This is a genomic window from Thermobrachium celere DSM 8682, from assembly GCF_000430995.1.
Taxonomy (GTDB): Bacteria; Bacillota; Clostridia; order Clostridiales; family Caloramatoraceae; genus Thermobrachium; species Thermobrachium celere.
In genome coordinates this window covers 1-44,264 of the sequence record NZ_HF952022.1, presented here as the reverse complement: position 1 = coordinate 44,264, position 44,264 = coordinate 1, and the positions used below count along the sequence as shown (strand labels likewise).

Genomic DNA, 44,264 nt, shown 5'->3' with positions numbered 1-44,264 from the left:
GATTTGAATTGCTTAATAATGAATCAAAAGCTGCTTTACATGTTATGCTTTCTTATAATAGCGATTTAGCTATTGCTCATGCATTAAAAGAAAAGTTATTAAAAATTACTGAAACTGCATCTTCTTCTAAGGAAGCTCGTACTTTATTAAAGGAATGGATAAAACTTGCTCAAAATAGTGGTCTTAAAGAATTCAAAAAATGTGCTGATACTTATATTAGATATTTCGATGGAATAGTTAATTCTTTTGATATTCCTTACACAAATGCTTGTATAGAAGGATTTAATAACAAGATTAAAGTTATTAAAAGAAATGCCTTCGGCTTTAAAAATTTTGATAGGTTTAGAAATAGAATACTTCATTGTTGTAACTAAATTTTATAAAATATTATATTTAAAAGAACCCAACTACCGTTGGTCTTTTTGTCATGCAAACTTTTAGGCAAACTCCCTCAAAACCAATTTATCTTTCTAAAATTCCTCTCAAATAAGAAAGGACAGGCATTCTAAATGAATACCCGCCCCAACTATTGACAAAGAGCCTTTTTATAAACAAAGATATGCATTCTAATCAAATACACATTTCAATTATAAAACCTAAATAAAAAAGCACGCTCATCGCGTGCTTAATGGAGCCGGCTATAGGAATCGAACCTACAACCTACTGATTACAAGTCAGTTGCTCTGCCAATTGAGCTAAGCCGGCAAATATGGCGACCCAGAAGGGGCTCGAACCCTCGACCTCCGGCGTGACAGGCCGGCACTCTAACCAGCTGAGCTACTGGGCCATTTTTGGTGGGCACGACAGGGCTCGAACCTGTGACCCTCTGCTTGTAAGGCAGATGCTCTCCCAGCTGAGCTACGCGCCCATATGGTGACCCCTAGGGGATTCGAACCCCTGTTACCACCGTGAAAGGGTGGTGTCTTAACCACTTGACCAAGGGGCCATCATCTTTCACTGTCTCGGCTCATCGCCCCGACACTTGTATATATTACACTATTTTTCGTGTTAAGTCAACACCTTTTTTAAAAATTTTTTTCAGTAAATATTGGAAAATAAATAGAATAAAAAGCCCTATGAATAACCTAATTATTCATAGGGCTATAATCTTTTAAAACTTATTTATAACCATTGTCTGACTTCTGTTAGGACCAACAGATACTATTGATACTCTTGTTCCTGTATATTCTTCTATAAATCTTAAATATTTCTTTGCATTTTCATGTAGGTCATCAAATGTTTTAGCACCTTCTACTGAATTATCCCAGCCTTCAAATTCCTTATATATTGGCTTACATCTTTCTAAATCCTCAAGTGAAGCTGGGAAATAGTCTATTACTTTACCATCTAGTTCATATCCAACACATACCTTTATCTTTTCAATCCCTGCTAATGTATCTAGTTTTGTTATTGCAAGACTTGTTAAACCAGATATTCTAACCGCATATTTTAATATAACTAAATCCAGCCATCCACATCTTCTAGCACGTCCAGTTGTTGTACCATATTCAAAGCCCTTTTCTCTTATATAATCTCCCATCTCATCAAATAACTCTGTTGGGAATGGACCTTTTCCCACTCTAGTCGTATATGCTTTACATACACCTATTGCATTTGTTATCATTGTTGGACCAATACCTGCACCAACACAAACTCCACCTGATATTGGATGTGATGATGTAACATATGGGTATGTTCCATAATCTATATCTAAAAGAGTTCCTTGTGCTCCTTCAAACAGCACCTTTTTACCTGATTTAATCGCATCATACAGTACAACTGAAGTATCTTTAACAAATGGTCTTAATCTCTCCCCATATTCTACATATTCCTTATAAACTTCATCAAAGTTTAATTCTTCTCCTCCATATACTTCTTTTATAATTCTATTTTTTGCTGCTATGTTTATCTCTAGCTTTTCTTTAAGAGTTTCTTTATTTAAAAGATCACAAACTCTAATTCCTGTTCTTTCATGCTTATCTGTATAACATGGTCCTATACCTTTACCTGTTGTTCCTATATCCTTATTTCCCCTCATCTGCTCTGATAGTCTATCTATAAGTTTATGATAAGGCATAATAACATGTGCTCTATCACTTACTATTAACTTATCTTCAGATACCTTTACTCCTTCTTTTTCTAGATAACTTAATTCATCAAAAAATGCCTTTGGATCTATTACCACACCATTCCCTATAACGCAAAGTTTAGTATCATATAGAATACCAGAAGGTATAAGATGAAGTTTATATTTTTTATCTAAAACCTCAACTGTATGTCCAGCATTATTTCCACCCTGATATCTAACTACTACATCTGCTCCTTCTGCTAAAAAGTCTGTTATCTTACCTTTTCCTTCATCGCCCCACTGAGCTCCTATTACAACTAGTCCTGACATAAAATCACCTCATCCTGTTTATTATTTCTCTTGCGATAATAACTCCAGATACAGAAGCTTGTGCAAGTCCTCTTGTAACTCCTGCACCGTCACCTGCTGCAAATAGATTTTTAATTTGCGTTTCTAAACAATTTGAAAGCTTAAGCCTCATTGAATAGAACTTAACTTCAACTCCATATAAAAGAGTGTGTTTGGAATAAATACCTGGTGCTACTTTATCAAGTGCCTCCAACATCTCTATTATATCCTTTAAAAATCTATATGGTAATACCAAACTTAAATCTCCTGGAGTTGCATCCACTAAAGTAGGTTCAACAAGTCCTCTTCTTAACCTTTCCTCAGTTGTTCTTCGGCCCTCTAGGAGATCTCCTAACCTTTGAACTATAACTCCTTCACCTAACATATTAGCAAGGCTTGCAATATACTTACCATATGCTATTGGAGATTTAAAGGGCTTTGTAAAGTTTTTGCTCACTAGTAGCGCAAAATTTGTATTATTTGTCTTTTTATTTGCATAGCTGTGTCCATTTACTGTTTTGATTCCATCATTATTTTCAACAACAACTTCTCCATTTGGATTCATACAGAAGGTTCTTACTCTGTCATCAAAGGATTTTGTATAGTATATAAGCTTTGATTCATATACTGCATCTGTTATCTCCTTCATAACTATAGATGGACATTCGACTCTAACACCTATGTCTACTGGGTTTGTGTCAAATTCTAATTTTAATCTTTCAACTTCTTTGAAGAACCAATCGGAACCTTCACGCCCTGGACAAACAACTACATATTTTGCTCTATATTCCTCTCCTTCTTGAGTAATAATTCCCTTAATACTGTCATCCTCAACTATAATTTCCTTTACAGGTTTTAATGTAAAAACATCTATCTTCTTTCTTAGGTATTCTTCCATAGCCTTTAATATATTAAAACAGTTATCTGTTCCTAAATGTCTTATTCTAGCTGGTATAAACTTTAAATCTGCTGCAGCTGCCTTTCTCATTATCTCTTCAACTTTAGGTGTTATTTCTCCATGCACTTCACTTGGTCCACCAAATTCTAAATATATTTTATCTATATAATCAATTAGATTTTGTAACTCTCTTTTTTCAATGTATTCATCTAAAACTCCACCAAACTCAGTAGTTAGTGTTAATTTTCCATCACTATATGCTCCTGCTCCTCCCCATCCTGATACAATAGAACATGGAGTGCATTTTACACACTTTACCTTATTTTCACTGCTGGGGCATTTTCTATTCATCATACTTTTACCCTTTTCAAATAAGGCAATACTTAAATTAGAATTTTGCCTTACTAATTCAAGAGCTGTAAATATTCCTGCTGGACCTCCACCAACTATAATTACATCATAATTTTTCATAATACCCCTCCTTTTTACTCCAATAAAATACTACCAAACCCATTTATATAAGTCAATCAAAATTCGAATAATTTTATTGTTGATTTATATAATATTCGTTATATAACAAAATATATTTAAATTTTAAATGTATAATATTTGTATAATAACATATAAAACCCTACATTATGTAGGGCCTATACAATTAACATTATTATAATTAATACACTTAATATTATTCCTATATTAAATATTATTTTATAACTAGGTACATTTTTAAATTTTAATCTTAAATATAAAGAAAATGCTCCATTTATAAAATAGACTAAAAGAGAAACTACTTTAAAATATTTATTTGTTAAAATAGGTGATTTCCCCTCTAAAATCATTAAAACAATAAGTAAACCAATTAAATTAATTGACATTATTGTTTTATATATAATCCTATTTAATTTAGTATTATTAATCTCCTCAATTACTTCTTGCTTTATATCATTAATATATCTTTCCGTTCCATCTCCAATTCTAGTTTTAGATATTTTAGAACAAATTATTTGTACTATTTCTTTACTTTTTTCTATTTTTCTACTGTCAATACAAAGGCTTTTTTTAAAGTCAAGTTTTATATCCTTATCTCTTCCCATTTCCTTTTCTGTAGAGGGAGGATTTGTTCCTCTTATAAGCCACCTATTTCCCTCTTTGTATTTATCCACAATAAAGGTTAAAAAAACTCCCGATTTATTCACAGTTTCCACAAGATATATGTTGTTAAAGTATATAACTCTATCATTTTTTTTCGATTCACCATAGTATTCTATCCTATCATTGTGAATTATAACCTTTATCCTATTTACTCTAAAGTATGTATAAACTCCTAATGTAATTATTAGTATAGAAGTCAATACGACTTCATAACCTATATTCTTCCCACTAAATATAGGTATAACCCCTACTGCTATTCCAAACATTATAAGTAGTAGACTTTCAACTTTAACAGTTTTACTTGCTCTATACATTTTATCACTCCCTTCATAGTAAAAGTTCTATTTAATATTAATATATCCTTCTTACCAAAATTAAAAATTTGTAGTAAATTAGAAGTAGATACTAAAGAAGGAGTGATATTGTGGATAACTTGGGATTTATAAAGGTGGCAGCTTCTTCTCCAAAGCTTAAAGTTGCAAACCCTTTTTATAATGCTGAGGAAATAAAAAAAATTATACTTGAAGCAGACAAAAATTTAGCCAAAATAATAGTGTTTCCTGAGCTTTGTATAACAGGATATACATGTGCTGATCTGTTTTTACAAAAAAAATTAATAGACGAAAGCTATAAGGCATTAAAGGAACTCATTGATTCAACTTCCAACACAGACATTCTTTGTGCTGTAGGAATGCCTATTGTATTAAATCATATCCTCTTAAACTGTGCTGTTTTATTTAAATCAGGAAAAATACTTGCAGTAATACCTAAGATGTACATACCAAATTATAAAGAATTCTATGAGAAAAGATGGTTTACATCTGGATTTGAAGTTTCTAACATAGATGAAATAAATATATTAGGACAAAAAGTACCCTTTGGCAACGTAATAGTACAAGATAAAGATTTGAACGTAAGAATAGGAGTAGAAATATGTGAAGATGTATGGGCTCCAATACCTCCAAGCAGTTTTCTTTGCATAAATGGAGCAAACATTATATTAAATTTATCTGCCAGCAACGAAGTTGTTGCAAAATCAGATTATAGACGTGAATTAATTAAAGGACAAAGTGCAAGATGTATATGTGGTTATGTATACGCTTCAGCCTCAGTTTATGAATCAACTACAGATTTAGTCTTTAGTGGTGATCTTTTGATTTGTGAAAATGGATCTCTTTTAAATTCTTCTGAAAAGTTTAAAAGAGAGAGTCAAATAATATATTCATATATTGATGTTGACAGAATAAATTCAGAAAGACTAGTAAATAAAACATTTTCAGATAGTTTAAGAGTTTCAAATATGACATACAAAACTGTAGATATTAAATTTAACAACATAAGCTTAGATAACTTCGATAGAATTATAAATCCTACTCCATTTATCCCTTCAAATAAACAAGAAATAGATATAAGGTGTGAAGAAATATTCAATATACAAGTTACAGGCCTTGCAAAGAGGATTGAACATACTGGTTTAAATAAAGCCGTAATAGGAATATCTGGGGGACTTGATTCTACCCTAGCTTTACTTGTAACATATAAAACATTTAAAGAACTAAAAATACCATCTGAAAACATAATTGCTATTACTATGCCCGGCTTTGGAACAACAGATAGAACATATACAAATGCAGTTAACTTAATAAAATCTCTAGGATGTACTTTAAAAGAAATAAATATAAAAGATGCTTGTCTACAGCACTTTAAGGACATTGGTCATGACAAAGATATACATGATTTAACCTATGAAAACACTCAAGCAAGGGAAAGAACTCAAATATTAATGGATATTGCAAATAAGATAGGTGGAATAGTGGTTGGAACAGGAGATCTATCCGAACTTGCTTTAGGTTGGTGTACATATAATGGTGATCATATGTCTATGTATGCAGTAAATTCAAGCATACCAAAGACACTAATAAAATTTTTAGTCAACTGGTATGCAGAAAAAACAGAAGACATAAAGACAAAAGATATTTTAATAGATATACTTGAAACTCCTATTAGCCCTGAACTTCTTCCACCAGATAAAGAAGGAAAGATTAAACAAAAAACAGAGGATGCGGTAGGCCCATATGAACTTCATGATTTCTTCATATACTATGCTATAAGATATAACATGCCATCTGAAAAAGTATTATTCCTTGCAGAACATGCGTTTAAAGGTAAATACGATAGAGATTATATAAAAAAATGGCAAAATGTATTTTACAAAAGATTTTTCACTCAACAGTTTAAACGTTCCTGCATGCCTGATGGACCAAAAGTTGGAACAGTATGCTTCTCTCCTAGAGGAGACCTTAGAATGCCATCAGATGCTGACTCAAGTATATGGCTATAAAAAAGTCCTTTTGGCAACTGCCAAAAGGACTTTCATGCATTATGATATCTATCAAGATTTCCAAACTTAGTATATTGTCCAAGCCAAGCAAGTTCTACAGTTCCTGTTGGACCATTTCTCTGCTTTGCTATGATTACTTCAGCTATATTTTTCTTCTCTGATTCCTTGTTATAGTATTCATCTCTATATAAAAACATAACAAGGTCAGCGTCCTGTTCTATAGAACCTGATTCTCTAAGGTCTGAAAGGATTGGTCTATGATCTGCTCTAGCCTCTGGAGCACGTGAAAGCTGTGATAGTGCAATCACAGGAGCATTCATCTCCTTTGCAAGAGCCTTAAGGGATCTTGATATTTCAGATACTTCTTGTTGTCTACTTTCAGATTTTTTACCCCCACTCATAAGCTGAAGATAGTCTACCATTATTAAATCAAGTCCCTTTTCCATCTTTAATCTTCTGCATTTTGAACGCATCTCCATTATAGATATACCTGGTGTATCATCAATAAAAATAGATGCCTTAGACATTGGACTAGCTGCTCTTGCAAGTCTTAACCAATCCTCATCGTCTAAATCTCCTGTCCTAAGCTTTAACATATCAACATTAGCCTCTGAACAGAGCATTCTATATACAAGTTGTTCCTTTGACATTTCAAGGCTAAATATTGCAACACTCTTACCTGCCCTTAATGCTGCATGAAGGGCTATATTTAAAACAAAGGCTGTCTTACCCATTGAAGGTCTAGCTGCTACAAGAATAAAATCTCCCTTTTGAAATCCTGAAGTTTTTCTATCTAAATCTATAAAACCAGATGGTATACCTGTTGTATCACCTTTAAATTTATATACATGCTCTATTTGTTCAAAACTTCTTTCTAATATAGGTTTAATGGACTCAAAATCCTCATTTTTCTTCTTTTGGGATATGTCAAATATACTTTTTTCTGCCTCTCCTAAAACTTCTTCAACATCATCCTGTTCGTTATAACATCTATCCATTATTCTATGAGAAGCAGATATTAAACTTCTCAACAAATATTTTTCTTCCACAATTTTAGCATAATATTTGGCATTAGACACAATGGGTACTGAGGAGATAAGGTCACTTATATAAGAAATTCCTCCAACCGCCTCAAGTAAATCTCTTCCTTTTAATGTATCTATTAATGTAATCATATCAACAGGTTTTCCATCATTGTGTATCTCCATTATTGTTTTATAAAGAAGTTTATGTCCTTCTTTATAAAACTCATCACCTGTTAATATCTCTGAAACTTCATATATAATATCATTTTCAATTATCATTGCACCTAAAACTGACTGTTCAGCTTCTAAATTATGTGGAGGAACTCTTAATTGTGCTTCCATGTCCTCACCTCCTAAAATACAATATCAAGTAATTCTCTTATATCACTAACAGCAATTATATTTGCATCTTCTATATTTAATGGAACATCCTTCTCATTTTCCTTAGGAATTATTATATTTTTAATTCCACCCTGAAGTGCCCCATATATTTTTTCTGGTATACCACCAACAGGCTTTACCCCTCCTGTAAGTGATATCTCTCCTGTTATTGCAATATCTTGTCTTATTGGCCTATTTTCAACTGCACTTAATATAGCTAGTGTAATAGCAAGTCCCGCTGAAGGACCTTCTATATTTCCTCCACCTATCACATTAACATGAACATCATAATATGATAGGTCTTCTCCTGTTAGCTGTCTAATTACAGTTGCAGCATTAAACACTGAATCTTTTGCCATAGTTCCTGCAGTATCATTAAACCTTACTGTACCTGAAGGAGAATCCTTTTTAAATACAACTGCTTCTATTTCTAAAACTGAACCTAAAAATCCATATACTCCAAGTCCATAGGTCTTACCTACTTCCTTTGTATCTTTTGAATAATTCTTAAACTGTGGAGTCAATCTTGATAGTGCTGCAACTTCATAAACATCTTGAAGAGTTATAGTTATATTCTCTGTTCCACGTTTTTGAACAACATATCCATAGACATCAGAAAGAATATTTACAGCCTTTCTACCTTCAAGAGTATATTCGCTTATTGCCTCTTTTGCTTCATCTTCTATTTCAATTTTTAACTTCTTTGCAGCATTTGAAACAATCTGAATTATGTGCTTTTTAGTTAAAGGTTCAAAATAAACTTCTGCACATCTTGATCTTAACGCTGGATTTATCTCACTTGGATCCCTTGTTGTAGCACCAATTAATATAAAATCAGCTGGTGCCCCCTCATTAAATAGCTTCTTTATATACTGAGGTACACTTTCGTCGTCTGGGTCATAATATGAAGATGAAAATTCAACCTTCTTATCCTCTAGTACCTTTAACAGCTTATTTTGAAGCATTTCATCCATTTCACCAATTTCATCTATAAAAAGAACTCCACCATGGGCCTTAGTTACAAGTCCAAGCTTTGGTTCTGGGATACCTGTTTCTATAAAATCCCTTTTTGCTCCTTGATATATAGGATCATGTACTGAACCTAATAGTGGACTTGTTATTTCTCTTGGATCCCATCTTAATGTTGTACCATCAACTTCAACAAATGGTGCATCTTCTCTAAATACAGACGTTTTAAATTCCTTTGCTATTTTTAAGGCTAATCTTGCTGCAGTAGTTTTTCCGACACCTGGCGGACCATAAAGTATTACATGCTGAGGATAAGGAGAACAAAGTTTTGATATCAAGGCTGTTAAGGCCCTCTCCTGACCTACAATTTCATCCTTATTATCAGGCCTTAAAAATTCCATTATTGATTTTGAAAGCTTTATTGTATCAAGCTTTTGCAGTTCAACTAGCTTTTTTAATGTCCTGCTGTTTTCTACTCCATTTTTCTTTTTAATTATATTTAGTTTTACTTCTTCAATAAGCTTGTCTTGTTTTTCAAGAAGATACTTTTCAACCTCTTGATCAATCTCATCTTCAACATATCTTAAAGCTATCTTTTTAGAAAGCTCCTTTTTGATTTCTTGAATACAATTTATTGGGTCGTCTACATAATCATTCTTTTTTAAAACAAGCCTCTGTAGAGCATATATCTTTTCTTCTACTTTATCACTTTTATAATGCTTTTTTAAATTCAACTTCTTTAATGCTTCATTAACATATTTTTCACCATATAGCTTGTTTAGTAGCTCCTTTAGTGCTTCAACTTGAACGTCAATGTCATTCATCATGTTTGTGAAATTGTTTTTTAGATCTACTGCTAAATTATTTTTTCTGTTCAATGAAATACTCCTCTCTATTTTTGTAAAATAGATACCTTAAGTTTTGCAACAACTTCTGGATATACCTTTACATCAACAGTATATACACCTGCAATCTTTATAGCTTCAGGTAACTCTATTTTCTTTTTATCAATTTCTATGTTATGCTGCTTTTTTAATGCATCTGCTATATCCTTTGATGTAACAGAACCAAAAATCTTTCCATTATCTCCAACCTTAACTGCTACTTCAACAGTAAGTTGAGATAATTTCTTTGAAAGTTCTTGAGCAGCCAAAAGCTCTTCTCTCTTTTTCTCTGCTTCCTTTGCTTTTTTCTCTTGAAGAACTCTTAAATTTCCTTCAGTAGCCTCAACAGCAAGTTTTTTTGGAAATAAATAGTTTCTTGCATATCCATCTGAAACATTTATAACTTCATCCTTCTTACCTACACCCTTAATATCAGCTGTTAATATAACCTTCATTTTTCGTCACTCTCCTTTAAGTAATTTTTTATTGACTCTAAAAGTAACTTCTTAGCATCAGAAATATTTATGTCATCAAGTTGTGCACCTGCTATTGTCATGTGGCCTCCGCCACCTAAGTTTTCTAAAATCAACTGAACATTAATTGTTCCTAATGATCTCCCGCTTATTACAACTTCATCATTTAACTTAGCAAGAACAAAGGATGCCTCTACACCTTCTAAAGTTAAAAGTTCATCTGCAGCCTGAGGTATAACCAAAGGATTTTTAACCATCCCTTCATACACTGCAATAGCTATTTTATCATTAATCTCTGCATTTGCAACTAGTTTTGTCCTCTCTTTGTATGTCTCTAAATCATCCATAAATAACTTTTTAACCTCTACAATATCTACTCCATTCTTTTTTAAAAATCCTGCTGCCTCAAATGTTCTAACACCAGTTTTAAATGAGAAATTCTTAGTATCCATATATATACCAGCCATAAGCGCCTGAAGTTCTATTTGTTCTATATGTGGCTTTTCGCTTAAATATTGAAGTATCTCAGTAACTAGTTCACATGTTGAACTAGCATAAGGTTCTATATATGTCATAGTTGCATTATCTATAAAATCTGCACTCTTTCTATGATGGTCAATTATAACTATATTCTTAGCATGATCAACAAGCTGAGGACATTCTACAAACTTTTTTCTATGAACATCAACTATAATAAGAAGTGCCCCAGACATTACCTTTTGTAGAGCAGTTTCACAATTTATAAAAACCCCATTATATGCATTTGTTTTATTTACTTTATCCATTATTTTTTCTATAGAACTATTTATACCATTTAATACTATATAAGCATCCCTTTCAAGAAGTTTTACTCCTCTGTACATTCCAAGAGCTGCACCTAATGAATCAATATCGGGTGACTCATGTCCCATAATAACAACTTCTTCTGTCTGATCTATCAAATCTGATAAAGCATGTGCAATAACCCTTGCTCTAACCCTTGTTCTTTTTTCAACCTCTTTAGTCTTTCCACCAAAAAAGGATAATCTATCTCCATCTTTAACTACCGCTTGGTCTCCACCCCTACCTAATGCTAAATCCTTAGCAGCTACTGCAAACTGATGTGTTTTTCCTATTGTATCTCCATTTCTTCCAATACCAATGCTTAAAGTCACAGGTATTTTATTTCCAACATCAATTTCTCTTATTTTATCTAATATATCAAATTTATTTTCAACTAAAGAATCAAAATATTGATTTTCAAAAACAAGAATGTACTTACTATTTTCATACTTTCTAATCAATGCATCAATTGAAAATGCAAAGGCATTAATTCTGTTATCTATTTCAGCTAAAAGTGTTGGTCTATTTATATCTTCTGTACTCTTTATAACTTCATCAAAATTATCTACTTCTAATAACGCAACAATTGATTTTTTATCATTGTACATTTCATAAAGAGTATAATAGTTTGTATAATCTATAAAATACAAAAGATATATATACCTATCCTTTTCTTTTTCTGTTTCCACAGGACTTATTAATACATTAAATACCTTATCATTTATAATAACCTTTTCATAAACATTCTTCCTATCTTTTAAAATTTTCTCTGAATCAAAGTCCTTGATAAAGTATTTTATATCCTTACCATATAAATTCACCTTGGTATTACCATAAAAAAGCGAATTAGCCCATAGAATTTTTCCACTACTATCTACTATAACAAGTGGTATAGGAATTTTGGATAGTGTGTTCTTACCAGCAATGTCAATGTCAGCCGACAATGTCTCTACAAACTTTGAAAATTCTTGGCTCCTTATCTTATTAATCTGTAAATTGTAATAGATAAGATAAGCATAAAAAGCAAGACCTATAAATCCTAATGGTATATTATAAAACATAAGTATAGCCAAAAGCAAAGCAATAAATGTCATATAAAGTTTTGTGTTAGGAAAAAATTTGTAAAATTTATTATCCATAATATATCTCCTCCTGCGAGGAATTTCTATCTTCTGATTCTCATATAGTCTAATCCTCTATAGTTAAATATATAATCTAGAACTCCAACTATAAATAAAAGGTTAGATAAAGGCGATGTTGCTATCATAAGTATTATCAAAAATCTTAAGGTACCCTTCATATTCTTTTTAATAAAATAATAGTCTACCGCTGCTATACCATTTATGCTAAATATAAAATTAAAAAGTATTTGAGCATTAAAGTAATACATTGCAGAATTATTTACTTTCATTAAAACAAGTAGAAAACTGATTAGAACTATAACAAAAATTGCTGTTGCTAGTTTTACAGACACAAACCATTCTGATAAAGGCTTTATCCTCTCAACATTATAACCAAACCTATTGAAAATTTTATGTGCAAACAAATAACTTATAAGTGAAGTTACTATTGAATATATGATCATAGTAGAAGGAAATATCATTTTTATAATATCTGCATTAGGTATAACCCTATTTAAAACTGAATCTATTTGTTCTTGAGGAACTCCTATTGCCCCATACATTTGCTTTGCCATTTTTACAGATTCATCTATCATCTCTGTCATTGTTTTTATTATATCCTGTCCTAATATTAATCCAGATATCTTTACAATAACTGCAGTTGAAATAAACACAACAGCTGACATAATTATTATTGTCAATAAGACACTTTTTCTATTTTTTATACAATATCCCATAGCAAGCCCTAAAAGACCGTAAATTAAAGCAAATGTTACAGCTGTTACAGGATCCACAGTAAATGCAACAATTGAACCAGTAGCAATTATTGATAATATACTGTATTTAAAACCATGTCTTAAATGTACAAGAGCTATAGGCATAGGCCACAAAAATAATCCTATAAAATATAAAAATGGTAAATATATACTAGCTAATATAAGAACAACATTAATTGCGGTAAGAAGACCTGCTTCCACTATAGAACGTGTCTGTGTCCTATTCTGCATAATTAAACCTCTCTTCCTTCCTTTATATAAGATATAAGCTTTGCACAATCTTGATATTGTGTATCTGTCTCCTCCTTTAATAAACCAAGCTTTAACTTTTTAACTATTTTATCATCAATTTCAGAAAAACTTATACCTAGTCTTCTTCCTAGCATATAAGACAATATTATTATTTCTGAAAGCTCATCTATTATTTCATCTGTACTTGACTTATTTCCCTTTGCCATACTTGTAAAAAGATCGGCAACAGATGAAAGTAAAAAGGCTTTATAATTCTCTATTAATTTTATATTATCTAATATATTAAGTTCATCTGAACTAAACATCAAAATCCCCCCACCACAAGTTAAATTACATTAATACAATTATAGCATATTTATTACTATTGTAAAAATAAAAAAGTGCCTAAAATTTAGGCACTTTCTTATTCTGCTGTATATGGAAGTAGAGCTACATTTCTTGCTCTCTTTATAGCTATTGTAAGCTCTCTTTGATGCTTTGCACAGTTTCCTGTTATTCTCTTTGGAAGAATCTTTCCTCTTTCTGTAATGTACTTCTTAAGTCTTGCTACATCCTTGTAATCGATGTATTCAACTTTATCCATACAGAAAGCACAAACTCTCTTCTTCTTTCTTTGCTTAAAGTTTCCCTTAGCGTTTGCCATCTTTCTACCCTCCTTACCTCAAGAATTAGACTAGAATGGAACTTCTTCTCCTTCAACCGGTATAAAATCGTGATTATAATCATCTATAGGAGATTCGTAATCTTGGCCATAAACACTTGAAGTTCCTCTTTGTGCTGAACCTCCGTCCTTTGGCCAATCTAAAAACTTAACTTCATCCGCAACAACCTCTGTCACATACCTTGTGCTGCCATCTTGGGCCTGATACTTTCTTGTTTGAATAGACCCAGACACTGCCACAAGCCTTCCTTTTCCTAGGTTGTTTGCAACATTTTCAGCAAGCTTCCTCCAGCATATAACTGGAATGAAATCTGTTTCTCTCTGTCCTGTTTGGCTTACGTAGTTTCTGTCAACAGCAACAGTAAAGGTGGCTACGGCAATACCAGACCCAGCAGTAAATCTTAATTCAGGGTCTCTTGTTAACCTGCCTATTAAAATAACCTTATTCAAATTAAACACCACCTATTAATTACTTTTCTAACTTAACAACTATATGTCTTATAACACCGTCGGAGATTCTTAGCACTCTGTCTAATTCTTTTGGTAATTCGGCATTACCTGAGAAGTTCATAAGAACATAGTATCCTTCATTCATGTGCTTAATTTCATAAGCAAGCTTTCTCTTTCCCCATTCGTCTATGTTCTCAACTTCTCCTCCGCCATTGATAACAACGTTCTTAAACTTTTCTACGTTAGCCTTTACTTCTTCTTCGCTTAGGTTTGGTGCTAATACGTAAAGTGCTTCATACTTTCTCATCTCGTTCACCTCCTCCCTCCGGACTAAACGGCTCATTAAATGAGCAGGGATTACAACTGTTACATAATAACACATTATTTTAAATTAGTCAAGTCTTCATTTTGTTCAGATGCAGATTTAACTACTTTCTTAACTACCTTTTCAAACTTAACCCTAGGAAGCATAACTATTCGCCCACATCCTGTACATTTAATCTTAATATCCGCCCCAAGTCTTATAATTTCCCACGTTTTACTACCACAAGGATGGACTTTTCTTGTTTCAACTATATCTCCCAAATTAAAAACCTTAATCAATTACTTTCCTCCTTCCTTATTTAATATAACTCTTCTTGGATATGGAATCTCTATACCTTCTTTATCTAGCCTGTATTTTATTCTTCTTCTAAGTTCCATTTCAACAGCCCACTGTTTCATTGGGATAGTTTTTGCCACAATTCGTATTGTTATTCCAGATTCACCTAGTTTTACTACACCTAGAACATCTGGACCCTCAACTATATCTTGAATATCCTTTTTTACATCATCACATACTTCCTTTATTACAAAAATTGCATGATCTATATCCTCCTCATATGCTATATCAACGTCAACTAATGCCCTCATATTTCCTCTTGATTTATTTGTAACTTTGCTTATTGTTCCATTTGGAATTATGTGAAGATCTCCCGAAAAATCCCTAAGTTTAGTTACTCTAATTCCTATAGCTTCAACAAACCCTGATAGACCATCAATTACAACATAATCTCCAACTGCAAATTGATCCTCAAAAAGAATAAATACACCAGATATTATATCCTTCACTAAATTTTGAGCTCCAAATCCTATTGCAACACCAGCAACTCCAGTTACTGCAATAACAGTCTTTATATCAAATATCCAAATTGCAGCCACAAAATACATGGAATATCTTAATAAACTTTTAAAAAGTTCCTGTAAAGTAGCCGCCTTCTTTTCATTTAAACCAAACTTTGACCTCTTTTGTCTTTCAAAAAATGAATGAATTATCTTTTCACCTATTTTGATTATAACTAAGCAAATCACAAGTATAGCTATAGCCCTTGAAAATTTCAATGTACCATCCACTATTTTTTCTTGAGTTAAATTACTTTCTACTGCCTCTTTAAATTTATTTACAAAATTCACTTTTTCACCTCCCCAAAATGAAAGATTAAGGCTATGGCCTTAATCTTTCTAACTTCTTAACATCGTCCTTTATATATCTATAAACTTCTTTAATTCTAATTTTTCCTTCATTAACAAGCTTATCAATTTTACTTAAATTTTCTTCTGAAGTTAAGATAGAAATACCACAGCTTAATGTGATTTCTCTTGGTGTTGGTATAATTTGAACATTAACATCTGAATTTTTAAGTGCTGCTTCCGCCTGTATAGCAAAATTTGTACTTTCAAAAGTAATTATTATATATTCCATAATCTACATCATCCTCATATTTTTATAGTATTTGTAGCTCTATGCATTTTTTCAACAATTGTATACATATTTGATACTGTACCTACTTTTAATTTATCAGATAGATTATAAAAATTCAAACATGTTCCACATGATAGTATTTCTACTCCATGTTGTTCTAAAACCTTTAAGCTTTCTAATACATCTGAACCTTCTGTTGTTAGTTTTACACCTGCATTTATAAATATTATTGTTTTTGGCTTTTCTTCAACCTCTGTTAGTGAATATACATAGCTCTTCATTAAAGTTCTACCTAAAACATCATCTCCATGTCCTAAAGTATCACTTGTAATTACTATAACAATGTTACCATTATCCTTTAAATCAGTTGTATTACATTTTTCTAACTTCTTTATAATAACATGTATTCCTTCTACATCCTCTAAAACTCTATATTCATATCCATAATTTTGAGCAAGTTTTGATAGATTTTCTCTTGCGCCTTCATTATCTACTAAAACTTCAATTTCTCCAGAATTTATGTTATCTAATTCCTTCTTAGTCATGATTACTGGTTTTGGACAAGCAAGCCCCCTACAATCAATCTTTTTCATCTACATCCCCTCCAACTTTTTTGTCCTTATCCTCTATTATATCAATTATTGCCTGGGCAATTCTAGCCATACTTACCCCTTTATCCATACTCTTTTTTCTAATATATTCATAAGCCCTCTCTTCTGTAAGATTGTATTTTTTCATTATTAATCCCTTCGCCTTATCTATTATCTTTCTCTCTTTTAGTTTTTTATCCATGTTTATTAAATTTTTATAGTTAAAATATGCTGATTCTATAGCATATCTTAAATTAAATGCATTTATAGGTTTTTGTAAATATGCAAAAACTAACTTGTCTTTAAGCTTATCATAGTACTCATCTATACTTCCTTTAATTGTAATAATACAAGGGCAAATACCCTGTTTTTCAACTACATCTGATATTTCAAAGGCCGACATACCTCTTAAGTTTACATCAATAATTGATACATCTGGGTTTAGACTTCTAATCTTTCTTAAAAGGGCTGACCCTGACGTTTCAAGTGCAACAACATTACACCCCATTTGTACAAGCATTATCTGAATTGACTTTAATACCTCTTCATCATTATCTCCAACTGCAACTTTAAGTCTATCCATATTTAGCCCCTCATCAATACTTAGTTAAATATCTTTCTATTTCCCATGATGTGACAACACTTTTATATTCCTTCCACTCTAGCTCTTTAGCCTCTATGAACCTATTATAAATATGTCCACCTAATGCTTCTTTAATTAACTCATTGTTTTTAAGTTCCTTTACAGCCTCTCTTAAGGACTGTGGAAGTAAATTGAGACCTGCTTCAATTCTCTCTTCATCTGTTATTTCATATAAATTCTTATCAACAGGATCACAAGGCTTTAATCCTCTCTTTATACCATCAAGCCCTGCCTTAATAATAACAGCTATTGCTAAATATGGGTTACATGATGGATCTGGATTTCTAAGTTCTATTCTGGCATTTTTATCTAATCTTGATGGAACTCTAATTAAAGGGCTTCTATTTTTACATGACCATGATATATACATGGGTGCTTCATACCCAGATACTAACCTTTTATAACTATTAACATTAGGGTTTGTTACTGCACATATCGCCTTTGCATGTTCCATAATACCAGCTATAAATCCATAGGCTTCTTTTGATAGATTATATTTATCATCTTTATCGTAAAATACATTCTTTCCATCTTTATATAAATAAATATTGGTATGTAATCCAGAACCCGGTATGCCATATATTGGTTTAGGCATAAATGTTGCGTGTAAACCATGATTTTTTGCTATTTTCCTAACTACTTGTTTAAATGTAACTATCTTATCTGCTGCTCTTAATGCATAATCATATTTTAAATCTATTTCATGTTGTCCTGGTGCAACCTCATGATGAGATGCTTCAACATCGTATCCCATTCTATTTAGAGTTAAAACCATCTCTCTTCTAGCATTTTCTCCTAAATCAACTGGAGCCAAATCAAAATAACTAGCATCATCATGAGTTATTAATGTTGGTTTACCCATCTCATCTGTATTAAATAAAAAAAACTCACATTCAGGTCCTATTTTAACTGTATATCCCATTTCCTCCGCTTCTTTTAACACCTTCTTTAAAACATATCTCGGATCTCCTTCAAATGGCTTTCCATCTGAATCATATATATCACAAATAAATCGTGCCTCTTTACCAAAACTTGAATACCAAGGATACACTAAAAAAGTATCTAGATCAGGATAAAGATACATATCTGATTCTTCTATTCTAACAAATCCATCTATTGAAGATCCATCAAACACTATGTCATTATTTAATGCCCTCTCAAGTTCATTTACTGTGATTGCAACATTTTTCATTATTCCAAATATATCAGTAAATTGTAGATATATAAATTCTACATCTTCCTCTTTGATTATGTCTAATATTTCCATTTTATTCAATTCTATCATCCTCCTTAAATCTATTATAATATACATTAGAATAAAAAATATAGATATAAAATTAATTACTGTTAAATTTTTGTAAATAAAAAAGCTCAACGAATGGTTAAGTTAATCAATCCATCCATTGAGCTTTTTTAATAATTATCCAATCCATAATTCTAACACATATATTCAATATCTCTCTTTAACATTATATCTATAATTGTTTTATCGGCATTCTTCATTCCCTCTCGTGAAAAAACACCTAAATTCTTTATTGTAGCTTCAATGTCACATCCAACTATACCATTTCCACATGGAACACTTACTCCACGTACAGCAAGTATAGCAGCCTTATAGGCAGCAGATGCTGCTGTTGATAATTTTATAGCACATCCTGGTTTTGCTCCATCACATACCATTCCAGTAATATCTCCAACCATATTCTTTATCGTATTTTCAAACTCTTTATCTTTTCCCCCTAACAAGTAACAAATACCACATGCAGCACCAACTCCTGCAGCTACTCCACATCCACAAACACTAGATAGTCTTCCTGTGAATTGTTTTATATAAATTGTTGTTATATGTGATATTGCTAAAGCCTTTACCAAATCTTTATTATCTTTATTTAAATATTTTGCACAAACTGCTACAGGGATTATAGCTGTTATTCCATGATTACCCGAACCTGCACTACTCATAACAGGCATAAAACATCCAGCCATTCTTGCATCCGATGCTGCTGCTGTCATCATTATTATATTATTTTGAATATCATCAGAGAGAACTCCCTCTTCTATCATCCTTTTATATCTTTTTCCTATTTCCATACCATAATTATTATTTAATCCTTCTTGAGCTATTTTAAAGTTTACCTCTGCTCCCTCCAATAGAAATTCTAAGTCATCATATTCCATGTTTAATATTTCATTTATAAAATCCATTAACTTATACTTTCTTATATCATATGATTTATTAGCATTGTCAACTGCAACTTCTCTATTTTCAAATATAACTCTACCATTTGCTTCAAGATAAACAATATTTGAATGCTTATCTCTAATCTCACATACACCTAATCCTTTACTTGTTTCAACCTCAACCCTTATATAAAAGCGAGCCTTTGAATCATCAACCCCAATATTAACCCTATTTTCTTCTACTATCTTTTTAGCTAATTTTTCATGATTAGAATTTATATTCTTAAGCACTTGAAGTTTTAATCTAGAGTCTCCTCCAACTGCTCCAAGGGCTGCTGCAATATGAAGCCCCACATTTTTAGTACCTGGAATTCCAACAGCAAAAGCATTTTTAAATATGTTTGAACTTACAATAACATTTATTTTATTTATCTCACCATTTATTAAACTATAAGCTGAAGCTGATGCTAAAGCAACTGCTACAGGTTCAGTGCATCCTAACGCCAATACAACCTCTTGTTTTAATATATCCTTTATCATCTCTTTCATTATATTTACCTCCATAATAATTTTTCATTTTACTAATAACCTTAAAGCAAAAGATATGCCAAGTTTTTTAAAATAAAAAGACCTTTTAAAGTATCAAATTGATACTTTAAAAGGTCTATCATATAATATTTATCTTTATCAAACATTAATCTCAAATTGATACTTAAAGTATCAATTTGAGATTAATCTAAATCATATTCCTTTATTTTTCTAAACAAAGTTGCCCTACCTATTCCTAATGCCTTTGCAGCTTCATCTCTTGAATTAAATTTCTTTAATGCTTCCTTTATTAAAAGCTTTTCATGATATTTTAAATTAAATGTATTTATAGCGTTGTTATCTCCCTTTAATTTTTCAGGAAGCATATCATATGTTATAAAACATTCATTATACATATTAACTAGATATTCAATAACATTTTCTAATTCCCTTACATTACCTGGCCACTCATATTTTAAAAAAGCACTATAAACATCTTCATCAAATCCATATATTCTTTTATTAAATTTAATACAGAACTTATTTAATATATAATCCATTAATATTTTTATATCATCTCTTCTTTCCCTTAATGGAGGGATTTTAATAGGTATAACATTCAATCTATAATATAGATCCTGTCTAAACTCACCTTTTAATACCATATCCTCTAGGTTTTTATGAGTAGCTGCAATAATTCTTATATCTACACTTACCTGCCTATTACTTCCTATTCTTTCTATACATTTTTCTTGAAGCACCCTTAATAGTTTTACCTGAAGATGAAGAGGCATATCCCCTATCTCATCTAAAAACAATGTTCCTCCATTTGCTAATTCAAACTTACCTATTTTGCCTCCCTTTTTGGCTCCTGTAAAGGCTCCTTCTTCAAATCCAAACAGTTCACTTTCAAGTAAGGACTCAGGTATTGCTGCACAGTTTACTGCAATAAAAGGTTTATTCTTTCTTTTACTTTCATTATGTATAGCTCTTGCAAAAAGCTCTTTACCTGTACCACTTTCTCCAAGTATTAAAACTGTAGAGTCAGCCTTAGATGTTTTCTTTGCTATTTCAATAACCTTTAAAAATTTTTCAGACCTACCTATTATACCTTCAAAAGTCGTATTTATATTTATAAAAGTAACATCTCTTATTATTTTATTTATATCCTTCATACTTTTAAGGGATATTATTATACCTTGTGTTTTGTTATTATAAATTATTGGTTTTAGCGTTACTAAAAAATTTCTTTCGCCAATACCAAACTGCATGTTACGTTTTTCTCTTCCCTGCATTACATCGATATAAGTACTTTCATCTAAAATCTTTTCTATAAACTTTTTTATCTCGTCTTCATCAAAATTGTCATCTACAATTTTGTTTTTAAATAAAATATTTTGTTCTAAATCTAAAGCTATAATTCCTTCATCTATAGAATTAACAATTGTTTCAATTTGATTTATGAGAAGTTTTTGTTTTTCGCAAATATTAAGCTCTGAAATTTTAGTACTAAGCATATCGCTCATTTTATTTAAAAATTTAATAAGGTTTTCTTTATTTTTATTTAATTGCTGTTTTTGTTCTTCTTCTAAGGCAACTAAACCTATTACACCAACAACCCTATCATCTACAATAATTGGAGAGCAAACTTCAGCATATTCTATGCATTTTAACTTATTCTCGCATTCTCTACAAACCTCATCTATCCTTGGCTCATCAATGATTAATATCTTTTTTAATTCCATTGCTCGTCTAAAGGCTGACTTTTGAACTATCTTCTTACCAATTAAATCCTTGTACATTCCTGTAGCTGCAACTCTTACATTATTTGAGTCAACAATAGTAACATCAACACCTACAACGCTCTTGATTATTTCTGCTATATTTTGAGCATAATCCTTTATATCTTTAAGCTCCTTCATATCAATTCCTCTTTTAAAAGTGTTTCAAGTATCTTTATCACCTTTTCATTGCATATAGAATAATTTATTTCAAGTCCATTTCTTCTTCCCTTTATTATACCTTTATTTTTTAAAATACCTAAATGTTGTGAAACCGTTGATTGAGGAATATTTAAACATTCCTGCATTGTAGTAACATTTTTTTCTCCTTCAACATAAAGCCCTTTTAATATGCATAATCTAATAGGATGTCCTATGACCTTTAATATTTCCGCAGTTTCTTGAAAAATTTCATTAGTTAAATTGTTCATATATTCCACCTCTTCTAGATAATTATAATCTAATGTGTTATAATAAACTCAAAGGAGGGCTAAAGATGTTTAATCAAGAATTTTTAAATAAACTTAGAAACTTTATGATATTTATTGTAGTATACACTCTAATTTTTGTTTTGTTCTTTTCTACTCTATCTTATACACTACCCTTTGTAATAGGTATTATTGTTTCTTTAGTTTCCCTACCTATTGTAAAGTTCTTAAGATATAAACTTAAATTCAAAGAATCTTTATCTTCTCTAATTGCTGTAATTTTTGTATATACAATATTTATATTGATTTTAATTGGTATATTTACAAAGATAACATATGAGACAAAACAACTGATATCCTCTATACCTAAAATTAACACAATTATTCCATATATTCAAGAATACTTTGATAAATTGAGACTATATTATGATAATATTGATCCTTCTTTAGTACCAAAAATCGAAGAGCAAATTACAAAATTTGCATATTCCAGTTTAGATATTACGATAACAATTTTTAATAAGCTACTTTCACTAGTACTTAAACTGCCTGTAATGTTTTTGATATTATTCGTATCATTCTTATCATCCTACTTTTTTAGTAAAGATATGCTTAATTTTAAATCATCTATATTAAATATATTTACAACTGAAGGAAAAATAAAATTTACTCGATTTGTACATGAGTTAACAAAATCAATAACAAACTATTTTAAGGCCTACTCCTTCATAGTAACAATAACATTTTTAGAAACATTTATAGGCTTTACTATCTTAAGAATAAACTACGCTTTAATACTAAGTATTGTAGCTGCAATATTTGATGTTTTACCAATACTAGGAGTAGGAGCTGTATACCTTAGCGTTGCAATATATCATATAATTATAAAGAAATATATAGTTGCTATAGGATTATTGATTTTATACTTAATAGTAACTATAGTACGACAAATCCTTGAACCTAAACTGGTTTCTACTTCTTTAGGATTACATCCTGTAGCAGTTCTTGCTGCAATTTTTATTGGAATTAAAGCCTATGGATTTGTTGGTATGCTCTATTTAATTTTTCTAATGGTACTCTATAATATACTTAAAAAAATAAACATATTATAGGAATATAAAACCTCCCATTTGGATAAACTTACAATAAAGGAAAATGGGAGGTTTTATAATGCCTTTAGACAATAAAATTTATTTCTCCATAAATACAGATAAAATAAATGCAAGTTATATGTTATCATGTAAATTAACTGATTTGTTATTACAACATGATATTTACAATAAAAATCTCGTTATTTTCTGTATAGGTACAGATCGTTCTACAGGTGATTGTTTAGGACCTCTTGTAGGTTATAAACTAAGCAAACTATCCTTATCTAAAAACATAACAATATTAGGAACTTTAAACAATCCTGTTCATGCAAAAAATCTTGATGAAAACATTATTTATATCAAAGAGTCAATTCAAAATCCCTTTGTATTAGCTATCGACGCATCTTTAGGTAAAAGTGAAAATATAGGAAACATTAATTTACTTTTAGGTCCAGTTTATCCCGGAGCAGGTGTAAATAAAAAACTTCAGCCTATAGGTGATATAAGTATAACTGGTATTGTAAACACTTCTGGTTTTATGGAATACATTGTTTTACAGAATACTCGACTTAGTGTTGTAATGAAGATGGCTGAAGTTATAACTACTAGCATATATACATCCTTAAAACAAATATACAACTACAAAGTTGCAATAGATTAAAATAGAGGAGAATAAGTTCTGTTATTTATAGCATATAATATTTCTTTCATACTTTTATTATCAACGTTAATTAAAAGTGCTCCTGAATTAGGTGTTCTAACATGATTAGTTAAATTAGATAGACCTAATTCTTCATCTTTATAAATATAAACATCCGAAGGGATTCCTTCACTAAATTTATGAACGTTGTAACCTAAACTTTCTAAATTCAAAATTATCTCTTTTAAGTTATCTTGAACACTAATAATCATAAAAGCACCTCCTGTTTTTATTATTTCACAGGAGGTGCTTTATTATTACCTTAAAGCTTGATCTAGAGCTTGTTTTTCTTCATCGGATAAATCATATTTTGATATTCCATTTTCTATAGGCTTTGCAAAAGTTGTACATTCACTTCTACCAAACAAGCCAGTTAGAACTATACCATCATTATTTTCATCAAGAAGTGCAACAGAAAAACTTAAATCACTTCCAACATCATCAAATGCTCTGTATCTTACAATTCCAACTTTCTGTATACATTTTTTTAATCTACTGTCAACATCTTTTAAACTTTCATTTATTTGATTTACCTTTTCTACTGCACTATCTATATTTTCAGTATAACTCATAATTAATTCTTCTAAATTTTTATTGTTTCCCTTCATAAGCTTTCTATATCTTTTTTCTACTCTATTTAGTTCAATTCTATTTAAAACTTCTAAAAATAGTACAATTAATAATAAAACTAAAATTGTTATGTTAATTATAAATCCGTATTCTTGAAATAAACTCTTCAGCAATTCCATCATATCAACCCCTTTAATTTTATTTTATGTTTCACGTGAAACATTTCTATTGTAGATTAAATAAATCTAATATTCTTTGTAAATCTTCATCACTATAATATTCTATCTCAATTTTACCCTTTTTCTACCTTTATTAATGCTAACCTTAGTACCAAATATATTTTTTAATCTTTCTTCTATATCTTTTATATATATATCCTTAGTGTTACTTTTTTCTTTTTTATCCTTAATTACATTTATACTTTGTATTAGTTTTTCTGTCTGTCTTACATTTAAACCTTCATTTACAACTTTAATTGCAATCTCGTACTGTTTATCTTTATCATCAATACCTGCAATAATTTTACCATGCCCTTCAGTTATATCTTGATTTAATATCATATCAATTACCCTTTTGTCAAGCGACAAAAGTCTTAATGAGTTTGTTATAGCAGGTCTAGATTTTCCTAATCTATTTGCAAGTTCCTCTTGAGTTAAACCAAATTCATCTATTAATTTTTTATAGGCCAGAGCCTCTTCAATTGGATTTAAATCCTCTCTTTGTATGTTTTCAATTAATGATATTTCCATAGCCTCTTTTTCACTTATTTCTTTTTCAATAATAGGAACTTTTTTTAATCCAGCTAATCTTGCTGCCCTCCATCTTCTTTCTCCTGCTATGATCTTATAAAAATCCCCATCTTTTTTTACTATAATAGGTTGAATAATTCCATGTTCTTTTATTGATTGTGCTAATTGTTCAATCTTTTCATTATCAATATTTTTTCTTGGCTGTTCTTCATTTGGGAAAATATCATTTATATCTACCTCTTTTATACCTTCTGTTTCATTTTTCTCAACCTCTGGTATTAGTGCTCCTAATCCTCTGCCAAGCGCGCTCTTTTTAGCAGACATATCAATAACCTCCTTCATCATATTCTAAAAATTCCTTTGCAAGTTCCATATATGCTTCTGCACCTCTAGAATTTTTATCGTAAAGCATAATTGGTACACCATGACTTGGTGCTTCAGCTAGCTTTACATTCCTAGGTATTATAGTTGTATAAACTTTACCTTTAAAATACTTCTTTGCCTCCTCAACAACTTCTATAGATAGGTTAGTTCTACCATCAAACATACTCATTATAACGCCTTGTATCTCTAAATTTGGATTTAAACTTTTTTTCACAAGCTGAATTGTATTCATTAGCTGTCCTACTCCCTCTAGTGCATAAAACTCACATTGTATTGGTATAATCACACTATCTGCTGCAGTTAAAGCATTTATTGATAATAAGCCTAATGATGGAGGACAATCAATGAAAATATAGTCATACTCTTCTTTTATGGCGCTTAAAGCTTCCTTTAGTTTGCTTTCTCTATTTATTCTCGCAGTCAATTCTATTTCTGCCCCAGCAAGCTCAACATTAGCAGGTAGTAAGAATAAATTTTCATTTATTTCTAATACTGCTTTTCTTGCATCTACCCCCATAATAACATCATACATTGAAAATTCTAAATCATCCTTATTTACACCAAATCCACTTGTAGTATTTCCTTGAGGATCTATATCAACAGATAATACTTTCTTCCCAAAGCTTGCAAGATACGCTGCTAAGTTAATGCTAGTAGTTGTCTTACCTACACCACCTTTTTGATTAAATATCGCTATTATTTTTCCCATTAAATTTACACCCCCATGTATATTATACGATGTCATATAATATATTTTACAGTAAGAATGGATTTGTTTAAATAGATTTAGGAGGATTTTATGATTAAATTAATTATATCAACCTTTATAACTATATTCTTGGCTGAACTAGGAGATAAAACACAAATAGCTACAATGATGCTAGCAGCTAACTCTAAACAAAAAATAGTTATCTTCATAGGTTCAAGTTTAGCACTTATATGTTCTTCCCTTGTAGCAGTTTTATTAGGTGATAAACTAAATAGACTTATACCAGCTGAATATATACAAAAGGGGGCTGCAATAGCATTTATAACAGTAGGTATTCTGCTATTATTTAATAAAATATAAATGTGTACAAAAATTATTTTATAAATTAACCCCATGATGGATTTTTAGGTTAGGCTTATGAGTTTAAGCACTTAAAACCCACTTAAACTCATACTACCATTTCAAATCCTTTCATGGGGCTAATTTATTTATTCAGCTGTTTTTACCTTTTATTTTCAGAATTTTCTTTATTACACTTTTTGATCATCACTTTTTTGGTATCCTTACTACTATCTCTAAATACTCTTCTAATTCTTTTTGTTTATACTCAGCTTCTATTCCATTCTTTTCCATTATCTGCTTTATGGTATTTGTTATTATTTTAGGATTTATATTCCATTTATATTTATTTTTTGTATTTTTATCTTCTTTGTTGTTTTTTTGTAAGTCATTTAATATTTTGTCAATCAATTCCTCTGTCTTCTTAACTGTTAATCCTTTTTTTACCACTTCATCTATTACCTTTTTTTGTAACTCTTCGTCATCAAGTTTAAGTAATGCCCTTGCGTGTCTTTCTGTTAATCCTTCACTAATTAATTTGTTTTTAACTTCATCAGATAACTTCAAAAGTCTCAATTTATTAGCAATAGTAGACTGTTTTTTACCTATTTTAACTGCAAGTTCTTCTTGAGTAAATCCATGTTCTTTAATTAAGTTGTAGTATCCCTCAGCTTCTTCTATATAGTTTAGATCCTCTCTCTGAAGATTTTCAATTAATGCAAGAACAGCAGACTCAGTATCTGTAAGATTAACTACAATAGCAGGTATCTCTGTAAGTCCTGCAAGCTGTGAGGCTCTAAGTCTTCTTTCACCTGCAACTAACTCATACAAATTATCATTAATTCTTCTAACACTTATTGGCTGTAAAACTCCATATTCTCTTATAGATTCTGAAAGTTCAATTAGTGACTCTTGGTTAAATACCTTTCTTGGCTGATATATATTCTGTCTTATTTTATTTATTGGAATATTTATAATTTCTCTTTCAGCCTTCATTTCCACCATCCCTTTATAATAAATTACCTAAGAGGCTTTTTTTCTATCTGAGCAGGTTTTCTTGGGTATCTTTTATCGGTGCTCTTTATTTTATCGACTATAACCAAGTTATGTTTTATATCTTCACCTATAATTACTGTTTCTACAATACTATTTAGTTTTCCTCCTAATGTACCAATAGCATTTTTTGCCTCATTTACTTCTTCATAAGCTGAAGGCCCCTTAAGTGCAATAAATTTACCCCCAACCTTTACATATGGCATACAGTACTCTGTAAGAACCATCATATTTGCTACTGCTCTTGCTGTTGCTACATCGAATTTTTCTCTAAATTCCTCTTTCCTTGCCATATCCTCTGCCCTACCATGTACAGCAACTATTCCTTTTAATCCTAATTTATTTATTACATCATTTAAAAAATTAATTCTTTTATTTAATGAGTCTAAAAGCACCACTTCAATATTTTCATTAATTATCTTTACAGGAATACCAGGAAATCCTGCACCAGTTCCTACATCTATTAACTTTATTCCATCTTTAATACATTCACTTTTTACAATAGATATAGAATCTATAAAATGCTTTTTTATTATACCTTCATCATCTGTTATTGCAGTTAAATTTATTTTTTCATTCCATTCCTTAAGTAACTCCTTATATAGCATAAACTGTTCTATTTTTTTATCATCTAACTCAATACCGTAAAACTTTGCACCTTCATATAGAAGCTCTCTTAATTCCATATACTACTCTCCCTTTTTTCTTCTTAACTGTTCTAAATATATGAGTAAAACAGAAATATCTGCAGGAGATACACCTGATATTCTTGAAGCCTGACCTATATTTTGAGGTCTTATCTTTGAAAGTTTCTGTCTAGCCTCTATTCTTAATCCCTGTATATCATTATAATCTATATCTTCTGGTATTCTCTTTTGTTCTAACTTTTTAAATTGTTCAACCTGCTGCATTTGTTTTTGAATATATCCATCATATTTTATTTGATTTTCTACTTCCCTTGCAACATCAAATGGAATATCTGGCCTATCCTTATCTATCTCCTTTGTAGCCTCATAGCTTATTTCAGGTCTCTTTATTAAATCATAAAGATGTATTCCTGATTTTATCTCTGAACTGTTATTTCTTCTTAAGAAATCATTAACTTCTTCAGATGGAGGTAATACTATCTTCTTAACCCTTTCTATTTCTTGCTCAATTGCCTTTTTCCTTTTTAAATATCTTTGATATCTTTCTTCTGTAACAAGGCCTACCTTATATCCCTTTTCAGTAAGTCTTAAATCCGCATTATCCTGTCTTAAAAGCAATCTATATTCTGCTCTAGATGTCATCATTCTATATGGTTCATTTGTACCCTTAGTAACTAAATCATCAATTAATACACCTATATATGCATCTGATCTATCTAAAATTAAAGGTTCTTTATTTTTAACCTTTAATGCAGCATTTATACCAGCTATTATACCTTGGGCTGCAGCCTCTTCATATCCTGATGTTCCGTTAATTTGACCTGCAAAAAACAAACCTTCTATAAACTTAAGTTCAAGTGAAAGCTTAAGCTGTTGAGGATCTATGCAATCATACTCAATTGCATATGCAGTTCTCATTATTTCTGCATTTTCAAGCCCTGGGATTGATCTGTAAAATTTAATTTGAACATCCTCAGGCATAGAACTTGACATTCCCTGAATATACATTTCCTCTGTATTTTCTCCTTCAGGTTCAACAAATATTTGATGTCTTTCTTTATCAGGGAATTTAACAATCTTATCTTCAATTGAAGGACAGTATCTTGGTCCTACCCCTTCAATATCTCCTGTAAAAAGTGGTGATCTATGAAGGTTTTCTCTTATTATTTTATGAGTTTCTTCTGTTGTATAAGTTAAATAGCAAGGTATCTGAACCCTATCTATATTGTCTGACATGAATGAAAAAGGTATTACCCTTTCATCCCCTGGTTGAATTATCATTTTTGAAAAATCTATAGATCTTCTATTAATTCTTGCTGGAGTACCAGTTTTAAACCTTCTCAAAGAAATACCTAAAGCCTTTAAACTATCTGATAATTCGTTGGCAGGAAATAACCCGTTTGGACCTCCATTGTAGCTTACATCCCCAATTATAATTCTACTTTTTAGATAAGTACCTGTTGTAATTACAGCTGTTTTGCATTCAAAATAAGCTCCATTCTTTGTCTTTAATCCCACTATCCTATTATCCTTAACATCTAACTCTATTACTTCATCCTGCTTTAAAGTTAAATTTTCTTGTGTTTCTAGAACATGCTTCATATATTCTTGATATCTTTTTTTATCCGCTTGAGCTCTTAATGATTGAACAGCAGGTCCCTTTGCTGTATTAAGCATTCTAGACTGAAGATACGTATTATCTATAGCTATACCCATCTGTCCACCAAGTGCATCAACTTCCCTAACCAAATGTCCTTTTGCAGTACCTCCAATTGAAGGGTTGCATGGCATCATAGCAATACTGTCTAGATTTAAAGTAATACATAGAGTTTTACATCCCATTCTAGCTGCTGCAAGTGCCGCCTCACAACCTGCATGACCTGCACCAACAACTATAACATCATAACTTCCAGCAAAATACAAATAATCCACCTCCTATTTACCTATACAGAAGTCACTAAATATTCTATCTATTATATCCTCCGCTGCTGTATCGCCTGTTATTTCTCCAAGTTTTAAATATGCATCTTTATATTCAACCGATGCAATATCAAGGGGTAACCCCAGTTCTATTGTCTCTATTCCTTTATTTATGCTCTCCTTTGCCTTAAATAAAATATCCTTATGCCTTACATTTGTTACATAGATATCTTTAGATTTTACCTCTCCTGAAAAAACAAAATCCTCTATTTTTTGTTTAATATCCTCAATTCCCTTTTCTGTGTTTATTGACGCAAAAACTAAATTTTCCTCTTTAAAATTGCTCTTTATAACATCTAAATCAATAGCTAATGGTAGGTCAATTTTATTTATTACTACTATTACCTTCTTATGCTTTATAAGTTGAATAATCTCATAATCTTCATCATCTAAAGGCCTACTTGAATCAACCATAAATATTATTAAATCCGACTTTTCAATATACTCTTTAGACTTTTCAACACCAATTTTTTCAACTATATCTTCAGTTTCTCTAATTCCTGCTGTATCAATAATTTTTACAGGAATTCCTCTAATGTTTATATATTCTTCAATAACATCTCTTGTAGTTCCAGGTATATCCGTAACAATAGCTCTTTTTTCCTCTAAAAGTGCGTTAAGAAGAGAAGATTTCCCTACATTAGGCTTCCCAACAATACTTGTATTCAATCCCTCTCTTAAAATTTTTCCAGTTTCAGCATTTTTTATTAGATATTCTATATCATTAATAATCTCTCTTGAATCCTTTATTATCTTTGAAGAAACAACATTTTCTATATCATCCTCTGGAAAATCAACAGATGCTTCAATATGAGCTAATATCCCTAAGAGTCTATTCATTATATCTTTTATCTTTGAGGATAATTTCCCTTGTGTCTGCTCTAAGGCAATGTGCATACTTTCACTTGTTTTAGCTCTGATTAGATCAATTACAGCCTCTGCCTGCGATAAATCTATTCTTCCATTTAAAAAGGCTCTTTTAGTAAATTCTCCAGGTTCAGCAAGTCTTGCTCCATTTTGCAAAACTAATGAAAGTATTTTCTTAACAGCAACAACTCCTCCATGACAGTTGATCTCAACTATATCCTCTCTTGTATATGTATTTGGAGCCTTCATATAGCTTATGATAACTTCATCAACCTTCTCATTGGTTTTTGGATCTATTATAAATCCATACATCATTGTATATGATTTCATATCCCTAATATTTTTACCTTTAAAACTTCTAAATATTTTTTCAGCTATACTTAAGGAATCCTTTCCTGACATTCTAACAATACCTATTCCACCTTCTCCAACAGGAGTAGATATTGCTGCTATAGTATCATCTATAAACATAAAATTCACCTCTATGTTAGTAATCATTATATATTATACCAAAATATAAAAAAACAATAATCATGAAATATGCCTGCCAATTGGCAGGCATGTTATTACTTTTTAAGATCAATTACAACTTTTCTAAATGGTTCTTCTCCTTCACTATAAGTAGTAACGTATGGATGATCCTGTAATGCAGAATGGATGATTCTTCTCTCATATGGATTCATTGGTTCAAGCTTAACACATCTATTTGTCTTTTGTACCTTATATGCAAGCTTTTTAGCCAAGCCAATAAGTATCTCTTCTCTCTTCTTTCTATAATTTTCTGCATCTAAAATAACCTTTTTATGTTCATTTTCTTGGTTATCTTTATTTATAACCAAGCCAACTAAAAACTGAAGTGCGTCTAGAGTTTCTCCTCTATGACCTATTAATACACCTAATCTCTGACCTACTAAATTAATCTTTAATATATCATCCTCATCCTTTATGTGTATTTCACACTTAACTCCCATCTTATCCAAAACATCTCTTAAGAAACTCTTAGCTAAAGCTGCATAATCCTTCTTTATAGTCACCTTAACCTTTGCAGGTCTTGAACCAATTAATCCAAATATACCTTTGCTCCCCCTGTCTAGAACCTCAATATTTACTGACTCTCTTTTTACTCCAAGTTCCTTTAAGGCCGATTCAATAGCTTCTTCTACTGTTCTTCCGGTCATTTCAATTGACTTCATAGGCCCAAATCACCACCCTACTTCTTAATAGCTATCGCTTCCTGTTCCTTATTTTTTATCTTATTTATTATAAAGTATTGAATAGCAATTTGAATTAAGTTGCTTATTATCCAATATAATACAAGAGCAGCTTTAAAATTAATACTTACCCATGTAATAAATAGAGTCATAAATATATTCATTTGCTTTTGACTCTTTGCTTGTGCATCATCACCCTTTGGAGTCATCATAATACCCTGAATATATGTAGTTAAACCTGATAAAATTGGAAGTATGTAAAGTGTATCCTTTTGACCTAAACTCTTAACCCATAAAAATCCAACATCATTAAAGCCTGTATATCTGTAAATAACATTATACATCGCAATGAATATAGGAAATTGAATTAAAATAAGAAGACATCCTGAAAATGGGTTAGCTCCCATCTCTTTATATAGTTCCATTTGTTTTTGTTGTATCTTTTGAGGATCTCCCTTATACTTTTCTTGTATTTCCTTTAGTTTAGGCTGCATTTCAGTCATTTTAGCTTGTGACTTAGTTTGGCTTATTGTAAGAGGTAGTAGTATAAGCTTTATTATTGCTGTAAATATAAAAATATCTAAGAAATAAGCTAAGCTTAAATTCTTAACTCCCATACTAACAAAGCTATGTATCAAATTAAAAAAACTTGTAAGTGCTGAATTAATTCCTGACAAACAAATTACCTCCTTTATGGAACAGGATCATATCCACCTTTATTTAATGGATGACACCTAAGAATTCTTTTTAAAGACAAATAACCACCCTTAATAACACCATACTTCTCTATAGCCTCAATTGCATACATTGAACACGTAGGATAAAATCTACAGCTTGGAGGTTTCAAAGGTGATATGTACTTTCTGTATAACTTGATTATAAAAATCAAAAATTTTCGCATTATTTTCCCTCTTTTACAAGCCCAAATTTTTTCATCAAGCTTATTACTGATTTTTCAACATCTTTATATTGACATTTTAATATTCCAACTCTTGCTATAAATATTATATCATATCCTTGCTTAAAAATAGACTTATTTTTTCTAAAACTTTCTTTAATTAATCTTTTATATCTATTACGCACAACGCTTTTCCCTATCTTTTTGCTTACAGACACACCAATTCTATTATAATCCTTCCCATTTTTACTACAGTACATAACAAGATTAGAATCACTCACAGATTTTCCTTTCTTATATATCAACCTAAAGTGAGCATTCTTTTTAATTCTTTCAATTTTTTTCATAATAATCCCTCAAGACAAAAATACTATAATTGAACAAAAAGGCCACATTCCGCGGCCTTATGCTGTCAATCTCTTTCTTCCTTTTCTTCTTCTTCTTTGAAGAACCTTTCTTCCATTCTTAGTCTTCATTCTCTTTCTGAAACCATGTTCCTTTTTTCTTTGTCTCTTTTTTGGTTGATATGTTCTTAGCATCCCAATACACCTCCTTTAAAAGAATATATATGTCAGGGTCACATTTTTCAAAAAGGCATATTACATAAAAATTATATATTTATGTTGTTATAATGTCAAGGAATACATTTATTGTTGATATTTTTTTATCCACATATGTGTTTTTTGTGGATAACTATTGCCTGTGAATAATTAATTTGATAATATATTTATACAATGTGGATAATTAGATATGCTTTTGTTTATTATTTGTGGATTTTTTAAAGTTATTCACATTCTGTGGATAAGCTTGTGTATAACTTGTTGAATTTATCTGTTTCATTTCTTTTTAACCTTGAAAATTCTAATTTTAAACACTGTTTATTTTGTGAATTTTACATTGTGAATAATTTTATAAATCATTTTTTATATAATATTTTTTTCACATGCTGTGTATAACTTTTTATTTTTTTGTCAACAACTTATTTTTGAATCTCTATCTGTGAATAACTCTGTTAATATAAATTCTACAATACTAATTGTTACAAAAAATTTATCTAGAACAGGAGGATTAACATGGGCACAGATATCCATTCTCTCTGGGAAAAAACGCTTAATATCGTAAAAACAGAGCTAACTGAAGTTGGTTTTAATACATGGATAAAATCTCTAAAGCCCATAAAACTAACAAATGACTCATTTTATCTTTTAGCACCAACTGAATTCTCAAAAAATATACTTGACGCAAGATATAAAGACTTAATTGGAAATGCTTTTAAAATGGTTGCTTCAAAAAAATATGAAATCAAGTTCGTTTTAGAAACAGATGACATATTTAAAGAGCTAGATTCAAACAAAGAACCACAAATAAAGGATGAACAAGATACACCTTCGTCTCAACCAAAGCAAACAAATGATGAACTTACAACCTCTACATTAAATCCAAAGTATACATTTGATACTTTTGTGGTAGGAAATAGCAACCGATTTGCCCATGCTGCATCTTTAGCAGTTGCAGAAGCCCCTGCTAAAGCTTACAACCCTCTTTTCATATATGGTGGTGTTGGACTTGGTAAAACACACCTAATGCATGCAATTGGTCACTATATACTAAACAATAATCCAAAAGCTAGAGTTGTTTACGTTTCTTCTGAAAAATTTACTAATGAACTAATAAATTCTATAAAGGACGACAAAAATGTAGAATTTAGAAACAAGTATAGAAATGTTGATGTCCTTCTTATTGACGACATACAATTCATAGCTGGAAAAGAAAGAACTCAAGAAGAGTTCTTCCACACATTTAATGCATTATATGAGGCTAATAAGCAAATTATTATATCAAGTGATAGACCTCCAAAAGAAATTCCAACTTTAGAAGATAGATTAAGATCAAGATTCGAATGGGGACTTATTGCAGATATACAACCACCAGATTTTGAAACCAGAATAGCAATTTTAAAGAAAAAGGCTGACATGGAAAACCTACAGGTTCCAAATGAAGTTATGGTATATATAGCAAATAAAATTCAATCTAATATAAGAGAACTAGAAGGTGCACTTATAAGAATAGTTGCATTTGCATCACTTTCTAATAAAGAAATAAGTGTAGAGCTTGCAACTGATGTTTTAAAGGACATAATTTCAAACAAAAATAATAAGCAGATTACAGTTGAATTAATACAGGATGTAGTTGCTAGCTATTACAATCTAAGAATAGAAGACTTTAAGTCAAAACGAAGAACTAAAAATGTTGCATATCCAAGACAAATAGCGATGTATTTAGCTAGAAAACTTACAGATTTATCTCTACCAAAGATAGGAGAAGAATTTGGTGGACGTGATCATACTACAGTAATTCACGCCTATGAAAAGATATCTGAGGACTTAGAAAAGGACGACGCACTAAAGGAAACAATAGATGAGCTAATCAAAAAGATAAATCAAAAATAATTCACACATGTTAATAAACAAAGTTTATAATTTGTGGATAGTTGTATTTTTAATTTTTAATATCTAACAATGTGGATAATATTAATTACTTTTTATCAACTTATCCACAAATTATTTTTTTATATGATCCCTTTATTATCTAGTATTAAAGCACTTATCAACATATTAACAACACCTATTACTATTACTACTAAAAATTTGTTTATAACCTCTATCAATAAATAAAAAATTATCCACTGTGGATAAAAGGAGGATTTAAAAATGTGGTTTATTTGTGAAAAAGAACTTTTACAAGAAGCTATAAATACAGTTCAAAAGGCTACATCATCAAAAACTACGTATCCAATACTTGAAGGAATACACATAAAAGCTACTAAAGATAATAAAGTTACATTTACAGCTACTGACTTAGATCTTGGAATCGAAACATATATAGAAACAGAAGTTTATCAAGAAGGAGCTACTGTAATTAATTCAAAGTTATTTGGTGAATTTATAAGAAAACTTCCAAATGATAAGGTTATAATAAAAATGGAAGATAATAATGTATATATAACTTGTCAAAAATCAGAATTTGTTCTTTTAGGAAGCAATCCTGATGAGTTTCCAAAGCTTCCAACAATAAACGAAAATTCCATGTATGAAATATCACAAGATTTAATAAAAAGCATGATTAAATCAACTATTTTTGCAATTGCTCAAGAAGAAACAAGACCTATATTGACAGGAGTTTTATTTGAAGTAAAAGATAGAAAGTTAAGTTTTGTTGCATTAGATGGATATAGATTAGCTTTAAAAAGATATGATATTGATTCAGATAATGAAATAAGTGCAGTAATTCCAGGAAAAACATTGAATGAAATATCTAAGATACTAGAAACAACAGATGAAAAGGCAAAAATAACTTTTACTCCAAATCATATATTGTTTAACTTAGGGAATACTAAAGTAATCTCAAGATTATTAGATGGAGAGTTTATAAACTACAGACAAATAATACCTGAAGAATATAGGTTGAAGGTTAAAGTTAATAGAAATGAACTTCTTGATAGTATAGAAAGAGCATCATTACTTGCAAGAGAAGGAAAGACTAACTTAATTAAGTTTGATATAAAGGATTCTTGTATGGTTATTACTTCAAATTCACAATTAGGTAAAGTTTATGAAGAAGTTAATATAGAACTTGAAGGTGAAAACTTAAAGATAGCATTTAACTCTAAATATTTCTTAGATGCTTTAAGAATAATAGATTCAGAAGAAATTTATTTAGAATTTACAACAAACGTAAGTCCTTGTGTAGTTAAGAAATGTAATTCAGATGATTATATATATTTAGTACTTCCAGTTAGATTAGTAGAAGAATAGACTTAAATAAAAAGCAATGTGGGGGATACCCGTTGCTTTTTATCTTTTAATAAAGGAGGTTTTATAATGCAGGAGATTAATATTCATACAGAATATATAAAGCTTGATCAATTGTTAAAGTGGGCTAATATAGCAGATTCAGGAGCATTTGCAAAGCTTATCATTCAAAATGGTGATGTTAAAGTAAATGGTGAAGTAGTTTTAAGTAGAGGTAAAAAGATATATAAAGGTGATATTATAGAAGTAAATGGTGTAGGAAGCTTTAAGGTGGTATAGGTGAGCTTATGTATATAGATATACTTGAATTAATAAACTTTAGAAATTATGAAAAACTTGAACTAAAGCTTAATAACAAGATAAACATATTTGTAGGTGAAAATGCACAAGGTAAGACAAATGTATTAGAAGCCATGTATTTTTTAAGTTCATTGAAATCACACAGAACAAATAGAGATAAAGAACTTATATTATGGAATAAAAATAAAGCCTATTTAAAGGGAGAAATAGTAAAAAACTTAGGAAACTATAGGATTGAATTTTTAATTGATTCAGAGGGAAAAAAACAAATTAAACTAAATGGAGTAAAGATAAACAAATCATCCGAAGTATTAGGTACAGTAAATACAGTTATTTTTTCTCCAGAGGATCTAAAGCTTATCAAGGAAGGACCTTCATTAAGAAGAAGATTTATAGATAATGAACTAAGCCAAATAAGGCCTAAATATCATTATATTTTAAGTCAATATAATAAAACTTTAATGCAAAGAAATAATTTGCTTAAAACATTAAATAATTCAACATCAAATAAAGCTACTTTAGAAATATTTAGCGAACAACTTGCAGATTATGGAAGTATAATTATTCAAAATAGAATAGAGTTTGTGAAGAAACTCTCCCTTATAGCAAGACTTATCCATAGAAAGATTACGGATGGTAAAGAAGAACTTGATGTTTTATATAAAAGTGATGTTGATGTTAATGGTAAGTTAAGTGAAATTAAAGAAAGTTTACTTAAAAAATATATTGAAAATGTTAAGGATGATTTAGATAAGGGTTTTACTCTAATAGGGCCACATAGAGATGATTTAGTTATATTCATTAATGGTGTGGATGTAAGAAATTTTGGATCCCAAGGCCAACAAAGAACAGCGGCCCTGTCTTTAAAACTATCTGAATTAGAAATTGTAAAATCAGAGGTTGGAGAATATCCTGTTTTGCTTTTAGATGATGTTTTATCTGAGCTTGATCCTAAAAGGCAGTTTTTTTTACTAAATTCTTTAAAAGATATTCAAACTATAATAACTTGTACTAGTATAAAGGATATAGATATTAAAAAATTTGTAGAAAAGAGCGTTTTTGAGGTAAAAAAGGGAACTATTGTTCGATTAGAGTAAAATATGTTGTTTATTTTAAAAATTAGATTTATAATAAAAATGATTTTAAAATAGGGAGGCTTTTTTATGTTTCTTCATTTGGGAGAAAATGTTGTTATTCCTTTAAGTGAGGTTATTGCAATATTTGATGTTAATTCAACTTTTAATTCTGACACAAGAAATTTTTTAAAGATAGCCGAAGAAGAAGGATTTGTTACAAGGATTACAGATGATCCACCAAAATCATTTGTATTAACCGAGAGAAATAAAAAGAGTATAATATATCTTTCTCCTATTTCTTCTGTTACATTGGTAAAACGAACAGGATTTTTGAATGAACTATAAGAAGAGGTGAAAAAAATGAGTAATATGCAGCAGTATAGTGCAGAACAGATACAAGTTCTTGAGGGTCTTGAGGCTGTTAGAAAAAGACCAGGTATGTACATTGGTAGTACAGGACCTAAAGGACTTCATCATTTGGTATATGAAATAGTTGATAATTCTATAGATGAGGCATTGGCTGGATACTGTACAAATATTGAAGTTATTATACATAAAGATAACTCAATAACTGTAATAGATAACGGTAGAGGTATTCCTGTTGACATACATCCAAAGCTAAATAAACCTGCAGTTGAGGTTGTATTTACTGTTCTACATGCAGGGGGTAAATTTGGCGGTGGAGGATATAAGGTTTCGGGAGGACTTCATGGAGTTGGTGCATCAGTTGTTAATGCACTATCAGAATGGCTTGAAGTTAAAATAAGAAGAAATGGAAAAGAATACTATCAAAAATATGAAAGAGGAAAGGTAATGTGTGATTTGACTGTAGTTGGTGAAGCAGATAGTACAGGAACTACAGTCAGCTTCAAACCAGATGCAGAAATATTTGAAGAGCTAGAGTATGACTATGATACTTTAGCACAAAGATTAAGAGAGTTAGCTTTCTTAAATAAAGGTATTTCAATTGTTCTAAAGGATGAAAGGGAAGATAAAGAAGAAAAATTCCACTATGAAGGTGGAATTAGAGAATTTGTTAAGTATTTAAATAGAAATAAAGAAGTATTAAATGATGAACCAATTTATGTAGATGGAGTTAAGGATGACATAATTGTTGAAATAGCAATGCAATACAATGACAGTTACAATGAGAATATATTTTCATTTGCTAATAATATAGACACACCAGAAGGTGGAACCCATGTAAGTGGATTTAAAACAGCTCTTACAAGGGTAATAAATGATTATGCAAGAAAATATGGATTTTTGAAGGAAAATGATAAAAATTTAGCAGGTGAAGATACGCGTGAAGGATTGACAGCAGTTATTTCTGTAAAGATTACAAACCCACAATTTGAAGGGCAAACCAAAACTAAGCTTGGAAATACAGAAGTTAGAAGTGTTGTAGAAACTATTGTTGGAGATAAGGTAGCAGCATTTCTAGAGGAAAATCCTCATGTTTCAAAAATAATTCTAGAAAAATGCATAATGGCACAAAGAGCAAGAGAAGCAGCAAGAAAAGCAAGGGAATTAACAAGAAGAAAATCAGTTTTAGATTCAACATCTCTTCCAGGGAAACTTGCTGATTGTTCAGAAAAGGATCCTAAACTTTGTGAAATATATCTCGTTGAGGGTGATTCAGCAGGTGGTTCAGCTAAGGGTGGACGTGACAGAAGGTTCCAAGCAATTCTTCCTTTAAGAGGAAAAATAATGAACGTTGAAAAACAAAGATTAGATAAGATATTATCCTACCAAGAAATAAGAAATATGATAACAGCTTTTGGAGCAGGTATTGGAGACGAATTTGATATTAGTAAAATTAGATATGATAAAATCATTATAATGACAGATGCCGATGTTGACGGTGCCCACATAAGAACATTGTTATTAACATTCTTCTATAGGTATATGAGACCGCTTATAGAAGAAGGACATGTTTATATAGCACAACCACCACTTTATAAGATAACTAAGAACAAAAAGATATACTATGCATATTCAGATAAAGAACTTGAAAAGAAGTTAAATGAAATTGGTAGAGACAATGTGGAAATACAAAGATATAAGGGTCTTGGAGAAATGAATGCAGAACAGCTTTGGGAAACTACTATGAATCCAGAAACAAGAACACTTCTTAAGGTAGAGATAGAAGATGCTGTTGCTGCAGATGAAATATTTACAATACTTATGGGAGATAAGGTTGAACCAAGAAGAGAATTTATACAAAGAAATGCTAAGAAGGTTCAAAATCTTGACATATAATGAGGTGAAACAATGGAAGAGAGAATGGAAAAGATAATTTCTGTTGACATAAAGGATGAAATGAAAAAGTGTTATATAGATTATGCGATGAGCGTTATAGTTGGACGTGCGCTTCCAGATGTTAGAGATGGCCTAAAGCCTGTTCATAGAAGAATTTTATATTCTATGCATGAATTAGGATTATATCCTGATAAACAATACAGAAAGTCTGCAAGAATCGTTGGGGATGTGCTAGGTAAATATCATCCACATGGAGATAGTGCTGTTTATGAGGCAATGGTTAGGCTAGCACAAGACTTTTCAACAAGATATCCTTTAGTTGATGGTCATGGTAATTTTGGTTCCATTGATGGAGATGGAGCAGCTGCAATGCGTTATACAGAAGCTAGACTTTCTAAAATATCAATGGAACTGTTGAGGGATATAAATAAAGATACAATTGATTTTACAGATAACTTCGATGGTACTGAAAAAGAACCAACAGTTCTTCCTTCAAGGTTTCCAAATTTATTGGTTAATGGTTCTTCAGGTATTGCTGTTGGTATGGCAACGAATATTCCACCTCATAATTTAGGTGAAGTAATAGATGCGATAGTTTATTTAATTGATAATCCTGACGTTACAGTTAAGGACTTAATGACAAAAGTTAAAGGGCCAGATTTTCCAACAGCAGGTATAATACTTGGAAAAGAAGGAATAAGACAAGCATATGAAACAGGTAGAGGTAGAATTACTGTAAGAGCAAAGGCAGAAATAGAAGAAGAAAAGGGAAAACATCGTATAATTGTAACAGAAATACCTTATCAAGTTAATAAAGCAAAATTGATAGAAGAGATAGCAGAATTAGTTAAAGATAAAAAGATAGATGGTATATCTGATTTAAGAGATGAATCAGATAGAGAAGGAATGAGAATTGTTATTGAATTAAAGAGGGATGCAAATCCAAATGTTGTATTAAACTTGTTATATAAACATACTAAAATGCAAGACACATTTAGTGTTATAATGCTTGCATTAGTTGAAGGAGAACCTAAGATACTTAACCTTAAGGAAGTCTTAACCCATTATCTAGATTTCCAAAAAGTAGTTATAAAAAGAAGAACTAAGTATGAACTTGATAAAGCAGAAGCAAGGGCTCATATTTTAGAAGGTTTAAAAATTGCTCTTGATCATATAGATGAAGTGATAAATTTAATTAGAGCTTCTAAAACTGTAGAGGATGCTAGAAATGGTTTGATGGCTAGGTTTGGTCTTTCTGAAAAACAAGCTCAAGCTATCTTAGATATGAGACTTCAAAGATTAACAGGATTAGAGAGAGATAAAATTGAACAAGAGTATGAAGAATTAATTAAAACAATAAACAGATTAAGGGAAATACTTGCAAATGAAAGACTTGTTTTAAATATAATTAAAGATGAACTAATAGAAATTAAAGAAAAGTATTCTGATGAAAGAAGAACAAAAATAGTAAATAGTACAGAAGAAATTAACATAGAAGATTTAATCCAAGAAGAAGATGTAGTAATAACTATTACACATGCAGGATATGTAAAGAGAATTCCTATAGACACGTATAAGAGCCAAAAAAGAGGTGGAAAAGGAATTCAAGGTATAACCACAAGAGAAGATGACTTTGTAGAAAATATATTTATAACATCAACACATAATAACATACTGTTCTTTACTAATTTAGGAAGAGCATATAAGTTAAAGGCTTATGAAATACCAGAAGCAGGTAGAACAGCAAGAGGAACAAATATAGTAAATATACTTCCTTTAAGCCCAAGAGAAAGAATACAAGCAGTAATAGCGATAAAAGAGTTTGATGAAGATAAGTTTATATTCTTTGCAACAAAGAATGGTATTGTTAAAAAGACATCATTAAGTGAGTTTAGTTCAATAAGAAGAAGTGGGTTAAATGCTATAAACCTAAAAGTTGATGATGAATTAATTGGGGTTAAATTAACTGATGGTAATAGCAAAATAACTATAGTTACGCAAAATGGATATTCAATAACATTTGAAGAAAACGATGTTAGATGTATGGGCAGAACTGCAGCAGGGGTAAGAGGTATTACATTAAGAGATAATGATGTTGCTGTTGCTATGGACGTATTTGAAGAAGACGCAGATCTTTTAGTAGTTAGTGAAAATGGATATGGAAAGAGGACTCCATGTGCAGAATACTCTGTTCAAAACAGAGGAGGAAAAGGATTAATAACATATAAAGTTACAGAAAAGACAGGACATATAGTTGGTGCAAAGACAGTAAAGGATAAAGATGAAATAATGCTTATAAATAGCAATGGTGTAATAATTAGATTAGAGGTTGCACAAATTTCAAGAACAAGCAGAAATACAATGGGAGTAACTTTAATGAAGACTGACGGAAACGAAAAAATAGTATCCATTGCAAAGATAATTAATGAAGATAATGAATAATTTAAAAGAGAATGTGCTTCAAACCTTGTATCTTAAGCACATTCTCTTTTTTATATAAAAAATTAAAATACATGTTGACAGAATTTATTTTTAGTGATAATATTAATATCTGTTAGCGGCACTGAAGAAAAAAATAAAAAAGCTGTTGACAAAATAAGATGAGTGTTATAAAATAAATGATGTTGAATGACGGTCCTTGAAAACTGAACAGCGAGAGCGAACGTACTTTGAAGCTCAGGTTAGAACATGAGAGTTTGATCCTGGCTCAGGACGAACGCTGGCGGCGTGCCTAACACATGCAAGTCGAGCGGAGGGGATAGGAGCTTGCTCCTTGAACCTTAGCGGCGGACGGGTGAGTAACACGTGGGTAACCTGCCCTTGAGAGGGGGATAACAGGTCGAAAGGCCTGCTAATACCGCATAACGCTAAGATGCCGCATGGCGTCTTAGCCAAAGGTTAATTCCGCTCAAGGATGGGCCCGCGGCCCATTAGCTAGTTGGTGAGGTAATGGCTCACCAAGGCGACGATGGGTAGCCGGCCTGAGAGGGTGGTCGGCCACACTGGGACTGAGACACGGCCCAGACTCCTACGGGAGGCAGCAGTGGGGAATATTGCGCAATGGGGGGAAACCCTGACGCAGCGACGCCGCGTGAGCGATGAA

At 30.9% G+C, this 44,264-nt stretch carries 45 protein-coding genes, 4 tRNA genes, 1 rRNA gene and 1 pseudogene; 13 read left to right on the top strand and 38 right to left on the bottom strand.

Features of this window, described 5'->3' with window-relative positions; all coding sequences use genetic code 11:
* Positions 1 to 374 (top strand): transposase (locus tag TCEL_RS13865; RefSeq protein WP_040683700.1); only part of this gene is annotated, 374 nt, incomplete at its 5' end.
* 255 nt (positions 375 to 629) lie between these two features.
* Here the strand turns inward: TCEL_RS13865 and TCEL_RS10680 are convergent.
* The 7 genes from TCEL_RS10680 to TCEL_RS10650 all read right to left on the bottom strand — a co-directional run bounded on the left by TCEL_RS10680 (position 630) and on the right by TCEL_RS10650 (position 4,780).
* Positions 630 to 705: transfer RNA gene (locus TCEL_RS10680), tRNA-Thr, on the bottom strand.
* Between the two features lie 5 nt (positions 706 to 710).
* A tRNA-Asp gene (locus tag TCEL_RS10675) sits at positions 711 to 787 on the bottom strand.
* A gap of 5 nt (positions 788 to 792) precedes the next feature.
* Positions 793 to 868, bottom strand: a tRNA-Val gene (locus tag TCEL_RS10670).
* A gap of 3 nt (positions 869 to 871) precedes the next feature.
* Positions 872 to 946, bottom strand: a tRNA-Glu gene (locus TCEL_RS10665).
* A gap of 165 nt (positions 947 to 1,111) precedes the next feature.
* Positions 1,112 to 2,398 carry an adenylosuccinate synthase gene (locus tag TCEL_RS10660; protein WP_018664181.1) on the bottom strand — a complete coding sequence of 429 codons (1,287 nt, stop codon included), beginning with the start codon at positions 2,396 to 2,398 and terminating at the stop codon, positions 1,112 to 1,114.
* 4 nt (positions 2,399 to 2,402) lie between these two features.
* Entirely contained in the window at positions 2,403 to 3,788 is a 1,386-nt protein-coding gene (locus TCEL_RS10655; protein ID WP_278199835.1) for an NAD(P)/FAD-dependent oxidoreductase, read from the bottom strand.
* A gap of 173 nt (positions 3,789 to 3,961) precedes the next feature.
* The gene (locus TCEL_RS10650; RefSeq protein WP_018664179.1) at positions 3,962 to 4,780 is read right to left on the bottom strand and encodes a hypothetical protein; all 819 of its coding nucleotides are present in this window, start codon (positions 4,778 to 4,780) and stop codon (positions 3,962 to 3,964) included.
* Positions 4,781 to 4,890: 110 nt separating this feature from the next.
* On the opposite strand from TCEL_RS10650, the gene TCEL_RS10645 reads away from it, so the two are divergent.
* On the top strand, positions 4,891 to 6,807 hold the full coding sequence (locus TCEL_RS10645) for an NAD(+) synthase (protein WP_018664178.1): 1,917 nt from the start codon (positions 4,891 to 4,893) through the stop codon (positions 6,805 to 6,807).
* Between the two features lie 32 nt (positions 6,808 to 6,839).
* Here the strand turns inward: TCEL_RS10645 and TCEL_RS10640 are convergent, their stop codons facing one another.
* The 18 genes from TCEL_RS10640 to TCEL_RS10555 all read right to left on the bottom strand — a co-directional run bounded on the left by TCEL_RS10640 (position 6,840) and on the right by TCEL_RS10555 (position 22,516).
* A complete protein-coding gene (locus TCEL_RS10640) occupies positions 6,840 to 8,174 on the bottom strand; it encodes a replicative DNA helicase (protein WP_018664177.1) in 1,335 nt (444 codons plus the stop codon).
* Positions 8,175 to 8,185: 11 nt separating this feature from the next.
* Positions 8,186 to 10,066 (bottom strand): Lon family ATP-dependent protease, encoded by a 1,881-nt coding sequence (gene lonC, locus TCEL_RS10635; protein ID WP_040684043.1) that lies wholly within the window; start codon positions 10,064 to 10,066, stop codon positions 8,186 to 8,188.
* 8 nt (positions 10,067 to 10,074) lie between these two features.
* Positions 10,075 to 10,521 carry a 50S ribosomal protein L9 gene (rplI, locus tag TCEL_RS10630; protein WP_018664175.1) on the bottom strand — a complete coding sequence of 149 codons (447 nt, stop codon included), beginning with the start codon at positions 10,519 to 10,521 and terminating at the stop codon, positions 10,075 to 10,077.
* A complete protein-coding gene (locus tag TCEL_RS10625) occupies positions 10,518 to 12,500 on the bottom strand; it encodes a DHH family phosphoesterase (RefSeq protein WP_018664173.1) in 1,983 nt (660 codons plus the stop codon). Before TCEL_RS10625 ends, rplI begins: the two co-directional genes overlap by 4 nt.
* Before the next feature lie 26 nt (positions 12,501 to 12,526).
* Entirely contained in the window at positions 12,527 to 13,489 is a 963-nt protein-coding gene (locus TCEL_RS10620; protein ID WP_040684042.1) for a YybS family protein, read from the bottom strand.
* Positions 13,490 to 13,491: 2 nt separating this feature from the next.
* Positions 13,492 to 13,815 carry a MazG-like family protein gene (locus TCEL_RS10615; RefSeq protein ID WP_018664169.1) on the bottom strand — a complete coding sequence of 108 codons (324 nt, stop codon included), beginning with the start codon at positions 13,813 to 13,815 and terminating at the stop codon, positions 13,492 to 13,494.
* A 98-nt stretch (positions 13,816 to 13,913) separates the two neighbouring features.
* Positions 13,914 to 14,153: a 30S ribosomal protein S18 gene (gene rpsR / locus TCEL_RS10610; protein ID WP_018664168.1), complete on the bottom strand. Its 240-nt coding sequence runs from the start codon at positions 14,151 to 14,153 to the stop codon at positions 13,914 to 13,916.
* Positions 14,154 to 14,183: 30 nt separating this feature from the next.
* The gene (locus tag TCEL_RS10605) at positions 14,184 to 14,621 is read right to left on the bottom strand and encodes a single-stranded DNA-binding protein (RefSeq protein WP_018664167.1); all 438 of its coding nucleotides are present in this window, start codon (positions 14,619 to 14,621) and stop codon (positions 14,184 to 14,186) included.
* 19 nt (positions 14,622 to 14,640) lie between these two features.
* Positions 14,641 to 14,928: a 30S ribosomal protein S6 gene (gene rpsF, locus TCEL_RS10600; RefSeq protein WP_018664166.1), complete on the bottom strand. Its 288-nt coding sequence runs from the start codon at positions 14,926 to 14,928 to the stop codon at positions 14,641 to 14,643.
* Positions 14,929 to 15,002: 74 nt separating this feature from the next.
* The gene (locus TCEL_RS10595) at positions 15,003 to 15,224 is read right to left on the bottom strand and encodes a DUF951 domain-containing protein (protein ID WP_018664165.1); all 222 of its coding nucleotides are present in this window, start codon (positions 15,222 to 15,224) and stop codon (positions 15,003 to 15,005) included.
* Positions 15,225 to 16,073, bottom strand: coding sequence for a mechanosensitive ion channel family protein (locus TCEL_RS10590; protein WP_018664164.1), 849 nt, complete (start codon positions 16,071 to 16,073; stop codon positions 15,225 to 15,227).
* Between the two features lie 31 nt (positions 16,074 to 16,104).
* On the bottom strand, positions 16,105 to 16,362 hold the full coding sequence (locus TCEL_RS10585; protein ID WP_018664163.1) for a putative Se/S carrier protein: 258 nt from the start codon (positions 16,360 to 16,362) through the stop codon (positions 16,105 to 16,107).
* Between the two features lie 14 nt (positions 16,363 to 16,376).
* Positions 16,377 to 16,955 (bottom strand): sulfurtransferase-like selenium metabolism protein YedF, encoded by a 579-nt coding sequence (gene yedF / locus TCEL_RS10580; protein WP_018664161.1) that lies wholly within the window; start codon positions 16,953 to 16,955, stop codon positions 16,377 to 16,379.
* Positions 16,942 to 17,535, bottom strand: coding sequence for an ANTAR domain-containing response regulator (locus tag TCEL_RS10575; protein WP_018664159.1), 594 nt, complete (start codon positions 17,533 to 17,535; stop codon positions 16,942 to 16,944). Before TCEL_RS10575 ends, yedF begins: the two co-directional genes overlap by 14 nt.
* A gap of 13 nt (positions 17,536 to 17,548) precedes the next feature.
* On the bottom strand, positions 17,549 to 18,880 hold the full coding sequence (glnA, locus tag TCEL_RS10570; protein ID WP_040684041.1) for a type I glutamate--ammonia ligase: 1,332 nt from the start codon (positions 18,878 to 18,880) through the stop codon (positions 17,549 to 17,551).
* 152 nt (positions 18,881 to 19,032) lie between these two features.
* On the bottom strand, positions 19,033 to 20,325 hold the full coding sequence (locus TCEL_RS10565) for an L-cysteine desulfidase family protein (RefSeq protein ID WP_018664156.1): 1,293 nt from the start codon (positions 20,323 to 20,325) through the stop codon (positions 19,033 to 19,035).
* 182 nt (positions 20,326 to 20,507) lie between these two features.
* Entirely contained in the window at positions 20,508 to 22,226 is a 1,719-nt protein-coding gene (locus TCEL_RS10560; protein WP_018664154.1) for a sigma-54-dependent Fis family transcriptional regulator, read from the bottom strand.
* Entirely contained in the window at positions 22,223 to 22,516 is a 294-nt protein-coding gene (locus tag TCEL_RS10555; RefSeq protein ID WP_018664152.1) for an ArsR/SmtB family transcription factor, read from the bottom strand. Before TCEL_RS10555 ends, TCEL_RS10560 begins: the two co-directional genes overlap by 4 nt.
* Positions 22,517 to 22,581: 65 nt before the next feature.
* Between TCEL_RS10555 and ytvI the strand changes: the two genes are divergently transcribed.
* Positions 22,582 to 23,625, top strand: a complete 1,044-nt coding sequence (gene ytvI / locus TCEL_RS10550) for a sporulation integral membrane protein YtvI (protein WP_018664144.1) — start codon at positions 22,582 to 22,584, stop codon at positions 23,623 to 23,625.
* A 58-nt stretch (positions 23,626 to 23,683) separates the two neighbouring features.
* The gene (gene yyaC / locus TCEL_RS10545; RefSeq protein ID WP_018664142.1) at positions 23,684 to 24,265 is read left to right on the top strand and encodes a spore protease YyaC; all 582 of its coding nucleotides are present in this window, start codon (positions 23,684 to 23,686) and stop codon (positions 24,263 to 24,265) included.
* Here the strand turns inward: yyaC and TCEL_RS10540 are convergent.
* From TCEL_RS10540 to TCEL_RS10525, 4 genes and pseudogenes are all read right to left on the bottom strand, one after another.
* Positions 24,262 to 24,516: a YkuS family protein gene (locus TCEL_RS10540; RefSeq protein WP_018664140.1), complete on the bottom strand. Its 255-nt coding sequence runs from the start codon at positions 24,514 to 24,516 to the stop codon at positions 24,262 to 24,264. The two genes, yyaC and TCEL_RS10540, sit on opposite strands and share 4 nt — an antisense overlap.
* 45 nt (positions 24,517 to 24,561) lie before the next feature.
* On the bottom strand, positions 24,562 to 25,053 hold the full coding sequence (locus tag TCEL_RS10535; RefSeq protein WP_018664138.1) for a DUF4446 family protein: 492 nt from the start codon (positions 25,051 to 25,053) through the stop codon (positions 24,562 to 24,564).
* Between the two features lie 46 nt (positions 25,054 to 25,099).
* Positions 25,100 to 25,947 (bottom strand): annotated as a pseudogene (locus tag TCEL_RS10530) (ParB/RepB/Spo0J family partition protein).
* A gap of 1 nt (position 25,948) precedes the next feature.
* Complete coding sequence (locus TCEL_RS10525; RefSeq protein WP_018664134.1) at positions 25,949 to 26,716, bottom strand: ParA family protein; 768 nt, start codon at positions 26,714 to 26,716, stop codon at positions 25,949 to 25,951.
* Positions 26,717 to 26,806: 90 nt separating this feature from the next.
* On the opposite strand from TCEL_RS10525, the gene TCEL_RS10520 reads away from it, so the two are divergent.
* Positions 26,807 to 27,076 (top strand): TMEM165/GDT1 family protein, encoded by a 270-nt coding sequence (locus TCEL_RS10520; RefSeq protein ID WP_018664131.1) that lies wholly within the window; start codon positions 26,807 to 26,809, stop codon positions 27,074 to 27,076.
* A 186-nt stretch (positions 27,077 to 27,262) separates the two neighbouring features.
* Here TCEL_RS10520 and noc read toward each other — a convergent pair whose 3' ends face one another.
* The 9 genes from noc to rpmH all read right to left on the bottom strand — a co-directional run bounded on the left by noc (position 27,263) and on the right by rpmH (position 34,250).
* Positions 27,263 to 28,051, bottom strand: a complete 789-nt coding sequence (noc, locus tag TCEL_RS10515; RefSeq protein ID WP_018664129.1) for a nucleoid occlusion protein — start codon at positions 28,049 to 28,051, stop codon at positions 27,263 to 27,265.
* A gap of 23 nt (positions 28,052 to 28,074) precedes the next feature.
* A complete protein-coding gene (gene rsmG, locus TCEL_RS10510; RefSeq protein ID WP_018664127.1) occupies positions 28,075 to 28,794 on the bottom strand; it encodes a 16S rRNA (guanine(527)-N(7))-methyltransferase RsmG in 720 nt (239 codons plus the stop codon).
* Positions 28,795 to 28,797: 3 nt separating this feature from the next.
* Complete coding sequence (gene mnmG, locus TCEL_RS10505; protein ID WP_018664124.1) at positions 28,798 to 30,678, bottom strand: tRNA uridine-5-carboxymethylaminomethyl(34) synthesis enzyme MnmG; 1,881 nt, start codon at positions 30,676 to 30,678, stop codon at positions 28,798 to 28,800.
* Between the two features lie 12 nt (positions 30,679 to 30,690).
* The gene (gene mnmE, locus TCEL_RS10500; protein WP_018664122.1) at positions 30,691 to 32,073 is read right to left on the bottom strand and encodes a tRNA uridine-5-carboxymethylaminomethyl(34) synthesis GTPase MnmE; all 1,383 of its coding nucleotides are present in this window, start codon (positions 32,071 to 32,073) and stop codon (positions 30,691 to 30,693) included.
* Positions 32,074 to 32,168: 95 nt separating this feature from the next.
* Positions 32,169 to 32,795 carry an RNA-binding cell elongation regulator Jag/EloR gene (gene jag, locus TCEL_RS10495; protein WP_018664121.1) on the bottom strand — a complete coding sequence of 209 codons (627 nt, stop codon included), beginning with the start codon at positions 32,793 to 32,795 and terminating at the stop codon, positions 32,169 to 32,171.
* 17 nt (positions 32,796 to 32,812) lie between these two features.
* Complete coding sequence (yidC, locus tag TCEL_RS10490; protein WP_018664120.1) at positions 32,813 to 33,490, bottom strand: membrane protein insertase YidC; 678 nt, start codon at positions 33,488 to 33,490, stop codon at positions 32,813 to 32,815.
* Positions 33,491 to 33,504: 14 nt separating this feature from the next.
* The gene (gene yidD, locus TCEL_RS10485; RefSeq protein WP_040684038.1) at positions 33,505 to 33,714 is read right to left on the bottom strand and encodes a membrane protein insertion efficiency factor YidD; all 210 of its coding nucleotides are present in this window, start codon (positions 33,712 to 33,714) and stop codon (positions 33,505 to 33,507) included.
* Positions 33,714 to 34,058, bottom strand: a complete 345-nt coding sequence (gene rnpA / locus TCEL_RS10480; RefSeq protein WP_018664117.1) for a ribonuclease P protein component — start codon at positions 34,056 to 34,058, stop codon at positions 33,714 to 33,716. The genes yidD and rnpA overlap by 1 nt, the downstream gene beginning before the upstream one ends.
* Before the next feature lie 57 nt (positions 34,059 to 34,115).
* Entirely contained in the window at positions 34,116 to 34,250 is a 135-nt protein-coding gene (gene rpmH / locus TCEL_RS10475) for a 50S ribosomal protein L34 (RefSeq protein WP_018664108.1), read from the bottom strand.
* Positions 34,251 to 34,784: 534 nt separating this feature from the next.
* On the opposite strand from rpmH, the gene dnaA reads away from it, so the two are divergent.
* The 8 genes from dnaA to TCEL_RS10435 form a co-directional block, all read left to right on the top strand.
* A complete protein-coding gene (dnaA, locus tag TCEL_RS10470) occupies positions 34,785 to 36,161 on the top strand; it encodes a chromosomal replication initiator protein DnaA (protein ID WP_018664106.1) in 1,377 nt (458 codons plus the stop codon).
* A 261-nt stretch (positions 36,162 to 36,422) separates the two neighbouring features.
* Positions 36,423 to 37,526, top strand: a complete 1,104-nt coding sequence (dnaN, locus tag TCEL_RS10465; protein ID WP_018664105.1) for a DNA polymerase III subunit beta — start codon at positions 36,423 to 36,425, stop codon at positions 37,524 to 37,526.
* A 66-nt stretch (positions 37,527 to 37,592) separates the two neighbouring features.
* Positions 37,593 to 37,802: an RNA-binding S4 domain-containing protein gene (locus TCEL_RS10460; RefSeq protein ID WP_018664104.1), complete on the top strand. Its 210-nt coding sequence runs from the start codon at positions 37,593 to 37,595 to the stop codon at positions 37,800 to 37,802.
* A gap of 8 nt (positions 37,803 to 37,810) precedes the next feature.
* On the top strand, positions 37,811 to 38,920 hold the full coding sequence (gene recF, locus TCEL_RS10455) for a DNA replication/repair protein RecF (RefSeq protein WP_018664103.1): 1,110 nt from the start codon (positions 37,811 to 37,813) through the stop codon (positions 38,918 to 38,920).
* A 66-nt stretch (positions 38,921 to 38,986) separates the two neighbouring features.
* Positions 38,987 to 39,244 (top strand): extracellular matrix regulator RemB, encoded by a 258-nt coding sequence (remB, locus tag TCEL_RS10450; protein ID WP_018664102.1) that lies wholly within the window; start codon positions 38,987 to 38,989, stop codon positions 39,242 to 39,244.
* Between the two features lie 15 nt (positions 39,245 to 39,259).
* Positions 39,260 to 41,161 (top strand): DNA topoisomerase (ATP-hydrolyzing) subunit B, encoded by a 1,902-nt coding sequence (gyrB, locus tag TCEL_RS10445; RefSeq protein ID WP_018664101.1) that lies wholly within the window; start codon positions 39,260 to 39,262, stop codon positions 41,159 to 41,161.
* A 12-nt stretch (positions 41,162 to 41,173) separates the two neighbouring features.
* Positions 41,174 to 43,603 carry a DNA gyrase subunit A gene (gene gyrA / locus TCEL_RS10440; protein ID WP_018664100.1) on the top strand — a complete coding sequence of 810 codons (2,430 nt, stop codon included), beginning with the start codon at positions 41,174 to 41,176 and terminating at the stop codon, positions 43,601 to 43,603.
* Between the two features lie 242 nt (positions 43,604 to 43,845).
* Positions 43,846 to 44,264, top strand: a 16S ribosomal RNA gene (locus TCEL_RS10435); the annotation flags it as partial.

Coding starts and splice junctions, on each gene's coding strand:
- TCEL_RS10525 (WP_018664134.1), bottom strand. CDS start 26,716: ATGGGAAAAATAATAGCGATATTTAATCAAAAAGGTGGTGTAGGTAAG.
- yyaC (WP_018664142.1), top strand. CDS start 23,684: ATGCCTTTAGACAATAAAATTTATTTCTCCATAAATACAGATAAAATA.
- TCEL_RS10615 (WP_018664169.1), bottom strand. CDS start 13,815: ATGTTTAGTTCAGATGAACTTAATATATTAGATAATATAAAATTAATA.
- gyrA (WP_018664100.1), top strand. CDS start 41,174: ATGGAAGAGAGAATGGAAAAGATAATTTCTGTTGACATAAAGGATGAA.
- rnpA (WP_018664117.1), bottom strand. CDS start 34,058: ATGAAAAAAATTGAAAGAATTAAAAAGAATGCTCACTTTAGGTTGATA.
- remB (WP_018664102.1), top strand. CDS start 38,987: ATGTTTCTTCATTTGGGAGAAAATGTTGTTATTCCTTTAAGTGAGGTT.
- TCEL_RS10520 (WP_018664131.1), top strand. CDS start 26,807: ATGATTAAATTAATTATATCAACCTTTATAACTATATTCTTGGCTGAA.
- TCEL_RS10555 (WP_018664152.1), bottom strand. CDS start 22,516: ATGAACAATTTAACTAATGAAATTTTTCAAGAAACTGCGGAAATATTA.
- ytvI (WP_018664144.1), top strand. CDS start 22,582: ATGTTTAATCAAGAATTTTTAAATAAACTTAGAAACTTTATGATATTT.
- mnmE (WP_018664122.1), bottom strand. CDS start 32,073: ATGTTTATAGATGATACTATAGCAGCAATATCTACTCCTGTTGGAGAA.
- rsmG (WP_018664127.1), bottom strand. CDS start 28,794: ATGGAATTAAGAGAGCTTCTATATGAAGGTGCAAAGTTTTACGGTATT.
- rpsR (WP_018664168.1), bottom strand. CDS start 14,153: ATGGCAAACGCTAAGGGAAACTTTAAGCAAAGAAAGAAGAAGAGAGTT.
- TCEL_RS10535 (WP_018664138.1), bottom strand. CDS start 25,053: ATGGAATTGCTGAAGAGTTTATTTCAAGAATACGGATTTATAATTAAC.
- TCEL_RS10560 (WP_018664154.1), bottom strand. CDS start 22,226: ATGAAGGAGCTTAAAGATATAAAGGATTATGCTCAAAATATAGCAGAA.
- rpmH (WP_018664108.1), bottom strand. CDS start 34,250: ATGCTAAGAACATATCAACCAAAAAAGAGACAAAGAAAAAAGGAACAT.
- dnaA (WP_018664106.1), top strand. CDS start 34,785: ATGGGCACAGATATCCATTCTCTCTGGGAAAAAACGCTTAATATCGTA.
- TCEL_RS10620 (WP_040684042.1), bottom strand. CDS start 13,489: ATGCAGAATAGGACACAGACACGTTCTATAGTGGAAGCAGGTCTTCTT.
- yedF (WP_018664161.1), bottom strand. CDS start 16,955: ATGAAAAAGATTGATTGTAGGGGGCTTGCTTGTCCAAAACCAGTAATC.
- jag (WP_018664121.1), bottom strand. CDS start 32,795: ATGAAGTCAATTGAAATGACCGGAAGAACAGTAGAAGAAGCTATTGAA.
- TCEL_RS10565 (WP_018664156.1), bottom strand. CDS start 20,325: ATGAAAGAGATGATAAAGGATATATTAAAACAAGAGGTTGTATTGGCG.
- recF (WP_018664103.1), top strand. CDS start 37,811: ATGTATATAGATATACTTGAATTAATAAACTTTAGAAATTATGAAAAA.
- TCEL_RS10660 (WP_018664181.1), bottom strand. CDS start 2,398: ATGTCAGGACTAGTTGTAATAGGAGCTCAGTGGGGCGATGAAGGAAAA.
- noc (WP_018664129.1), bottom strand. CDS start 28,051: ATGAAGGCTGAAAGAGAAATTATAAATATTCCAATAAATAAAATAAGA.
- TCEL_RS10650 (WP_018664179.1), bottom strand. CDS start 4,780: ATGTATAGAGCAAGTAAAACTGTTAAAGTTGAAAGTCTACTACTTATA.
- TCEL_RS10640 (WP_018664177.1), bottom strand. CDS start 8,174: ATGGAAGCACAATTAAGAGTTCCTCCACATAATTTAGAAGCTGAACAG.
- rpsF (WP_018664166.1), bottom strand. CDS start 14,928: ATGAGAAAGTATGAAGCACTTTACGTATTAGCACCAAACCTAAGCGAA.
- rplI (WP_018664175.1), bottom strand. CDS start 10,521: ATGAAGGTTATATTAACAGCTGATATTAAGGGTGTAGGTAAGAAGGAT.
- TCEL_RS10575 (WP_018664159.1), bottom strand. CDS start 17,535: ATGGATAGACTTAAAGTTGCAGTTGGAGATAATGATGAAGAGGTATTA.
- TCEL_RS10625 (WP_018664173.1), bottom strand. CDS start 12,500: ATGGATAATAAATTTTACAAATTTTTTCCTAACACAAAACTTTATATG.
- gyrB (WP_018664101.1), top strand. CDS start 39,260: ATGAGTAATATGCAGCAGTATAGTGCAGAACAGATACAAGTTCTTGAG.
- dnaN (WP_018664105.1), top strand. CDS start 36,423: ATGTGGTTTATTTGTGAAAAAGAACTTTTACAAGAAGCTATAAATACA.
- TCEL_RS10540 (WP_018664140.1), bottom strand. CDS start 24,516: ATGATTATTAGTGTTCAAGATAACTTAAAAGAGATAATTTTGAATTTA.
- TCEL_RS10460 (WP_018664104.1), top strand. CDS start 37,593: ATGCAGGAGATTAATATTCATACAGAATATATAAAGCTTGATCAATTG.
- yidD (WP_040684038.1), bottom strand. CDS start 33,714: ATGCGAAAATTTTTGATTTTTATAATCAAGTTATACAGAAAGTACATA.
- glnA (WP_040684041.1), bottom strand. CDS start 18,880: ATGATAGAATTGAATAAAATGGAAATATTAGACATAATCAAAGAGGAA.
- TCEL_RS10585 (WP_018664163.1), bottom strand. CDS start 16,362: ATGGAATATATAATAATTACTTTTGAAAGTACAAATTTTGCTATACAG.